At 63.4% G+C, this 55602-nt stretch carries 55 protein-coding genes (1 of these 55 only partly in view); 40 read left to right on the top strand and 15 right to left on the bottom strand.

What is annotated here, in order from left to right:
- Together pcaG and pcaH are read right to left on the bottom strand one after the other, a co-directional pair.
- A protein-coding gene (gene pcaG, locus IAG25_RS12480; RefSeq protein WP_187605130.1) for a protocatechuate 3,4-dioxygenase subunit alpha crosses the window boundary here: on the bottom strand, positions 1-602 show its 5' portion. 7 nt of this gene lie to the left of the window's left edge; 602 of the gene's 609 nt are visible here — the first part of the coding sequence; its start codon is at positions 600-602; the stop codon falls past the left edge of the window.
- 6 nt (positions 603-608) lie between these two features.
- The gene (pcaH, locus tag IAG25_RS12475) at positions 609-1310 is read right to left on the bottom strand and encodes a protocatechuate 3,4-dioxygenase subunit beta (RefSeq protein WP_187605129.1); all 702 of its coding nucleotides are present in this window, start codon (positions 1308-1310) and stop codon (positions 609-611) included.
- Between the two features lie 113 nt (positions 1311-1423).
- Here pcaH and pcaQ point away from each other — a divergent pair, with 113 nt between their 5' ends.
- On the top strand, positions 1424-2362 hold the full coding sequence (pcaQ, locus tag IAG25_RS12470) for a pca operon transcription factor PcaQ (protein WP_187605128.1): 939 nt from the start codon (positions 1424-1426) through the stop codon (positions 2360-2362).
- A 202-nt stretch (positions 2363-2564) separates the two neighbouring features.
- Complete coding sequence (locus IAG25_RS12465; protein ID WP_255503662.1) at positions 2565-2933, top strand: response regulator; 369 nt, start codon at positions 2565-2567, stop codon at positions 2931-2933.
- A 7-nt stretch (positions 2934-2940) separates the two neighbouring features.
- Here the strand turns inward: IAG25_RS12465 and IAG25_RS12460 are convergent, their stop codons facing one another.
- Positions 2941-3654, bottom strand: a complete 714-nt coding sequence (locus IAG25_RS12460; RefSeq protein WP_187605126.1) for a lysophospholipid acyltransferase family protein — start codon at positions 3652-3654, stop codon at positions 2941-2943.
- 157 nt (positions 3655-3811) lie between these two features.
- Between IAG25_RS12460 and pip the strand changes: the two genes are divergently transcribed.
- Positions 3812-4801: a prolyl aminopeptidase gene (gene pip / locus IAG25_RS12455; protein ID WP_187605125.1), complete on the top strand. Its 990-nt coding sequence runs from the start codon at positions 3812-3814 to the stop codon at positions 4799-4801.
- 3 nt (positions 4802-4804) lie between these two features.
- Here pip and IAG25_RS12450 read toward each other — a convergent pair whose 3' ends face one another.
- A complete protein-coding gene (locus IAG25_RS12450) occupies positions 4805-6025 on the bottom strand; it encodes an EAL domain-containing protein (protein WP_187605124.1) in 1221 nt (406 codons plus the stop codon).
- A gap of 299 nt (positions 6026-6324) precedes the next feature.
- On the opposite strand from IAG25_RS12450, the gene IAG25_RS12445 reads away from it, so the two are divergent.
- The 3 genes from IAG25_RS12445 to IAG25_RS12435 all read left to right on the top strand — a co-directional run bounded on the left by IAG25_RS12445 (position 6325) and on the right by IAG25_RS12435 (position 11201).
- On the top strand, positions 6325-6747 hold the full coding sequence (locus IAG25_RS12445; RefSeq protein ID WP_035501438.1) for a hypothetical protein: 423 nt from the start codon (positions 6325-6327) through the stop codon (positions 6745-6747).
- 551 nt (positions 6748-7298) lie between these two features.
- A complete protein-coding gene (locus IAG25_RS12440; protein WP_035501440.1) occupies positions 7299-8075 on the top strand; it encodes a hypothetical protein in 777 nt (258 codons plus the stop codon).
- 156 nt (positions 8076-8231) lie between these two features.
- Positions 8232-11201, top strand: coding sequence for a putative bifunctional diguanylate cyclase/phosphodiesterase (locus IAG25_RS12435; protein WP_187605123.1), 2970 nt, complete (start codon positions 8232-8234; stop codon positions 11199-11201).
- Between the two features lie 13 nt (positions 11202-11214).
- Here the strand turns inward: IAG25_RS12435 and IAG25_RS12430 are convergent, their stop codons facing one another.
- The gene (locus tag IAG25_RS12430) at positions 11215-11424 is read right to left on the bottom strand and encodes a hypothetical protein (RefSeq protein ID WP_035501443.1); all 210 of its coding nucleotides are present in this window, start codon (positions 11422-11424) and stop codon (positions 11215-11217) included.
- 211 nt (positions 11425-11635) lie between these two features.
- Between IAG25_RS12430 and IAG25_RS12425 the strand changes: the two genes are divergently transcribed.
- Positions 11636-12859, top strand: coding sequence for an ROK family transcriptional regulator (locus tag IAG25_RS12425; RefSeq protein ID WP_187605122.1), 1224 nt, complete (start codon positions 11636-11638; stop codon positions 12857-12859).
- 2 nt (positions 12860-12861) lie between these two features.
- Here the strand turns inward: IAG25_RS12425 and IAG25_RS12420 are convergent, their stop codons facing one another.
- Complete coding sequence (locus IAG25_RS12420) at positions 12862-13488, bottom strand: LysE family translocator (protein WP_187605121.1); 627 nt, start codon at positions 13486-13488, stop codon at positions 12862-12864.
- Between the two features lie 129 nt (positions 13489-13617).
- On the opposite strand from IAG25_RS12420, the gene IAG25_RS12415 reads away from it, so the two are divergent.
- The 3 genes from IAG25_RS12415 (at position 13618) to hutI (ending at position 17132) form a co-directional block, all read left to right on the top strand.
- Positions 13618-14082: an Lrp/AsnC family transcriptional regulator gene (locus IAG25_RS12415; protein WP_187605120.1), complete on the top strand. Its 465-nt coding sequence runs from the start codon at positions 13618-13620 to the stop codon at positions 14080-14082.
- Positions 14083-14238: 156 nt separating this feature from the next.
- Positions 14239-15912: a urocanate hydratase gene (gene hutU, locus IAG25_RS12410; protein ID WP_187605119.1), complete on the top strand. Its 1674-nt coding sequence runs from the start codon at positions 14239-14241 to the stop codon at positions 15910-15912.
- Positions 15912-17132, top strand: a complete 1221-nt coding sequence (hutI, locus tag IAG25_RS12405; protein ID WP_187605118.1) for an imidazolonepropionase — start codon at positions 15912-15914, stop codon at positions 17130-17132. Before hutU ends, hutI begins: the two co-directional genes overlap by 1 nt.
- A 64-nt stretch (positions 17133-17196) precedes the next feature.
- Here the strand turns inward: hutI and IAG25_RS12400 are convergent, their stop codons facing one another.
- Positions 17197-17448, bottom strand: a complete 252-nt coding sequence (locus IAG25_RS12400; RefSeq protein ID WP_035501449.1) for a GlsB/YeaQ/YmgE family stress response membrane protein — start codon at positions 17446-17448, stop codon at positions 17197-17199.
- Between the two features lie 205 nt (positions 17449-17653).
- On the opposite strand from IAG25_RS12400, the gene IAG25_RS12395 reads away from it, so the two are divergent.
- A complete protein-coding gene (locus IAG25_RS12395) occupies positions 17654-18142 on the top strand; it encodes a hypothetical protein (RefSeq protein ID WP_187605117.1) in 489 nt (162 codons plus the stop codon).
- Between the two features lie 99 nt (positions 18143-18241).
- Here the strand turns inward: IAG25_RS12395 and IAG25_RS12390 are convergent, their stop codons facing one another.
- Together IAG25_RS12390 and IAG25_RS12385 are read right to left on the bottom strand one after the other, a co-directional pair.
- Positions 18242-20059, bottom strand: coding sequence for an OmpA family protein (locus IAG25_RS12390; RefSeq protein ID WP_187605116.1), 1818 nt, complete (start codon positions 20057-20059; stop codon positions 18242-18244).
- 139 nt (positions 20060-20198) lie between these two features.
- Entirely contained in the window at positions 20199-20435 is a 237-nt protein-coding gene (locus tag IAG25_RS12385; protein WP_187605115.1) for a hypothetical protein, read from the bottom strand.
- 147 nt (positions 20436-20582) lie between these two features.
- Between IAG25_RS12385 and IAG25_RS12380 the strand changes: the two genes are divergently transcribed.
- Complete coding sequence (locus IAG25_RS12380) at positions 20583-20879, top strand: YciI-like protein (protein WP_187605114.1); 297 nt, start codon at positions 20583-20585, stop codon at positions 20877-20879.
- A 13-nt stretch (positions 20880-20892) separates the two neighbouring features.
- Here IAG25_RS12380 and IAG25_RS12375 read toward each other — a convergent pair whose 3' ends face one another.
- Positions 20893-21885, bottom strand: coding sequence for a LysR family transcriptional regulator (locus IAG25_RS12375; protein ID WP_187605113.1), 993 nt, complete (start codon positions 21883-21885; stop codon positions 20893-20895).
- Between the two features lie 186 nt (positions 21886-22071).
- A complete protein-coding gene (locus IAG25_RS12370) occupies positions 22072-23337 on the bottom strand; it encodes a mechanosensitive ion channel family protein (protein ID WP_187605112.1) in 1266 nt (421 codons plus the stop codon).
- A gap of 219 nt (positions 23338-23556) precedes the next feature.
- On the opposite strand from IAG25_RS12370, the gene IAG25_RS12365 reads away from it, so the two are divergent.
- The 17 genes from IAG25_RS12365 (at position 23557) to IAG25_RS12285 (ending at position 39814) form a co-directional block, all read left to right on the top strand.
- On the top strand, positions 23557-24531 hold the full coding sequence (locus tag IAG25_RS12365) for a MurR/RpiR family transcriptional regulator (RefSeq protein ID WP_187605111.1): 975 nt from the start codon (positions 23557-23559) through the stop codon (positions 24529-24531).
- A complete protein-coding gene (locus IAG25_RS12360) occupies positions 24528-25493 on the top strand; it encodes an isoaspartyl peptidase/L-asparaginase family protein (protein WP_187605110.1) in 966 nt (321 codons plus the stop codon). Before IAG25_RS12365 ends, IAG25_RS12360 begins: the two co-directional genes overlap by 4 nt.
- Entirely contained in the window at positions 25490-27394 is a 1905-nt protein-coding gene (locus IAG25_RS12355; protein WP_187605109.1) for a dipeptide ABC transporter ATP-binding protein, read from the top strand. The genes IAG25_RS12360 and IAG25_RS12355 overlap by 4 nt, the downstream gene beginning before the upstream one ends.
- 25 nt (positions 27395-27419) lie before the next feature.
- Positions 27420-28967, top strand: coding sequence for a glutathione ABC transporter substrate-binding protein GsiB (gene gsiB, locus IAG25_RS12350; RefSeq protein WP_187605108.1), 1548 nt, complete (start codon positions 27420-27422; stop codon positions 28965-28967).
- Between the two features lie 47 nt (positions 28968-29014).
- Entirely contained in the window at positions 29015-29935 is a 921-nt protein-coding gene (gene gsiC / locus IAG25_RS12345; RefSeq protein ID WP_187605107.1) for a glutathione ABC transporter permease GsiC, read from the top strand.
- A 7-nt stretch (positions 29936-29942) separates the two neighbouring features.
- The gene (gene gsiD / locus IAG25_RS12340; protein WP_187605106.1) at positions 29943-30830 is read left to right on the top strand and encodes a glutathione ABC transporter permease GsiD; all 888 of its coding nucleotides are present in this window, start codon (positions 29943-29945) and stop codon (positions 30828-30830) included.
- Complete coding sequence (locus tag IAG25_RS12335; RefSeq protein WP_187605105.1) at positions 30827-31846, top strand: DmpA family aminopeptidase; 1020 nt, start codon at positions 30827-30829, stop codon at positions 31844-31846. Before gsiD ends, IAG25_RS12335 begins: the two co-directional genes overlap by 4 nt.
- The gene (locus IAG25_RS12330) at positions 31843-32667 is read left to right on the top strand and encodes a M55 family metallopeptidase (RefSeq protein WP_187605104.1); all 825 of its coding nucleotides are present in this window, start codon (positions 31843-31845) and stop codon (positions 32665-32667) included. Before IAG25_RS12335 ends, IAG25_RS12330 begins: the two co-directional genes overlap by 4 nt.
- A gap of 89 nt (positions 32668-32756) precedes the next feature.
- A complete protein-coding gene (locus IAG25_RS12325) occupies positions 32757-32975 on the top strand; it encodes a hypothetical protein (RefSeq protein WP_250484475.1) in 219 nt (72 codons plus the stop codon).
- 33 nt (positions 32976-33008) lie between these two features.
- Entirely contained in the window at positions 33009-33386 is a 378-nt protein-coding gene (gene crcB / locus IAG25_RS12320; protein WP_035501472.1) for a fluoride efflux transporter CrcB, read from the top strand.
- A gap of 167 nt (positions 33387-33553) precedes the next feature.
- Positions 33554-34033 (top strand): GNAT family N-acetyltransferase, encoded by a 480-nt coding sequence (locus IAG25_RS12315; RefSeq protein ID WP_187605102.1) that lies wholly within the window; start codon positions 33554-33556, stop codon positions 34031-34033.
- A 122-nt stretch (positions 34034-34155) separates the two neighbouring features.
- Positions 34156-35685, top strand: a complete 1530-nt coding sequence (hutH, locus tag IAG25_RS12310; RefSeq protein ID WP_187605101.1) for a histidine ammonia-lyase — start codon at positions 34156-34158, stop codon at positions 35683-35685.
- Positions 35682-36377: a histidine utilization repressor gene (gene hutC / locus IAG25_RS12305; protein WP_035501480.1), complete on the top strand. Its 696-nt coding sequence runs from the start codon at positions 35682-35684 to the stop codon at positions 36375-36377. The genes hutH and hutC overlap by 4 nt, the downstream gene beginning before the upstream one ends.
- Positions 36378-36382: 5 nt before the next feature.
- Positions 36383-36952 (top strand): HutD/Ves family protein, encoded by a 570-nt coding sequence (locus tag IAG25_RS12300; protein WP_187605100.1) that lies wholly within the window; start codon positions 36383-36385, stop codon positions 36950-36952.
- 36 nt (positions 36953-36988) lie between these two features.
- The gene (locus IAG25_RS12295; RefSeq protein WP_187605099.1) at positions 36989-38368 is read left to right on the top strand and encodes a formimidoylglutamate deiminase; all 1380 of its coding nucleotides are present in this window, start codon (positions 36989-36991) and stop codon (positions 38366-38368) included.
- 8 nt (positions 38369-38376) lie between these two features.
- Entirely contained in the window at positions 38377-39180 is an 804-nt protein-coding gene (gene hutG, locus IAG25_RS12290; protein ID WP_187605098.1) for an N-formylglutamate deformylase, read from the top strand.
- Between the two features lie 325 nt (positions 39181-39505).
- Positions 39506-39814 (top strand): DUF4148 domain-containing protein, encoded by a 309-nt coding sequence (locus IAG25_RS12285; protein ID WP_187605604.1) that lies wholly within the window; start codon positions 39506-39508, stop codon positions 39812-39814.
- A gap of 186 nt (positions 39815-40000) precedes the next feature.
- Here IAG25_RS12285 and IAG25_RS12280 read toward each other — a convergent pair whose 3' ends face one another.
- On the bottom strand, positions 40001-40708 hold the full coding sequence (locus IAG25_RS12280) for a TetR/AcrR family transcriptional regulator (protein ID WP_187605097.1): 708 nt from the start codon (positions 40706-40708) through the stop codon (positions 40001-40003).
- Between the two features lie 376 nt (positions 40709-41084).
- On the opposite strand from IAG25_RS12280, the gene IAG25_RS12275 reads away from it, so the two are divergent.
- From IAG25_RS12275 to IAG25_RS12240, 8 genes are all read left to right on the top strand, one after another.
- On the top strand, positions 41085-42365 hold the full coding sequence (locus tag IAG25_RS12275) for a Zn-dependent hydrolase (RefSeq protein WP_187605096.1): 1281 nt from the start codon (positions 41085-41087) through the stop codon (positions 42363-42365).
- A gap of 88 nt (positions 42366-42453) precedes the next feature.
- On the top strand, positions 42454-43788 hold the full coding sequence (locus IAG25_RS12270) for an NAD(P)-dependent oxidoreductase (protein ID WP_187605095.1): 1335 nt from the start codon (positions 42454-42456) through the stop codon (positions 43786-43788).
- A 23-nt stretch (positions 43789-43811) separates the two neighbouring features.
- Positions 43812-45098, top strand: a complete 1287-nt coding sequence (gene preA / locus IAG25_RS12265; RefSeq protein WP_187605094.1) for an NAD-dependent dihydropyrimidine dehydrogenase subunit PreA — start codon at positions 43812-43814, stop codon at positions 45096-45098.
- Positions 45099-45164: 66 nt separating this feature from the next.
- Entirely contained in the window at positions 45165-46652 is a 1488-nt protein-coding gene (locus IAG25_RS12260; protein WP_187605093.1) for an NCS1 family nucleobase:cation symporter-1, read from the top strand.
- A 761-nt stretch (positions 46653-47413) separates the two neighbouring features.
- Positions 47414-48877: a dihydropyrimidinase gene (gene hydA, locus IAG25_RS12255; protein ID WP_187605092.1), complete on the top strand. Its 1464-nt coding sequence runs from the start codon at positions 47414-47416 to the stop codon at positions 48875-48877.
- Between the two features lie 126 nt (positions 48878-49003).
- The gene (locus IAG25_RS12250; protein ID WP_255503660.1) at positions 49004-49768 is read left to right on the top strand and encodes a CDP-diacylglycerol diphosphatase; all 765 of its coding nucleotides are present in this window, start codon (positions 49004-49006) and stop codon (positions 49766-49768) included.
- Between the two features lie 111 nt (positions 49769-49879).
- Positions 49880-50158 (top strand): BrnT family toxin, encoded by a 279-nt coding sequence (locus IAG25_RS12245; protein WP_187605090.1) that lies wholly within the window; start codon positions 49880-49882, stop codon positions 50156-50158.
- Complete coding sequence (locus tag IAG25_RS12240) at positions 50142-50324, top strand: hypothetical protein (protein ID WP_187605639.1); 183 nt, start codon at positions 50142-50144, stop codon at positions 50322-50324. Before IAG25_RS12245 ends, IAG25_RS12240 begins: the two co-directional genes overlap by 17 nt.
- 4 nt (positions 50325-50328) lie before the next feature.
- Here the strand turns inward: IAG25_RS12240 and IAG25_RS12235 are convergent, their stop codons facing one another.
- From IAG25_RS12235 to IAG25_RS12225, 3 genes are all read right to left on the bottom strand, one after another.
- On the bottom strand, positions 50329-50661 hold the full coding sequence (locus IAG25_RS12235; RefSeq protein WP_187605089.1) for a hypothetical protein: 333 nt from the start codon (positions 50659-50661) through the stop codon (positions 50329-50331).
- Positions 50662-50755: 94 nt separating this feature from the next.
- Positions 50756-52039: an aspartate carbamoyltransferase gene (locus IAG25_RS12230; protein WP_187605088.1), complete on the bottom strand. Its 1284-nt coding sequence runs from the start codon at positions 52037-52039 to the stop codon at positions 50756-50758.
- A 39-nt stretch (positions 52040-52078) separates the two neighbouring features.
- Entirely contained in the window at positions 52079-52498 is a 420-nt protein-coding gene (locus IAG25_RS12225) for a secondary thiamine-phosphate synthase enzyme YjbQ (protein ID WP_187605087.1), read from the bottom strand.
- 125 nt (positions 52499-52623) lie between these two features.
- Between IAG25_RS12225 and IAG25_RS12220 the strand changes: the two genes are divergently transcribed.
- The 3 genes from IAG25_RS12220 (at position 52624) to IAG25_RS12210 (ending at position 55382) form a co-directional block, all read left to right on the top strand.
- Positions 52624-53109: a BON domain-containing protein gene (locus IAG25_RS12220; protein ID WP_375336520.1), complete on the top strand. Its 486-nt coding sequence runs from the start codon at positions 52624-52626 to the stop codon at positions 53107-53109.
- Between the two features lie 76 nt (positions 53110-53185).
- A complete protein-coding gene (locus tag IAG25_RS12215; RefSeq protein ID WP_375336514.1) occupies positions 53186-54592 on the top strand; it encodes an NfeD family protein in 1407 nt (468 codons plus the stop codon).
- Positions 54593-54617: 25 nt separating this feature from the next.
- The gene (locus IAG25_RS12210; protein ID WP_187605086.1) at positions 54618-55382 is read left to right on the top strand and encodes a slipin family protein; all 765 of its coding nucleotides are present in this window, start codon (positions 54618-54620) and stop codon (positions 55380-55382) included.
- Positions 55383-55602 lie beyond the last annotated feature (220 nt).

Here is a 55602-nt window from a genome sequence, read left to right as displayed (position 1 = left end):
TCGAAGAACACCGTCTCGTTCGGGCCGCGCAGATGGATGTCGAAGCGATAGATCGTGCCCGACGAACCCGGCTTGGCCGATGCGCCCGCTTCGCGCTTCGCGATCAGCGTATGACGGCGCTCGGCCGGCACGCTCTGCAGCACGGCGTCCTTCGCATTGGCTTCGGTTTCGTCCTCGAAGTAGATGCGCGTGTACGTGTGCAGCAGCATGCCGCGCATCAGCACGATGACGTCGAGGTGCGGCGCGGAATCGTCGGCGGTTGCGCCCGGCTTCACCGTATCGACGATGAAGCGCAGCTTCGGATCCGTGCCCGTGCCCACGCGGGCGAAGCCGCGGAAGCCCGATTCGCGCGCTTCCTGCGCGCTTTGCGCGTAGCGGCCATTTGCATCGGCCTGCGCGACTTCGATCAGCGCGTCGTTGACGGGCTTGCCTTCGGCGTCGAACACGTTGCCGACGACGGCGATATGCTCGCCCGGCACTTCACGATCCGCCGCCGATGCGGTGAAGAGGCTCTTCAGATCGAAGTTGTATTGCTCGGGAACCAGGCCGTAAGCGAAGTACGGTCCGACGGTCTGCGATGGGGTCTGTTTCAGCGTGGTCATGTTCGATTACTCCGTCGGCGTTTGGTCCGGGCCGCGCAGCACGATATCGAATTCGTAGCCGAGCGCGTAGTTTTCCTGCGTCGTGTCGATCGAGAAGGACGACACGAGACGCTTGCGTGCCTGCTCGGGAATGCCCTGATAGATCGGATCGAGGTCGAGCAGCGGATCGCCGGGGAAGTACATTTGCGTGACGAGGCGCGAGCCGAAGTATTCGCCGAAGAGCGAGAAATGGATGTGCTGCGGACGCCACGCGTTCGGGTGATTGCCCCACGGATACGCGCCCGGCTTGATCGTCATGAAGCGATAGCGGCCTTCGTCGTCGGTCAGGCAGCGGCCCGCGCCGAGGAAGTTCGGGTCGAGCGGCGCGTCGTGCTGGTCGGCCTTGTGGACATAGCGGCCCGCGGCGTTCGCCTGCCACACTTCCACGAGCGTGTTGCGCACCGGACGGCCGCCTTCGTCGAGCACGCGCCCCGTCACGATGATGCGCTCGCCGAGCGGTTCGCCGTTTTTCGCGGCGTTGCGGGTGAGGTCGTTGTCGAGCACGCCCAGATCGTCAGCACCGTAGACAGGCACGCGTCGGTTGCGCAGATTTTCCTTCAGCGGAATGAGCGGCAAGCCCGGGCTGCGCAGGATCGACGACTTGTAACCCGGCGACAGATACGCGGGATGGGATTCCCAATCGCGCGGTGTGAGGATGGGGGAGGTCATGTCGACTGTCTCCTGTATTTGGAAGTTGAATAGGATGTTTCTGACGGCTACTTTATAGAACGGCGCAAGTTATGGAAAATGATGTTTCGTGCCATCTTGCATAACGGATCGTCATGGATACCGACTTCACCAACACCCGCGTCAAGTTCAGGCATCTGCAATGTTTTCTTGCCGTCACGCAGCTCGGCAGCGTGCAGCGCGCCGCCGATAGCCTATCGATCACGCAGCCCGCGGTGTCCAAAACCATCGGCGAGCTCGAATCCATTCTAGGCGTGCGGCTGTTCGAGCGTGGGCGGCGCGGCGCGGTGCCCACGCGCGAGGGACGGCTTTTCGCGCCGCACGCGAGCGCATGCGTCGCGTCCCTGCGCGAGGGCGTCGACATGCTCCTGCGAGAACGCGGCGACATGCCCGGGTCCATCGCGATCGGCATTTTGCCGACGGTCGCGCCGGTGCTGCTGTCGCCCGCGCTGATGTCGTTCCGGCAGCAATGGCCGGCGGTGTCGCTGTCCGTCTGGACCGATTCCAACGCGCTCCTGCTGGAGAAGCTGAAGGCGGGCGACGTCGATCTCGTGGTCGGGCGGCTGTCGGAGCCGGAGGCGATGCACGGGCTGTCCTTCGAGCAGATTTATCGCGAGCCGCTCGCCGTGGTCGTGCGCCGCGAGCACCCGTTGACGCTCGAAACGCCGCTCACGCCCGCCTTGCTCGCGCGCTTCGTGATCGTCGTGCCGCCGTTCGGCACGTTGATCCGTCAATCGGCTGAAAGCGTGCTGACGGCATTCGGCGCGCATGCGCTGACGGCGCTCGTCGAAACCCTGTCGGTGTCGCTCGGGCGCTCGCTCGCGATGAACAACGACGCCGTGTGGTTCGTGCCCGCCGGCGCGGTCGAGCAGGACATCGCGCTCGGGCTGCTCGCCGCGCTGCCGATGCCCTTCGCCGGCACCGACGAGCCTATCGGCCTGATTCGCCGCAACGACGCCGCGCGCACGCCGGTGGAGGAAACGCTCGTCGATGCGCTGCGCGAAGCCGGCCGTTCACGCGCCAGGAGCAAATGACCGCAGATGACGGGCGGCGCGCAAGTTGCTGAAGCAGCATTTACCGCGCAGGTTTTGCGCGAAAGAAATACTATGACAAAAGCGGCGGGTACGAAGTGACTGCAACAAACGGCGTCGGCGGCGGTCACATCCGAGGTTGTCCGCCGCCTCCGTCGTGAACGTCCCGCCCCACACACGCGCCGCACTCGAACATGTTCGCAAGATGAAGACCGTATTGCTCGTCGACGACGACCCCGACACCATCGAAGCCTGGACCCTCTGCATGCAAGGCGAGGAGTGCACCGTCTTGTGCGCGTTCGACGGCAACGGAGCGTTATCGATACTCGGAGAACAGAGGGTGGACATCGTCGTGTCCGACTGGATGATGCCCGGCCTCGGCGGCGCGCTGCTCTGTCAGACGATGAAGAACGACGCGACGCTCGCGCACATTCCTTTCCTGATGATTTCGGGGCATCCGAATCCGCCGGCTTTCGTCAGCTACGACGGCTATTTGCGCAAGCCCGTCGACATGGAGACGCTGATTTCCGCGGTCAATCGTTTGTGCGCCGCGAAGAAGCGGCCTTTGTATTGAGCGGCGACTAGCGCAGTTCCGCCAGCGCCACGTCCATCTGTGACTGCGCGAGGCGGTTCAACTCCTGCGGAATCTGGCAATCGAGCGGCAGGCAGGGCGTGACGATCACGCGGATATGCCCGCCGCGATCCGGCCAGCCCTTCGCGGGCCACACCTTGCCCGCGTCATGCACGACAGGCACGACCGGCACCTTCGTCGCGCACGCGAGGCGCACGCCGCCCGACGCGAGCTTGAGCGGCGCATCGTGCGCGACGCGCGTGCCTTCCGGAAAAATCACCACCGAATCGCCTTTCTCGAGCCGCGCCGCGCACTCGCGTGTCACGGCGGCGTGCGCCTGACGGATCGAGCCGCGATCGAGGCTCACCATGTCGAGCCCGCGCAGCACCCAGCCGAAGAACGGAATGTTCATGAGTTCGTGCTTGAACACGAAACTGATGCGCCGGGGAAAGAGCGCCATGAACGAGAGCGTCTCCCAGGTCGATTCGTGTCGCGACAGAATGATGCACGGGCCTTCGGGCAGATGCTCCAGCCCTTCGATCGAGCACGTGACGCCGGTGATGACGCGCATCATCACGACCATCGCGCGGCACCAGAGCTTCGCGAGCCGGTAACGCCCGTTACGCCCGACGAACGGAAAGAACGGCAGGATCAGGATCGACCAGACGATGCCGCTGCCGAGCAGATAGGTTGCAAAGAGCCACTTGACGAGGGTGCGTCGCATCGAAATTCGTGAGATGACAGTTGGATGACGAACATCCGGAATCCGCAAGCATAGCGTATCGGGCGAAACGCACCGGGCGATCATTTCGCGCCATGCGATGTCATCGAAGCGATGCAACAATGGAGCCCGACGAAGCCTATTCAGCAAGGAAGACGCAATGGACAATCAATCGCCGGTGCAGTTCGACGAAGGCATGCTCGACGTGGGCGACGGTCACTCGATCTACTGGCGCGCGCAAGGCCCGCGCGAGGCGCCCGTGATGCTCGTCGTGCACGGCGGCCCCGGCGGCGCGATGAACGTGAAATGGGCCGAGGTGCTCGAACAGGACAAATGGCGCGTCGTGTTCTTCGATCAGCGCGGCTGCGGCAAGTCCACGCCGTTCGGCAAGCTGGAGGCGAACGGCATCGACGCGCTCGTCGGCGACATGGAAACGCTGCGCGTCGCGTTGAACATCGAGCAATGGGCGATCTTCGGCGGCTCGTGGGGCACGACGCTCGGTCTCGCATACGGCGTCGCGCATCCGGAGCGCTGCACGGGTTTCCTGCTGCGCGGCATTTTTCTCGCGCGGCGCGAGGATATCGACTGGTTCCTGTGGGACGTTCGACGCGTGTTTCCCGAAGCGCATCGCGCGTTTCTCGATGCGATCGAGGCGGCGTGCGGCAAGCGTCCCACGAATGCGGAAGAAATCTTACGGATGACCGAAGCGCCGCTCGCGCGTTTCGACGAGGCGGGGACGCGGCTCGCGCGCGCGTGGACGCACTACGAGACCACGCTGTCCGTCGTCAACAAGCCGGAGAAGGAACCGGCCGAGGAAGAGAAGCGCCCGAGCGCGGAAGCGAACTCGGCCGCGATCTCGATGGCGCTCCTCGAGCGGCACTACATGGCGAACGAACTGCCGCCGGTGCCGCTATTGCCGCTCGTCGCGCGTATCGCGCATCTGCCTTGCCGGATCGTGCATGGACGCTTCGACATGGTGTGTCCCGCCGATCAGGCACTGGACCTCGCCGCGCGCTGGCCCGGCGCGGAACTGGCCGTCGTGAATGCGGCGGGGCACTGGACCTTCGAGCCTGGCAATCTCGCGGCGCTGCGCGCGGGCGCGGCGGCGCTTTCAAGTGCGATCGCGCGAGCGAAGAGCGCTACCGCCTGACGCTCAGAAAATCGCGGGCGCCGCTTCGGTCAGCTTGCGCCAGTCGAGGTCCGCGCCGATCACGACCGGCCTTGCGGCGTGCTGCGTCGCGATCGTGAGCGTCACGCAAAGCGACGTGCCCGTCACGGAGAGATAAGGCGCGCTCGTGATCACCTGCTGCGGTTTCGCGTGCGCATCGACGAAATACGGGCGATTGTCCCAGCGCCCGGTCGATGGATCCGCGATCGGCGCGAAGCGCTCGCTCGGCGCAATCGCCGCGGCGCCGGCGAGGCCCGGCATGAACTCGCGGCCGCCCCGATCGAGGAAGAAGCAACTGAGCGTGCACGGCAGCGCGAGCAGATCGGCGCACGCGGATTCGGTCGTCGCGCCCGACGCGAAGCGCCGCGCGGCCTGCGTGAGCCCCGCGCGATAGGGCAGCAAGAGCAGGTCGCCCGCGAGGCGCTCGGTGCGCCGCGTCTGGGCGAGCGTGTCGAACACGTCTTCGAAAAGCGGCGTCGCCACGCCGCGTTCGGCGAGTTCCGCCGATGGCATGCCGAACAGATAGCCCTGCACGAAATCGACGTTCGAGCGCGCGGCGAGCATCAGGTCCTCGCTCGTCTCGATGCCTTCCGCGACCACGAACATGCCCGACTCGTGCAGCAGATCGACGAGCTTCGGCATCAGCGCGTCGCGCATGTGGGCGCTCTTGGTCCGCACGAGACTGCGATCGAGCTTGACGATGTCCGGCCGCAGCGTGATCAGCCGGTCGATGTTGGAATGCCCCGCGCCGAAGTCATCGACCGCGACGAGAAAGCCCTGCGCGCGAAACGCGTGCGTAGCGCGCGAGATTTCCTCGACATCCGTGCCGCCCGACTCCAGCACTTCGATCACCAGCCGCTCGGGCGCGAGTCCCGCTTCGCGCGTTGCAGAGGCGAGCCGCGCGGCATAGCCCGGATCGGTGAAAGTCGCCGGATTGATGTTGAGGAAGAGCCACTGCGCGGCAGGCAATATCGACGCCGCGTTGCGCAGATGCGTGAGGTGGCTCATGCGATCGAGCTCGGTCAGCGTGCCCGCGACGATCGCTCGCCCGAAAAGATCGAACGGTCCGACGAGCGCGCCGCCGCCCGCATCGCCGCGCAACAGCGCCTCGTAGCCCACCTCGCGTTGATGCGGCAGGCTGTAGATCGGTTGCAGATGCGTGCGCAGCGCGATGCCGTCGACGACCTCCGTGTGTCGGGTCAGCACGTTCAGGCGCGGGTGGACAGCGTGCGGGAAGCGAGCGCCGGCGGACGAATGCGCAAGGGAGCAGTCAGGTCGATTAACGGCACGGCAGTCACGCGTTTCGGTGGGGATGTGCGCAATATCGGCCGGTCGTGCGCAAACTTGAGCATCGAAGACGTTCGCAGGTCAGGAACGCTTCGGCTGTCTCCGGTTTGCTGCAAAGGCCCGCGCGACCTATCTTTGTTGGTGCGATGCTACGATCCGCCTGCAACTTAAGCCGGGCCGCGCCCGTCGAAAGCTGCAACGAACCCCTAGAGAGAGATATGGCGCAACAGAAAACCAATCCCAAACTCGAGCAGGCGCTGACGCGTGGCGATCTCGCGATCCGCCAGGCCAACTCGGGCCGCGCCACCGCCGTGCTGCGCGCGCTCGGCAAGATGATCGTGGAGGCCTCGGCGACGATCGGCGTCGAGGCGCACGTCGTCATTCACGATGGCGACAAGATTTACGATCCCGCCGACGGCGTGTGGCCGCAGCAGTTGCTCGTGTCGCTCGATGGTCCGGTCGAAGACAACGATCCGGACGAGATTCGCACGATCACGCTGCTCGCCGATACCCCCGCGACGATTTTCCGCTGCGAATGGCAACGCGCCGACGGCAATATCGGACGACAAGAAGGCCGTCCGCTCGCGATGGTCGCTTTCATTACCGACGTCGATATTCCCTGGCTCGACGAGGACGACTGATTTTTTAATCCGCTTTGGCGGATTCCACACAGTCGACATGATTATGTTGTGATAGCGCGGGCGTTTTTTCGAAAGAGCGCCCGCCTTTTTGTTTCGGCTTTTTCAGCGGCATTAAATCCCCATCCCCGCGTGTTCGGCGTTTCGCACTTTCTGCGAAGAAAAAGTGTAAGCAAACGTTACCAGTTACTCTTTCTAACGTATTTTCCAGCGTTTACGCGATGCTCCACGAGCGTTCTGCGAACGCTATTCTCCTGATTGTCTCTCGCGTCGCCTGGTGGCTGCTCGCCCTCGTTCTTTCACTTTTGATCGGGCTCGCATATTCCTGTACGGCATATGGATATGTGGTTTTCGGCGGCTGCCGGCGACTGCTTTTCGCCGTTTAGAAGCTTTCTTCCACTCCTTTAGCCTGAAATTTGCTGAGAAACAGTGGCAAGCGCGCACCCCGTTATTTGACTTCGTGAGAGGCTCGTTTCGCCCGTGTAAGGAACCACTACAAAACCTCCTCGACACGCGGCACCTTTCCAATCGCCAAGAAAAAATGGGGTTTACAAATGGAACGTCTGAACCTTGCCACCAATGCCGCCGCTAACCAAACCGAATCGGCGGTTCGCCCAACTCTCACGGTCGTACCCGCACTTCAGAAAAGTGAGCGTATGCCGTTTACTATCCGTATCGTCAAAGACGATGCTGGATTGCAAAAAGCCGTGAGCATCAGACGTTCGGCCTATGGGCGGCATCTGCCCGAATTCGCCGACAAGATGACGATCGAGCCTTCGGACTGGGATCGCGGCACGGCTGTCCTTCTGGCGGAATCGAAGCTGGACGGCGCGCCGCTCGGCACCATGCGCATTCAGACCAATGCGTACGGTCCGCTCGCCGTCGAGCAGTCGGTGCGTCTGCCCGACCATCTGGCAACGAGCCGCCTCGCGGAAGCGACGCGTCTCGGCGTCGCGGGCGGGATGGTGGGCCGCGTAGTCAAGGTGGCGTTGTGCAAGGCACTGTGGATGTTCTGCGAATTGCACGGGATTGATTACATGGTGATTACGGCGCGTACGCCGCTGGATCGGGAGTATGAGGCGATGCTCTTCAAGGATGTCTTCGGCGTTAATGAATTTCTGCCGATGTCGCATGTGGGCGGCTTGCCGCATCGCGTGCTCGCAAAAGATGTCGCCGCGGCACGTCAGCGCTGGGAAGAAGCCCGTCATCCGCTTTTCAATTACATGGTGCACACGCATCATCCGGATATCGATTTGCATTCTGTAGATTTATCTTTTGACTGGGAACCGGTACGATGCCCGGAAGCCCCGTTGATGGCTTACGGCAGGTGAAAAAGGCACGATCGTATTCAGGAAGGTAAAAGCGAATAACCGGATCGCAAAGCGGTCCGGTAGGCCAAAAAGCGGCGGCGCACGGGGTTCTTCGGGCTCCGCCGCTGTCTGCGCCGGCGTATTTCGCGCTGGGCGCAAACGGGGGTTTTTCCAGGTATGGCGTCGGTTATTCCAGCTTCCTTATCGAGATTCAGACGCACGGGCTCGTGGATCGACGACGCGCTGTATGCAGTCGCCGTTTACGCCGTGCCGATTCTGATTTTGCTCGGTACGATCGCGACGCTCTATTTCCTGCCGCGCCAATATGAAACGCGCGGCGCGGTTCCGCTCGCACTTCACGTCGTCGCCGATAAAAGCGGCAACATGACGCCCGCCAATGCGCTCGACGCGCTACAAGGCGCGGCGCCCGTTTCCCGATACAGCACACGTCTTTCCGAGAAGCCGGTCTGGTTCAGTTTCACGACGCCGAGCATGAGCGCGGATTCGTCGACGGTCGTCGAATTGCCGTCCCGTCATGCGCAAACGCTTGCCTGCTGGAACGCGAAAACGCTCGCGCCGCTCGGCCAGGCGGATCGCGAAGGCGTGACCGGCGAAATGCGCGTGGTGAAGGCGGGCTTCTCCATTCAGGTCGGCCGTATCAAACAGGCCGAGAATATTCTGTGCCGCGGCACGTTTTCCGGTCCCGCGCAAATCAATGCCTACGCGTGGGAATGGCAGGGCTTGCGTAATTCGGCGCTCGACTTTCAGGAAAGTTCGGGGCTGATCGCCGGCGGTTTGCTGACGCTCGCGGTGTTCGTCTTCGTCACGGCGCTCATCAATCACGAATGGACCTACGTGATTTTCGCCGTGTGGCTCGTCGGCAATCTGCGTCTGTGCGCGAACGCGATGGGCTGGGACATGCAATGGCTCGGCCGCGTGCTGCCGTCGGACTTCATGCAGCCGCTGCGGCAATTCACCTTTGCCGCCTATTACCTGCTGACGGCCGCGCTATTCCAGCAGCTTTTCCGGCGCGAGTTGCGCGTGGTCGGTTATCGCTGGCTGCTGCGCGTGATCCAGTATGTCGGCATCGTGCTGCTCGCGGCCGCGTTCGCGCTGCCGTATGCGCTGTTCATTCCGACACTGTGGATCATCGCGGGCTTCGGCATCTGCGTGCTGCTGTTTTTCCTCGCGCGGCTCGTATGGATGGCGCGCTCGCGCACCGTGCTCTGGTATGTCGCATCGCTCGGCGTGGTGCTGTTCTCGACATTCTCCGAAGTGCTCGGCGCGGCCTTCGGCCTGAAGGTGCTCGTCGGCGGCGTGAATACGGTGATGGCCGCGCTGTCGTCGAGCATGATGGCGGCTTTCGCGATCGCCGAGCAGATGCGCGCCGAACGCGATTTCCGCCGCCAGGCGCAGATGGAATTGCGCAATACCTACGAAGTCACGCCGATCGGCCTCTTCACGCTCGACGCCGACGGTCACTTCGTCCGCGCCAATCCCGCGTTGCGCGCGATGCTCGATCTGCAAAAAACCGACTACAAGGTGCGGCACTGGAACGACTATTTCGAGGCCGGCGCGTGGGGTGCGTTGCAGGCGCTGGCGTCGAAGGGCAGCGACGGCGAACTCGAAATGGGCGGCTCGCCCGAGCGCGGCACCGGCGAGCGGCGTTATCTGTTGAAGGCGATCCGCTCGAACGGATGGATCGAAGGCTCGCTGCAGGACACGACGGAGCGCTCGAAGGCCGTCGAGCGGCTGCGCTTTCTCGCCGAACACGATTCGCTGACCGGCTCGCTGAATCGCCGCGGCGTCGAGAAGGCGATCTCCGCGCAGAGCGAAGAGACGCTGCCGTGGGCGCTGGCCTATGTCGATCTCGACCGCTTCAAGCTCGTCAACGATCTCTTCGGCCATCGCAGCGGCGACGAAGTGCTGCGCCAGGTCGCGGCGCGCACGCGGGCGCACTTCGCGCGCAGCTATCCGGTCGGGCGTATCGGCGGCGACGAGTTCGTCTGCGTGATGCACGACACGTTGATCGAAGACGCCATCGCGCAATGTCGCGAGCTCATTTCCATTCTGTCCGACGCGCCGTATCAGGTCGGCAATCGCGCGTTCCAGGTGAAGGCGTCGATCGGTCTCGTCGAATGCTCGCAGGGCGTGCGCGTGCAGGACGCGCTTTCCCACGCGGATCGCGCGTGCCGCGAAGCGAAGAAGGTCGCGCATACGCATCTCGTCACGTATCGCAAGGGCGCGGCGGCGTTCGAGGAGCGCGCGGAGGAACTGAAGCTCGTCGAGACGCTCGGGCGCAATCGCCTGCCGCCGGGTCTTTTCCTCGTGATGCAGCCGATCATGTCTCTGTCCGCGCCGACCGAATCGCTCAACTTCGAAGTCCTGCTGCGCATGCGCGCGCCCGACGGCGCGACGCTGCCCGCGGGCAAGGTGATCGTCGCGGCGGAGGAATCGGGCAATATCGCGGCGATCGATCGCTGGGTCATTTCGACGCTGCTCGACTGGATCGAGGTGCATCAGCAGCAACTCGGCAACACGCAGTTCATCTGTGTGAATCTCTCGGGCGGCTCATTGAACGACGAGCAGTTCATGGAGGACATCTTCGCGCTCTTCGCGGCTCATCAGTCGATCGTGCATTACCTGTGTCTGGAGATCACGGAGAGCGTCGCGCTGCACGATCTCGAGAACACGCAGCGCTTCATCGCGCGCGTGCACGACATGGGCGGCAAGATCGCGCTCGACGACTTCGGCGCGGGCTACACGTCGTTCAAATATCTGAAGGCGCTATCCGCCGATGCGCTGAAGATCGACGGCGAATTCGTGCGCTCGATGTGCGCGCATCCGGCCGATATCGCGATCGTCGAGGCGATCGTCGCGCTCGCACGCAATCTCGGCATGCGCAGCGTCGCGGAATGGGTCGAGGACGTCGATACCTTGCGCGCGTTGCAGGAGATCGGCGTGGACTACGTGCAGGGCTTCCTGGTCGCGCGGCCGCAGGACAGCTCGGCGATTCTCGCGGCGAGTTCTGCCGCGAGCTTCGTGAAGGATCCGGAAGTGATCAGTTTCGTCGAAGGTCTTTCGGAGCCGGTTCAGGCGACCGTGTTCGACTACGAATGGCACGCGCGCGCCTCGGGCACGCACTGAGCACGGCGCGCGCTCAAACCGTCTTCATCTCGCTCAACACCTTCGCCGCCGCAATCGGGATGCGCGTGTCGTCCCATTGCGCGAGCCACTGAATCTCTTTGCGCGTGAAATACCCGGCGTGATTGCGCAGCGCGAACTGCAGCGAATCGACGATGTGATCGCGAATGATCTGCGGCGCGTTCTCGTCCTTGACGATCGCGTGGAGGGCTTCGAGTGTGCTCATGTGTGTTGGTCGGTGATGACGGTTCCCGTCGAACATAACCGACTAAAAATCGCGACAAAAATCGACCTGCATCGCCGCGCGGTGCAAGGAAAGGCGCTTGCTAAAATCGTCCCGGATGTCTTTACTAAATAAAAACACTGGATTTAATCGAACGGGGACGAACACATGATCGATGTACGGCGCGCCCGAGCGTCCCGAGAGGCCCGCGACGATGTCTGAGCGGCCCGCGCGCAAAGCCTCGGCGCATTCCGTCGGTTCGAATCAGCTCGGCATGCGCCAGTTCAACGAGCGCATCGTGCTGCAGGCGATCCGGCTTCACGGCGCGCTGCCCAAGGCCGATATCGCGCGCATGACGCGCCTGTCGATGCAGACGGTTTCGCTGATCGTCGATCATCTGATCGAGGACGGACTGCTCGCGAAGGAGCCGCGTTCGCGCGTGCGCGGACGTATCGGTCAGCCCTCGGTGCCGATCTCGCTGCGCGCGGACGGCGCGTTTTCCATCGGCGTGAAAGTGGGGCGACGCAGTCTCGACGTATTGTCGATGGACTTCGCCGGCAACGTGCGCACGCGCGAGACGCTCGAATATCCGTATCCCGATCCGCATACGCTCTTTCCCGCGCTGGAAGAGCGGCTCGCGCGCGTGGTCGGCGCGCTCGGCGACGGCGCTCGGAAGATCGCGGGAGTCGGCGTCGCGGCGCCGTTGTGGCTCGGCGGCTGGCGCGACTTCTTCGACACGCCGCCCGATGCGCTCGCGGCGTGGGACGACATCGACATCCGCGAACGCATCGAAGCGATGACCGCGCTGCCAGTGGAATTCGCCAAGGACACGACGGCCGCGTGCGCCGCCGAGCTCGTGATGGGTCAGGGACGCGGGCTGCGCAACTTCCTGTATGTGTTCATCGGCACGTTCATCGGCGGCGGGCTCGTGATCGACGGTCGCCTGCACGCGGGACCGGGCGGCAACGCTGGCGCCATCGGCTCTTTGCCGCTGATGAAACGCGGCAAGGGGCAACGCGCGGGGCAATTGCTCGATACGGCGTCGGTATATGTGCTGGAGAAGGCGTTCGTCGCGGCGGGCGCGCCGGCCGCCGCTGCGCACGACGAGCGCGCGTGCTCGCCGGCGCTGCGCGAGCTATCGGACGCGTGGATGCGTGAGAGCTGTCCCGCGATCGCGACGGGCATCGCAGCGTCGGCCGCGCTGCTCGATCTCGAAGCCGTGGTGATCGACGGCGAGATCGACCGGACCTTGCTGCGCGAGGTCATCGGCCGCACCGATGACGCGCTCGCCGCCTTCGACTGGCAAGGCATGACGCGCCCACGTCTCGTCGAAGGGCAGATCGGCCCCGACGCCCGCGCCATGGGCGGCGCGATCCTGCCGCTTTATGCGCATTTCGCGCCAAAGCACGAGCTTTTTCTCAAGCCGCTCGAAGCCTGAGTTCAGTCCAGCGAGAGCCGCGCGGCGAACGCGAGCAGCGCGGCGGAAAACGTCCAGCGCTGCACGGTCTGTGCTTTCGGATGACGGCGCAGCCAGCCGGAAATCCGCACCGCGCCCGCCGCCAGCGCGAGGTCGAACATGACGCCGACCGCGACCAGCACGACGCCCAGTTCCAGCACCTGCGACCAGACCGGACCGGACTCCGGCCGCACGAATTGCGGGAGCAGCACGGAGCAGAACAGCAGCGCCTTCGGATTGAGAATGCTGCTCAGAATGCCTTTGGCGTAAGCCGAACGTAGCGTGGATGCGGCGGCCTGACCGGGCGTCGCGTCGAGGCCGAACGCGGGCGAGCGGAAAATCTGGATCGCCACATAAGCGAGATACAGGCCGCCCGCGATGCGCACGCCGTCGTAGAGCCACGGCGCGCTGCGCAAGAGAGCGGCGACGCCGAGCGCCGACAGCGTCACATGCGTCGCCCGCGCGGTGGCGAGCCCGGCGGCCACGGCGAGACCGTGTCGGAAACCGCGCGAGCCGCTCGTCTGAAGCACGAGCGCCATGTCCGGTCCCGGCAGCGCATAAACGACCGCCAGCGCGCCGATGAAAACCCAAAGTAAGTGTGCCGAGACCATGATTCGCTCCTGTTTCGATGGCTACATCGTGCCATTTCGGATGGAGCGTTTTCTGGCCTTTTTCATCAGTTCCTCCTTTGGGATTGCGGCTTTCCTCTAGAATTATTGGCAAATCAAGAGGAAAGCTCCATGACCGAAATCGACCGAATCGACCGCGCGATGCTTGTCGCGCTACAGCAGGACGGACGCATGTCCGTCGCGAAACTCGCCGAGCGCGTCGGCCTGAGCGAGACGCCGTGCGCACGCCGGCTCAAGCGCCTCGAAAGCGAGGGATATATCGACGGCTATCGTGCGGTGCTGTCGCGCAAGGCGCTGGAACTGGGCGTCGTCGCCTTCGCGCAGGTGCGTTTCAGCGTGCACGATCGCGCGCTGTCGGATCGTTTCGAACGCGAAATTCGGGGCATTCCACGCATCGTGTCGTGTCACAACATATCGGGCACGGCGGATTATCTGCTTCAGATCGTCGCGCGCGATCTCGACGAGTACGGCGTCTTCATGCGCGACGTCCTGCGCACCTTGCCGGGCGTGACGGCCGTCGAATCGATGCTCTCGTTGCGGGAGCTCAAACGCGACGGCGGTTTGCCCGTACCTTGACGATTGTCTATACAAGATTGACACAAGGACGACGCGACGGCTCCGGGATTCCCCTAATACACCCTAAGTTGTATATACAAGAACATGAGAACCATTCGATGCGAGCCGTCGCTCGTGTCCTTCGACTCTCTCTTTTCTTGATGCGCAGGAGCATTCGTGACTTCATCTTCCCGTTTTCGCGACACCGAGATCCGCGCGCCGCGCGGCACGCAACTCAACGCCAAGAGCTGGCTGACCGAAGCGCCGCTGCGCATGCTGATGAACAATCTCGACCCCGAAGTGGCCGAGAATCCGAAGGAACTGGTCGTGTACGGCGGCATCGGCCGGGCGGCGCGCGACTGGGCGTGCTACGACAAGATCGTCGAGACGCTGAAACGCCTCGAAGCCGACGAGACGCTGCTCGTCCAGTCGGGCAAGCCGGTCGGCGTGTTCAAGACGCATGAAAACGCGCCGCGTGTCCTGATCGCGAATTCGAATCTCGTGCCGCACTGGGCGAACTGGGAGCACTTCAACGAGCTCGACGCGAAGGGCCTCGCGATGTACGGGCAGATGACCGCCGGCAGCTGGATCTACATCGGCAGCCAGGGCATCGTGCAGGGCACGTATGAGACCTTCGTCGAAGCCGGACGCCAGCATTACGGCGGCGAGCTCAAGGGCCGCTGGGTGCTCACCGCCGGTCTCGGCGGCATGGGCGGCGCGCAGCCGCTCGCGGCGACGCTCGCGGGCGCGTGCTCGCTGAATATCGAATGTCAGCAGAGCCGTATCGATTTCCGTCTGAAGACGCGTTATGTCGATGAGCAGGCGACCGATCTCGACGACGCCCTCGCGCGCATCCAGCGCTACACGTCGGAAGGTCGCGCGATTTCCATCGCGTTGTGTGCGAACGCGGCGGACGTGCTGCCGGAACTCGTGCGCCGCGGCGTGCGTCCCGACATGGTCACCGATCAGACGAGCGCGCACGATCCGCTCAACGGTTATCTGCCGAAAGGCTGGACCTGGGCGCAATATCGCGACCGCGCGCAAAGCGATCCGGCGGGCACGGTGAAGGCCGCGAAACAATCGATGGCCGAGCACGTCCGCGCGATGCTCGCGTTCCGCGAACAGGGCGTGCCGACGTTCGACTACGGCAACAATATCCGCCAGATGGCCAAGGAAGAGGGCGTCGACAACGCGTTCGATTTTCCGGGCTTCGTGCCGGCCTACATTCGTCCGCTCTTTTGCCGCGGCGTCGGGCCGTTCCGCTGGGCCGCGCTCTCGGGCGATCCGGAAGATATCTACAAGACCGACGCAAAAGTGAAGGAGCTCATCGCCGACGACGAGCATCTGCATCGGTGGCTCGACATGGCGCGCGAGCGCATCAGCTTTCAGGGCCTGCCGGCGCGCATCTGCTGGGTCGGGCTCGGCCTGCGCGCGAAGCTCGGCCTCGCGTTCAACGAGATGGTGCGCAACGGCGAGTTGTCGGCGCCGGTCGTGATCGGCCGCGACCATCTCGATTCCGGCTCGGTCGCGAGTCCGAACCGCGAAACCGAAGCGATGCAGGACGGTTCCGACGCCGTCTCCGACTGGCCGCTCCTGAACGCGCTCCTGAACACGGCGAGCGGCGCGACGTGGGTATCGATTCACCACGGCGGCGGCGTCGGCATGGGCTTCTCGCAGCATTCGGGCGTGGTGATCGTGTGCGATGGCAGCCACGAAGCCGATGCACGCATCGCACGCGTGCTGAACAACGATCCGGCGACGGGCGTCATGCGTCACGCCGACGCGGGTTACGACATCGCGATCGAATGCGCGCGCGAACAGGGCCTCGATTTGCCGATGATCACCAAGTGATGAAAAAGCTCTGGCAAAACTGCCACGCCGCAACGATGGTCGGAGGCAAGTATTCGATCATCGAAGACGCGGCGATCCTGACGAACGGCGCGCGCATCGAATGGATCGGGCCGCGCGCGGCGGCGCCGGAGATCGGCGAAGGCGAGCGTGTCGATCTCGAAGGCGCGTGGGTGACGCCGGGCCTGATCGACTGCCACACGCATCTCGTTTTCGGTGGCGATCGGAGCGGCGAGTTCGAAGAGCGGCTCGAAGGCGTGAGCTACGCGGAGATCGCGGCGCGTGGCGGCGGCATCGCGAGCACCGTGCGCGCGACGCGCGAAGCCAGCGAAGAAGCGTTGTTCGAAGCCGCGAAACAACGCGCGCTCGGCATGATGCGCGAGGGCGTGACCGCGCTCGAAGTGAAATCCGGCTACGGGCTCGATCTCGCCAACGAACGCAGGATGCTCGCCGTGGCGCGGCGTCTCGGCGATGCGCTGCCGCTCACCGTGCGCGCGACCTGCCTCGCCGCGCATGCGTTGCCGCCCGAGTACGCGAATCGCGCGGATGACTACATCGCCTATATCTGCGATGAGATGCTGCCGGCGCTCGTCGAAGAAGGCCTCGTCGATGCCGTCGATGCATTCTGCGAGCACATCGCGTTTTCGACGCAGCAAGTCGAGCGTGTGTTTCGATGCGCGCGCGATCTCGGCGTGCCCGTGAAGCTGCACGCCGAGCAGTTGTCGTCCTTGTATGGATCGTCGCTTGCGGCGCGCTATCGGGCGCTGTCGGCGGATCATCTCGAATACATGACCGAGGACGATGCCATCGCGATGGCGCAGTCCGGCACCGTCGCCGTGCTCTTGCCGGGCGCGTTCTACATGTTGCGCGAAACGCAGTTGCCGCCCATCGATGCGCTGCGGCGGCATCGCGTGCCGATCGCGCTCGCGAGCGATCTGAACCCCGGCACGTCGCCGGCGCTTTCGTTGCGCATGATGCTCAACATGGGATGCACGCTGTTTCGCATGACGCCGGAAGAGGCGCTCGCCGGCGTGACGATCCATGCGGCGAACGCGCTCGGACTGCAATCGACGCACGGTTCGCTCGAAGCAGGAAAGGCTGCGGATTTTGTCGCCTGGCGAATCGGCAGGCCTGCCGAGCTTTCGTACTGGCTCGGCGGCTCGCTGCCGAATCGCGTCGTGCGTGGCGGAGCGGAGATCGATTTCGAGCGCATCGCACGATAAACAAAACGCCTCGTCCGGGTTAGGACGAGGCGTTGCGCAAAAAAAGAAATGGTGAAGCGTGGCGTTACGTGCGCTTGCGGATCATTCCCCATACCACGAGCAGGATGATCGCGCCGATCACCGAGGCGATCCATCCCGCGGGCTGCCCCGGCTGATACCAGCCGAGCGCACGGCCGACGTACCCCGCGATGAGCGAGCCGGCGATGCCGAGGACGATGGTCATGATCCAGCCCATATTATCGTCGCCCGGTTTGAGCGCGCGCGCGATGAGCCCGACGACGAGTCCGACGATCAACGTACCGATGAATGCAAACATGCGGTTGCTCCTTGACAGAGTTTTACGGCTTCTTAATTGCGTTGCCGATGGATTCCGGACGGTCCCGGTACATTCAAAGTAGCACGGCGCAATGCGTTTGGGTATGACACTGGCCGTCTGGCCAATGCTTTGAGCACGAACGATGCTCCGTGCATCGTCCAAGGTAAAATTCGTCGCATTGCCCCATTGCTTGCCTTGCTACGATATGACCGATTCCGAATTTCCCTCCGCCGACGACGCGATCCATGAAGATCGCCTCTGGCGCGACGACGGCTGGACCGCGCGCGTGATCAAGAACGAGGACGACGACGGCTGGGCCGTCGAAATGATTCAGACGGGCGAAGCGGAGCCCGCGCTCGTTGGTCCGTGGACGATGGGCCGTGACAAGAAAAACCCAAAACCTCTCGATGCAAACGCGTTTCGCACGTTGGTCAAGACGGCGTCGGAAGTCTTGCGCCGGCACGAACAGCAGCGTCACGCGATGCTGAACAAGAATGTCACCGTCGATGTGCAGGGCGAAGACATCACCGTCACGCTGGAGATCGTTCCCGATGAGGACGATCCCTACGCCAACCTCAAGGCCTTCGATGCGTACGGCGCGCAACTCGCGCACGTGCGTGTGTCGCCGGCATTCAAGCTCAGCAAGGCGAGCGCCGAGCGCTGGGCCGAGAACGATTTCGCGAAGCCGAGCTGAATCGGCTGCATTGCGGCCGCAGCGCGCGCTCAAAGTAAAACGCCGTCGCACTTTCGTGCGACGGCGTCGTGAAAAAAATTGCGCGAGTCGGATCGGCGCTCAGCGTTTCCTGACGACGAATTCGATCCGGCGATTGGCGAAACGTCCGCTCTCGATATCGTTGTCGGCGATCGGATTGGCGTCGCCATAACCCGTGGCCGTGAGCGATTGCGGCGGCACGCCGTTTCGCACCAGGTAGCCACGAACAGCCTCGGCGCGTTCCTTCGATACTTCGAGCTTCGCCGATGCCGCACCCTGTGCATCCGAATAGCCTGCGACTTCGAGATTCACGATCGAGCCCTTGGCTGCGCAACTCTTGAGCAATTGCGCCGTCTCGCCGAGGGTGCCGACCGCGCTTTCCGGCACCTGCGCACTCGAGCGAGCGAAGTTGACGACCTGGAGGTCGAGCACCCGCGTCAGCTTGTCGCCGGAGCAAGGCGTGTCCGTGGCGAGCAGGCTCTTCATCGCGCTGCGAAAGGATTGCGTCGCGGTGGCGACCGCGCCGTCGACGTCGAACGCCGCGACTTGGAACATGCCGCCGAGCGTGCCTTTCAGACGATCGGTCCAGCCGAGTTTTCCGTTCGCTGCGGTGCCGCTCAACTCCACTTTCGAGCCGCTGATCTTGGCTTCCGCACCGGGCACGGTCATGAGCGGGAAGAAATCGTTCAGGCGAGAAAGCCAGGTTGCCGGGCGTGTTTCGGGAACGACGGAAACGTCCGCCGTGTAGGCCTTTCCAAAGCGGGCGGTCAACGTGTCGATCAGATGCTTCTTCTCTGCTTCCGTGCCCACTGTTGCTTCGATCGCCGGGGCGCCCGCTTCGTTGACGCTGAACAGCAACTGCGCGTCTTTCCAGGAAGCGGGCGCGACCGCCGGAGCCGAGGCCGTTTGCGGTGCCGACGCGGTTGTGACAGGCGTGTTCACGGACGTCGCGAGAGGGGCGTTATCGACGGCAGGCGTGGTCGTTAGCGTCGCGGACGAAGCCGGCGTCGACATTTCCGAGACTTGCTGCGTGGCCGGTGCCGCGCTCAGATCGACGCTGCTGCTTTGTGTGAAGCCGCGGTAATAGACCAATGCCAGAACGGCGGCCAAAACGGCGAAGAGCAGCCAGACCCACTTGTTCGAACGTTTCGGCGCGGGCTTGCGCACCGGCGCGCGCATCGGCGGCGGAGCGGGCGGCGTGGCCTTGGAAACCGGCGCGCTTTGCGCGGCGGGAGCGGGCGTCACGACAGGCGCCGGTGCGACTGCCGCTGCTACAGCGACATCGCTATCAGCACGCGATTCCAGGCTCGATGCGACCGTGTCGAGCCGCGGCGTGATGCAACTGGTGAAGCCTTCGGTGTTGCCGACGCCGATAGCCGTCGCGACTGCGTTCGACATCGACGTATTGATTTCGCCGACCTGATCGCGCAGCAGCTTGGGCACCTGTGGCAATCCCCATTGCGCGAGCAGGAAGTGGCGCTTCATGCTGCCGAACAGCACAGCGGCGACGATGCCCGCGAGCGCCGACGTAGCTTGCGTGGGAACGCCTGTTTCGGCCGAAACGGCGTCGCTCAGTGCATCGAGACGCCGGCCCGTCGCGAGCGCGGCGAGCGAATGACCGTTGGCTTCGAGCTGCTTGAGGCCGCCGGTGGTTGTGATCAGCTTGGAGAGTTGATCCGCGATGTGGGCGTTGGTCTCCGGCTGCATGATGACGGAGTACACCGACTGCGAGCCGGGCACGAGCGTCGCCCGGTCCATCAGCGATGCGACCAGGCCGGGCGCGATGCGTAGTGCGAGCTGCCGGACGATCTGACCGGGAATGCCGAATTGTTGCGACAGCTGCTCCGCGATGTGTTCCGGGATCGCGGCATTGACCGCCTGGACCAGATTGATGCTCATCGACTGAAATTCCTTTCTACATGAACGCTTGACGCAAGCGCAAAAGTGCAGTGGATTCTATATGCACAGTTATCCTAAAAAAAATCGTGCAACCTTCTTTACGAAAACGGTGCTGCAATGCCACTCCGGTGGCGTTTTCTTAACGTGCGCGCAGGCTCAATTCTGAGAAGAACTTGAGAATGCGCTTGCAGGCGATGCCAAGCCACGACGGCTCGGCGAGTACGCGTTCCGCATCCTTCACGGAGAGCGCAACGATCGACAGCATGGAATGGGAGTGGATGAGCGTGCGGTACGACGCATCGAGAGGCGACGTCCACTCGCAGTTGCGGCAATCGTGTTTCGGGCACGCGTTGCAAGGAGGCTGGTTGCGGTTCATTGGCGGAATCCTGTGGGTATCCGCATATGATCTGCGATACGCTATCGTTAAGCGATCAGACCCTTCCGATAGAACTCTTGGTTTCGATCTCGAAAATAGGACAAACTAGTTCGATGAACCCGGCACTGTCCCACTAAGGAGACGGCGATGCACTATTTGTTGATTTACGAACTCTGTTCAGACTATCTGGAGCGCCGCGCGCAATTTCGCGACGCGCATCTCGCCCTTGCGTGGGCGGCGGTCGAGCGGGGCGACATCGTGCTCGCGGGCGCGCTCGATGCACCCGCCGATCGCGCGATGCTGTTGTTTCACAGTAATTCGCCCGTCGCCGCGGAAGATTTCGCGAAAAACGATCCGTACGTGACGAACGGGCTAGTCGAGCGCTGGGAAGTGCGCAAGTGGAACACGGTCGTGGGCGCGAACGCAGCCACGCCCGTGCGATAGCGCAACGCAGGAATCAGGCGTCGGCGGTTTCTTCCTCGGGACGATCCCGGCGCGTCGGGCCGCGACGTTGCGCCGAACGATAAAGGCTCGTCAGCGTGTCGTCGATCTGCTGCGTACGTTCGAAGAGCGCCGCAAGCCAGTCGACGAATACCGACACGCGCGGGCTCGCCTGACGGCTCTTGAGAAATGCCACCGACACCTTGAGCGGCGGCGATTTCCATTGCGGCAGCAACTCGCGCAACTGTCCCGAGCGCAGATAGGGCTGCGCCGCGATGCGCAACGGCTGGATCAGCCCGAGGCCTTCGATGCCGCATGCGATGTACGCGTGCTCGTCGGCGACCTGCACGAAGCCGCGCATCTTCATGGTGACTGGCTCGCCGTCGACATCGAAATCGAAATCGGCGGGGCGGCCGCTTTTCTCCGAGATGCAATTCACCGCGACGTGCTGCGCGAGATCATCCAGCGTTTCGGGCATGCCGTGCTTGTCCAGATACGCCGGACTTGCGCACGTCACCTGTTCGAGCATGCCGAGCCGGCGCGCGATCAGACCGGAATCGGGCAGTTCGCCGAGCTGCACGCTGCAATCGACGCCTTCACCGACGAGATCCACATTGCGATTGCCGATGCCGATCGACAGCTCGATCTGCGGAAAGCGCGCGTGAAACTCCGGCAGCGCGGGCACGACGATCGACGTCGCGACCGTATCCGGCATCTCGACGCGCAGCCGTCCGCGCAGACGTTCCTCGCCCGCGCCGAAGCCGGATTCGAGCTCGTCGATATCGGCGAGGATTTGCGCGCAACGCTCGTAATAAGCGGCGCCATCGACGGTGAGATTCAGGCGCCGCGTCGTGCGTGCGAGCAATTGCACGCCGACTAGCGCTTCGAGTTGTTGCACGGTCGTCGAAACACTCGCGCGGGGCATGCCGAGCGACTCGGCTGCACGCGTGAAACTGTTCGTATCGACGACACGCGTGAAGACACGCATGGCATGGACGCGATCGATCACGTTGAGTTTTCCTTTTATGACGATTGAATGGCGATGCGCGGAAAAAACGATCCCACCGCGGCTATGAAGCTGCGGAAAAAAGGCGCATCGGCGATGGTTAGATCGTAATGACCGGAAGCGTCAACGTGAATACACAAAAGTGGAGGATTCTTGCCTGATCCTTTTTGACGGCGCGAATGCCGCGAATCAGAGAGCCGGCATTTCGCCGCGCAGACGGCCCGTGAAACCGGTCATGTCCGCGCCGGATGGCGCCTGATAAAGGCGCAGGCCCATCTCCGGAAGGATCGACAGCAGATGATCGAATACGTCGCCCTGAATGCGCTCGTATTGCGTCCACGCGGTCGTCGCGGTGAAACAGTAGACCTCGACCGGAATGCCCTGCGATTGCGGTTCCATCATGCGGACCATGATCGCCATATCCTGACGGATTTCCGGATGGCGCTGCAAATAGGCGAGCCCATACGCGCGAAACGTGCCGATATTCGTGAGCCGCCGCCGATTCGCGGGTTCGTTGGCGAGTTCGCCGAGATTGCGGTTCGCCTGCTCGACTTCGGTCTGCTTCTGCTCCAGATAATCGTGCAGCAGGCGAAAGCGCTTCAGGCGCGCGGTCTCTTCGTCGGTGAGAAAGCGCACGCATTGCGCGTCGATGCGCAAGGTTCGCTTGATGCGCCGCCCGCCCGATTCGAACATGTGCCGATAGTTGCGATAGCTCTCCGAAAAAAGCTTGTAGGTCGGCACGGTGGTCACGGTGTTGTCCCAGTTCTGCACCTTGACCGTATGCAGCGCGATGTCCTTCACGAAGCCATCGGCGGCGGCTTGCGGCATCTCGATCCAGTCGCCGATCCGCAGCATGTCGTTCGATGTGAGCTGCGTGCTCGCGACGAGCGACAGCAGCGTGTCCTTGAACACGAGCAGCAGCACGGCGGACAGCGCACCGAGACCGGAGAGCATCCAGAGCGGCGAGCGGTCGATGAGAATCGACAGCACGAGCACGCCGCACACGAGCGCGAGGCCCAGCTTGCCGATCTGGATATAGCCCTTGATGGAGCGCGTCTGTGCTTCCTTGCTTTCCGCATAGACGTCCTGCCACGCGGAAAGCGCGCTGCCCGCGGCGAAAAAGATGCAGACCCACGCGCCGGCGTGCGCGACGCGGCCGATGACCGTCGCACAGTGCCCGATGCGCGGCACGTCGTCGATACCGAGCGCGATCGTCGCGAACGGCACCGCGTACCAGAGGCGATGATAGGCGCGATGCTTGATGAACGCGGCGTCCCACTTCTGATGGCCGGCGAGCACGAGCAGCCGATGCGCGACATAAAGCACGATGCGCGCGACCACCCATTGCAGGAACAGCGCGATCAGCGCGAGTGCGACGAGGCCCGCGAGCAGTTGCGCCCACGGATGAGCGGCGAGCAGATGCGGCAGCGGATCGGGAAGGAAGTCGAAATTCATACCGTTCGGTCAGGACTGGAAACGCGTGCGCATGATGGGCCTGTGCGACGCGGTGCGCCCCGTATTGTGCATGATGGTGCACGTTCGATGCATCGGAAGCGGCGCGCCTGACCTTCTTATCGAAAACCCGAGTTCGATGAAAATGAATTTTTTTTGCCCGGCTTTTCGAGTAAATATACTTTCATCGCGTTTCATCGCCATGAGAGCGCAGCGCATTCCATGTCCCGTTCACTATCGGTTCGTGCGCCGGCGAGCGCCGACGATCTGATCTCCGCGCGCATCGCCGCGGCCATGCCGACGCTCACGCCCATTCATCGGCGCATGGGGGCGTTCGTGCTGGCGAACCTCTTCCGTTCCGCGACGATGCGCATTGATGAACTGGCGGGCGCCGTCGGCGCATCGGTGGCGACGGCGAACCGCTTCGCGCGGGCGCTCGGCTTCTCGGGCTATCCGGCGTTTCGCGAGGCGCTCGTGCGCGGCTTCGAGGCGACCATCGCACCGGTCGAGCGCCTGCGCACCGCGCTCGAATCGCCGGCGAGCGGCGCGGAAGTCTTCGATGCATCGCTCGCACAGGCGGCCGCGAATCTGCATCTTGCCCAAACATCCGTCGATGGCGCGAAGGCTGCAGCGATCGTCGACGTGATCCTCGCCGCGCCGCGCATCTTCGTGATCGGCTATGGCGCGAGCGCGTTTCTCGCCGGATTGATGGAGCACGGGCTCACGCCGTATTGCGCGAACGTTCAGTCGCTCGCGCTGACGGGCGGGCCGTCGCACGCGGCGCGCAAGCTCTTCACGGCATCGCCCGGCGACGTGCTGATCGCGATCGCGTTTCCGCGCTATGTCGACGACACCATCACGCTGGCGCGGCTCGCGCGCGATCACGGCTTGCGCGTCGTCGCGCTCACCGACAGCGCCGCGTCGCCGCTCGCGCAGGTCGCCGACCTGCTGCTCGCGATTCAAGCCGAGCGCAGGCTGGCGGCGAATTGCGACACGGCGGTGCTCGCCGTCATCGAAGCACTCTGCGATGCGGTCGCGCATCGGGCGAAACGCTCGGTCGAGGCGGCATCCGGATTGACCGAATTCGTTTTGCCGTGGCTCGTCGCGCCGTCGATCGCCAACGGAGCGCAGGCGGTCCACGCAACGCGCCGCACGGCCGCGAAACGACACACTCACACGGAACCGCGCGAAACATGAACGCCACACCAGTCATTGCCATTCACGGCGGCGCGGGCACGCTCCTGCGCCACGCGATGAACGCCGAAACGGAAGGGGGCTATCACACGGCGCTTTCCGACATCCTGAGCGCGGGCGAGCGCATTCTCGCCGCTGGCGGCAGCGCGCTCGACGCCGTCACCGAAGCGGTCCGTCTTCTCGAAGACTGTCCGCTCTTCAACGCGGGCCACGGCGCGGTGTTCACGGCGGCCGGCACGCACGAACTCGACGCCTCCGTGATGGACGGCGCGACGCTCGAAGCGGGCGCGATCAGTTGCGTGACGCGCGTGAAGAATCCCGTGCTCGCCGCGCGCCGCGTGCTCGACGTGAGCGACCACGTGATGTTCACGGCAGAGGGCGCGGAAGCGTTCGCGGCGGCGCAAGGGCTCGACCTCGTCGATCCTTCTTATTTCTTCACGGAGGCGCGCCATCAGCAATGGCTCAAGGCGCGCGGCACATCGGGCACGATGCTCGATCACGATGCGATGACGAAGTTCGCGTTCGACAACGATCCCATCGATCCCGACAAGAAGTTCGGCACGGTCGGCGCCGTTGCGCTCGATGCGCACGGTCATCTCGCGGCGGCGACATCGACGGGCGGCATCACCAACAAGCAGGCGGGGCGCGTCGGCGATGCGCCGCTGATCGGCGCGGGCTGCTATGCGAACGACGCGACCTGCGCCGTCTCGACCACCGGCACGGGCGAGATGTTCATCCGCATGCTCGCGGCGTATGACGTATCGGCGCAAATGGAGTATCGCGGCCTGTCGCTGGAAGACGCGGCAAGCGATGTCGTGATGACGAAGCTGCCGCGTATCGCAGGACGCGGCGGGCTCGTCGCCGTCGACGCGAAGGGCAACGTCGCGCTGCCGTTCAACACGGAAGGCATGTATCGCGGCTTTGCACGCGTGGGCGAAGCGCCCGTCACCGCGATCTATCGATGATGAACGCGACCTCGCCCTTGCCCGAAAATCGCGTGATCGACGTGCGCGATCTGTCGGTTTCGTTCCGCTCGCGCTCGCGCACCATCGAAGCCGTGCGCAATATCTCGTTCACCGTGGATCGCGGCGAGACGCTCGCGATCGTCGGCGAATCGGGCTCGGGGAAGTCGGTCACGTCGCTCGCGCTGATGCGTCTCGTCGAACATGGCGGCGGGCGGATCGTCTCGGGCAGCATCGCGTTCAGGCGGCGCAACGGGCAAGTGCTGGATCTCGCGAAAGCGTCGTCCGCGGCGGTGCGCAGCGTGCGCGGCGCGGACATCGCGATGATCTTCCAGGAACCGATGACATCGCTCAATCCGGTGTTCACGGTCGGCGACCAGATTGCGGAAGCCATCGCGCTGCATCAGGGCAAGAGCCATTCGGAGGCGCGCGCCGAAGCGCTGCGTCTGCTCGATCTCGTGCGCATTCCCGAATCGAAGCGCGTGTTCGCGCGCTATCCGCATCAGTTGTCGGGCGGCATGCGCCAGCGCGTGATGATCGCGATGGCGCTCTCGTGCAAGCCCGCGCTCCTGATCGCCGACGAGCCGACCACCGCGCTCGACGTCACGATTCAGGCGCAAATCCTGCAACTCGTGCGCGGCCTGCAGGACGAAATGAACATGGGCGTGATCTTCATCACGCACGACATGGGCGTGGTCGCGGAAGTCGCCGATCGCGTGCTCGTGATGTATCGCGGCGAGAAGGTGGAGGAGGCGCATTCGGACACGCTGTTCCATGCGCCGAAACATCCGTACACGAAGGCGCTGCTTGCCGCCGTGCCGACGCTCGGCGCGATGCGCGGCACCGATTGTCCCGCGAAATTCCCGATTCTCGAAGTCGAGCCGGTGGATGTCGCGCCCGACGATGCGAGCGCGTTGCGGCCATCGGAAGCGGTCGAGAAGGAAAGGCAGCCCGCCGTCGATGAAACCATCAGGCCGATTCTGCGCGTGCGCGATCTGGTCACGCGCTTTCCGGTGAAGAGCGGCTTGTTCGGCCGCATGACGGCGTCGGTGCATGCGGTCGAGCGCGTGAGCTTCGACCTGCGTCCGGGCGAAACGCTCGCGCTCGTCGGCGAATCGGGCTGCGGCAAATCGACGACGGGACGTTCGCTGTTGCGGCTCGTCGAAAGCCAGAGCGGTTCCATCGAGTTCGACGGACGCGACATCAGCAAGCTCGAAGGCCATGCGCTGCAGACACTGCGGCGCAATATTCAGTTCATCTTTCAGGACCCGTTCGCATCGCTCAATCCGCGTCTGACGGTCGGCTTCTCCGTGATGGAACCGTTGCTCGTGCACGGCGTCGCGAGCGGCAAGGAAGCGCAGGCGCGGGTCGACTGGCTGCTCGAAAAGGTCGGCTTGCCGCCCGAAGCGGCACAGCGTTATCCGCATGAATTCTCGGGCGGTCAAAGACAGCGCATCGCGATTGCACGCGCGCTCGCGTTGAACCCGAAAGTCGTGATCGCCGATGAATCCGTCTCCGCGCTCGATGTCTCCGTGCGCGCGCAGATCGTCAATCTGATGCTCGATCTGCAGCGCGAACTGGGCGTCGCGTATCTCTTCATCTCGCACGACATGGCGGTGGTGGAACGCGTGAGCCATCGCGTGGCGGTGATGTACCTCGGGCAGATCGTCGAGATCGGGCCGCGCGCCGCCGTGTTCGAAGCGCCGCGTCATCCGTACACGCGCAAGCTGATGAGCGCGGTGCCGGTTGCCGACCCGTCGCGCAGACACGCGAAACGCATGCTCGCCGCCGACGAGATTCCAAGCCCGATCCGCAAGCTCGGCGATGAGCCGATCGTCGCAAAACTGGTTGCAGTCGGACCAGATCATTTTGTCGCCGAGCATCACGTTGGCGGCGCTTACTAGAAGCACTTCAAAAAGGAGTCCAACGATGCCGTCCTTTCAATTGCGCGCGATGCTCGCAGCAAGCGCGTTCGCCACGCTGACCGCACTCGCGCCCGTCGCGGCGCATGCGCAAAGCACCGCCGTGATGGCGGTCGCTTCGACCTTCACGACGATGGATCCGTACGACGCCAACGACACGCTCTCGCAGGCGGTGGCGAAGTCGTTCTACGAGGGCCTCTTCGGTTTCGACAAGGACATGAAGATTCGCAACGTGCTCGCGACGAGCTACGAGGCGAGCCCCGACGCGAAGGTCTACACGATTCATCTGCGTAAGGACGTGAAGTTCCAGGACGGCACCGATTTCAACGCGGACGCGGTGAAGGCCGTGTTCGACCGCGTGACGAATCCGGACAACAAGCTCAAGCGCTACAACCTCTTCAACAAGATCGACAAGACCGAAGTCGTCGATCCGTACACGGTGAAGATCACCCTGAAGATTCCTTTCTCGGCATTCATCAACGTGCTCGCGCATCCGTCGGCGGTGATGATCTCGCCGACCGCGCTCAAGAAGTACGGCAAGGACATCGCGTTTCATCCGGTCGGCACAGGTCCGTTCGAGTTCGTCGAATGGAAGCAGACCGACGACCTGAAGGTGAAGAAGTTCGCGGGCTACTGGCAAAAGGGCTTGCCGAAGATCGACATGATCGACTGGAAGCCGGTGGTCGATAACAACACGCGCGCCGCGCTCATGCAGACGGGGGAAGCGGACTTCGCGTTCTCGATTCCGTTCGAGCAGGCCGCGACGCTCAAGGCGAGCCCGAAGGTCGATCTGATCGCGGCGCCTTCGATCATTCAGCGCTATGTCAGCATGAACGTGCTGCAAAAGCCCTTCGACAATCCGAAGGTGCGCGAGGCGATGAACTACGCGATCAACAAGGAAGCGCTCGTCAAGGTCGCGTTCGCGGGTTATGCCGTGCCGGCAGAAGGCGTCGTGCCGCCGGGCGTCGACTACGCGGCGAAGCTCGGACCGTGGAAATACGATCCCGCGAAAGCACGCGAACTGCTGAAGGAAGCGGGCTATCCGAACGGCTTCGAAACCGTGCTGTGGTCCGGCTATAACCACACGACCGCGCAGAAGATCATCCAGTTCGTGCAGCAGCAACTCGCGCAAGTGGGCGTGAAGACGACGGTCGAGGCGCTCGAAGCGGGGCAGCGCGTGCAGCGCATCGAGAGCGCGCCCGATCCGAAGACGGCGCCCGTGCGCATGCTCTACATCGGCTGGTCGTCGTCGACGGGCGAAGCGGACTGGGCGCTTTCTCCGCTGCTCGGCGGCACGTCGTTCCCGCCGAAGCTCTTCAACACCGCGTACTACAAGAACGATCAGGTCGATGACGATCTCTCGAAGGCGCTCGCCACCACGGATCGCGGCGAGAAGGCCAAGCTCTACGCCGATGCGCAAAAACGCATCTGGGCCGATGCGCCGTGGATTTTCCTCGTCACGGAAAAGGTCGTGTATGCGCGCAGCAAGCGTCTTTCCGGCGCGTATGTGATGCCCGACGGCTCGTTCAGCTTCGACGAGATCGCGATCAAGTAATCGCTTTCGGCCGGGCGTGATTGCCTGGCCGCATCCGACAGAAAACGATGCTCAACTTCATCGCCAAACGCCTGTTAGGTTTGCTGCCGACGCTTTTCATCGTCGCGGTGCTGGTGTTCTTCTTCGTGCACATGCTGCCGGGCGATCCCGCGCGACTCGCGGCGGGCGCGGAAGCGGACGAAGCCACGGTCGCGCTCGTGCGCGCGGACCTCGGACTCGACAAGCCGCTGCCGCAGCAACTCGTGAGCTTCTTCGGCAAGGTCGTGCATTTCGACTTCGGCATGTCGACGCGCAGCAAGCGGCCCGTGTCGACGGAAATCGCCGAGCGCTTCATGCCTACTCTGTGGCTCACGCTCGCGAGCATGGTCTGGGCGGTGATCTTCGGCATGACGATCGGCATCGTGTCGGCGGTGTGGCGCAATCGCTGGCCGGACCGGCTGGGCATGACGCTCGCGGTATCGGGCATCTCGTTTCCCGCCTTCGCGCTCGGCATGCTGCTGATGGAAATTTTCTCGGTGAAGCTCGGCTGGCTGCCTATCGTCGATGACGGCACATGGAAGGGCTACGTGCTTCCGTCGATCACGCTCGGCGCTGCCGTGGCCGCCGTGATGGCCCGCTTCACGCGCGCGTCCTTCGTCGAAGTGCTCGGCGAGGACTTCGTGCGCACGGCGCGCGCGAAAGGCGTGCACGAACCGATGGTCATCGTGAAGCACTGTCTGCGCAACGCGATGATCCCCGTCGTCACGATGATGGGCCTGCAGTTCGGCTTTCTGCTCGGCGGCTCGATCGTCGTGGAGAAGGTGTTCAACTGGCCGGGACTCGGGCGCCTGCTCGTCGATGCGGTCGAGATGCGCGACTACCCGGTAATCCAGGCGGAAGTGCTGCTGTTCTCGCTGGAGTTCATCGTGATCAATCTGATCGTGGACGTGCTCTACGCGATCATCAATCCGACCATTCGTTTCAAGTGAGGACGCGATGAGCGTGACAGCCGAAAGCGCGGTGCATGCGCAGGAAATCCGCACGCCGTGGACGGAGTTCTGGCGCAAGTTCAGGCAGCAGCACGTCGCGATGATCGCGGCCGTGTTCGTGTTGCTGCTGATCGTGATCGCGGTCATCGCGCCGTATATCGCGCCTTACGATCCCGAGAACTACTTCGACTACGACGCGCTCAACGCCGGGCCATCGGCCGCGCACTGGTTCGGTGTCGATTCCCTGGGGCGCGACATTCTCAGCCGCATCCTGGTGGGCAGCCGCATCTCGTTGTCTGCGGGTCTGCTCTCCGTCGTGCTCGGCGCGGTGATCGGCACGTTCTTCGGCTTGCTCGCGGGCTATTACGAAGGATGGTGGGACCGCATCGTGATGCGCATTGCCGACGTGCTGTTCGCGTTTCCCGGCATCCTGCTCGCGATCGGCGTCGTCGCGATTCTCGGCAACGGCATGGTGAATGTCGTGTGCGCGGTCGCGATCTTCAGCATTCCCGCATTCGCGCGGCTCGTGCGCGGCAATACGCTGGCGCTCAAGCATCTCACGTATATCGAAGCGGCGAAGAGCATCGGCGCGTCGGACTGGACGATACTCGCGCGGCATATCCTGCCGGGCACGATCTCGTCGGTGGTCGTGTACTTCACGATGCGCATCGGCACGTCGATCATCACGGCGGCGAGTCTCTCGTTTCTCGGACTCGGCGCGCAGCCACCCACGCCCGAGTGGGGCGCGATGCTCAACGAAGCGCGCGCCGACATGGCGATGGCGCCGCACGTCGCGATCTTCCCGAGCCTCGCGATCTTCTTTACCGTGCTCGCGTTCAATCTGCTCGGCGACGGTCTGCGCGACGCGCTCGATCCGAAGCTCGACCGGCCATGACGCACATCGGTTCGCTCGACGCGGGGCCGCGCGGCACGATCGCCGATGTCGCGGGCGTGACGGTCGGTCATTGCACGCTCGCTCAGGGCGCGGTGCAAACGGGCGTCACGGTGATTCGTCCACACGCTGGCGATGTCTATCGCGACAAGGTGCCGGCGGCCGCGTGCGTGATCAACGGCTTCGGCAAGAGCGTCGGGCTCGTGCAAGTGGACGAGCTCGGCGTGCTCGAAACGCCGATCGCGCTGACCAATACCTTCGGCGTCGGCACGATCGTAAATGCGCAGATTCGCGCTGCGATCGTTGCGAATCCGCGTATCGGGCGCGAAGATCCGAGCGTGAATCCGCTCGTGTTCGAGTGCAACGATGGCTATCTCAACGACATGCAGGCGCTCGCGATTCACGAAGCGCATTACATGAGCGCGCTCGATGCTTGCAGCGTCGATTTCGAGCGCGGCGCGGTCGGAGCGGGGCGCGGCATGTCGTGCTTCGAGCTGAAAGGCGGTATCGGTTCGGCATCGCGCATCGTGCGGATCGACGAGCACGCGTACACGATTGGCGCGCTCGTGCTCGCGAATTTCGGCCGTCTGCCGCAACTCACGATTGCCGGCGATGCGGTCGGAAAGACGCTGCTGGCATCGACGAAAGAAGCGAACGTGACGCCCGAGCAAGGCTCGATCATCATGCTGATCGCAACCGATGCGCCGCTCGACGCGCGTCAGTTGCGCCGCCTCGCGATGCGTTCCGCCGCCGGCCTCGCGCGCATAGGTTCGGTGTACGGTCACGGCAGCGGCGACATCGCGCTGGCTTTCACGACCGCTTACACCGTGCCCTTCGATGCGGGCTTCATCACGATGCCGCCGCTCGTCAGCGACGCGGGGCTCGATCCTCTTTTCCAGGCCGCCGCCGACAGCATCGAGCAAGCGATCCTCGATGCGCTCTTCAGCGCGGAGACGGTCGCTGGACGCGATGGCCATCGACGCATATCACTCAAGGACGCATTGAGAACACGACCATGAAAGTGCTGATCTCGGTGGATATCGAAGGCATCGCGGGCGTGTTCCATCCGGAGCAGACGCGCGCGGGCAACGCCGAATACGAGCAGGCGCGCCGCTGGATGACGCGCGAAGCGAATGCGGCTGCGCAAGGCGCGTTCGATGGCGGCGCATCGCAAGTGTGGATCAACGATTCGCACGGCGGCTTTCGCAACCTGATACCGGACCTGCTCGATCCGCGCGCGCGTCTCGTGCTCGGCAAGCCGCGCACGCTCGGCATGATGGCGGGGCTGGAAGCATCGCCGGAAGTGGTCTTCATGGTCGGCTATCACGCGCGCGCGCAAAGCCGCGGCATCCTCGCGCATACGATCAACAGCGCCGCGTTCGCGCGCGTCACGCTCGACGGCGATGAAGTCGGCGAGGCCGGGCTATACGGCAGGCTCGCGGAGGAACACGGCGCACGCATCGCGTTGCTCACAGGCGACGACGTCTTCGGCGCCGAGACGCTGCCCGCATTTCCCGGCGCGCGTTTTCTATGCGTGAAGACCGCGCACGGTTATTCGAGCGGCGTGACCGAAACGCCCGCAGCAGCATGCGACGCGATCCGGCTCGCCGCGCGCGAGACGATCGAAGCGGCCGCGTCGTCGGCCCATGCGAAGCGTTCGCCGGTCACCGAACATCGCTGCGAACTGCGCGCACAGACGACCGCATTCGCCGATCTCTTCTGCCAGTGGCCAACGCTCGAACGCATCGATGCCGTGACGCTCGCCTTCGATGCGCTCTCCGTCGAACATGTCGTGCGGATACTCAATTGCCTTTCGGCAATGTCCTTCATGATACGGTGAGCGTTTGGACCAACGGCTGCGAGTATCGTTAGAATGGAGCCGTTCGCGTAACTGGCTCTGGTTTTGACGTCTTTTTGCAGACGATGCTCATGCACACGGTGAAGCTCGAACACAATGACGACGAGGTGCTCGACCCCGCCGATCCGCAACTCGTGGTGCGCGGCTCACTCTTCATCGACGGCCACGATGCCGGATGCTGGGAAGAACGGCGCGACGGCACGTGGGCGGCGCATGTCCGGCACAAGGACGGCTGGATCGTCGAGGCGAGTCGCGGCGCGCTGATCGACCGGCTCGCGCGCGAGGCATAACGCAGTTAATTTCAAATCGATTTCACATAATTCATGTATCTGTCGATCATCGCCGTGGGGCTCGGCGGCGGCCTGGGATCGCTGCTCAGATGGGTCCTCGGCCTGCGCCTGAATGCGATTTTTCCGAATCTTCCGCTCGGCACGTTCGCGGCGAACGTCATCGCGGGCTACATCATCGGCGTGGCCGTTGCATTTTTCGCGCGCTTTCCGGATATCTCGGTGGAATGGCGGTTGTTCATCATCACCGGGCTGATGGGCGGGCTCTCCACGTTTTCTACCTTCTCGGCCGAAGTGGTCGCGCATTTGCAGCAAGGGCGGCTCGGCTGGGCGCTCGCTGAAATCGCGATCCACGTATGCGCATCGTTGCTGATGACCGCGCTCGGTATCGCGACGGTGGTCGTGGCTTCCTGAAGGACGTTCCTGTAGCGCAATCCGGCCAATCGATTTCCGCGATTTGAACGTTTGCGCCCGCCCGGTCCGACTCATTCCCGTACAAGTTTTTTTCCCGCGTTTTCAACGCTTGACCCTCGCTGCCTCGGCAGCGGTTTTTTTATTTTGACAGTAACGAAGGTGATGAAATGCCACGGTTTCCGCTCATCGAAGTCAGACCGTATCATCCGAGCGATCTCGACGGTGTGATCGATTTGTTTCAACGCGCCGTTCGCGAAACGGCATCGGCCGACTACAACGAAGCACAGATCGCAGCGTGGGCGCAAGCCGACCGGGACGAGTGGGAACTCGCACGCTTGAACCGTCCGACGTGGGTCGGGCTCGTCGACGGCGAACTCGCGGGCTTCGCCGATCTCGAGAAGAACGGCCTCATCGACATGATGTTCGTCGATCCGCTGCATCAGCGCAAAAGCGTGGCGACGTCGCTGCTCGCGCGCATCGAGGCCGAAGCCGACGAAATGGGCCTGAACACCCTGCACACTTATTCGAGCGTCACCGGGCGGCCGTTCTTCGAATATTGCGGTTTCACGATGCTCCTGGCGCGCGCAATCATCGTGCGCGAGCAACGTTTCGTCCAGTTCGTGATGGAAAAGGTGCTCGAACCGTGAAATCTGTATAGACAAGACGCATCTTTCTTCCGGGATGATCCTAGTGATATCCCGGATATCCCCTTGTTTCGTCCTTCGAGCCCGTTTAGACTTGAGTCTAACTTGTATAGACAGGACGAACCATGATCACGCTTACGCCCGGAAAACTGACTCTCCCGCAACTGCGCCGCATCGCGCGTGGTTCGGACCCGCTGCAACTCGATCCCGCCAGCTTCGACGCCATCGACGCGAGCGCGCGCGCCGTCGCCGCGATTGCCGCGAAAGGCGATCCGGCTTACGGCATCAATACGGGCTTCGGGCGGCTCGCCAATACGCACATTCCTGCCGATCAGCTGGAACTGCTGCAAAAGAATCTCGTGCTGTCGCATGCGGTGGGCGTCGGCGAGCCGATGTCGCGGCCGGTCGTGCGCCTCCTGATGGCGCTCAAGCTGTCGAGCCTCGGGCGCGGTCATTCGGGCATCCGCCGCGAGGTCATCGACGCACTCATCACGCTTTTCAACGCCGACGTGCTGCCGATCATCCCGATCAAGGGCTCGGTCGGCGCATCGGGCGATCTCGCGCCGCTCGCGCATATGTCGACGGTGCTGCTCGGCATCGGCGAAGTCACCATTCGCGGCGAACGCGCGAGTGCGCTCGACGGTCTCGCGGTTGCGGGCCTCAAGCCGCTCACGTTGCAGGCGAAGGAAGGTCTCGCGTTGCTGAACGGCACGCAGGCGTCGGCGGCGCTCGCGCTCTACAACCTCTTCGCGATCGAGGACCTGTTCCGCACCGGACTCGTCGCGGGCGCGCTGTCCGTCGATGCGGCGGCGGGCTCGGTCGTGCCGTTCGATGCGCGCATCCACGAGCTGCGCGGCCATCGCGGGCAGATGGATGCGGCGGCCGCGTACCGCACGCTGCTGAAGGGCTCGGGCATCAACCTGTCGCACGCCGATTGCGAGAAGGTGCAGGACCCGTACAGCCTGCGCTGCCAGCCGCAGGTGATGGGCGCGTGCCTCGACCAGATGCGCCACGCCGCCGACATCCTGCTGATCGAATCGAATGCCGTCTCCGATAACCCGCTGATCTTCCCCGATACCGGCGAAGTCCTGTCGGGCGGCAATTTCCACGCGGAGCCGGTGGCGTTCGCCGCCGACAATCTCGCGCTCGCCGCCGCCGAAATCGGCGCGCTCGCGGAACGCCGCATCGCGTTGCTGATCGACGCGACGCTCTCGGGCCTGCCGCCGTTCCTCGTACGCGATGGCGGCGTCAACTCGGGCTTCATGATCGCGCACGTGACGGCCGCCGCGCTCGCATCGGAGAACAAGACGCTCGCGCATCCGGCATCGGTCGATTCGCTGCCGACTTCCGCGAATCAGGAAGACCACGTCTCGATGGCGACATTCGCCGCGCGCAAGCTCGGCGACATCGCGAGCAACACGGCGAACATTCTCGCGATCGAACTGCTCGCGGCGGCGCAAGGCGTCGATCTGCGCGCGCCGCATCAGACGAGCGCGCCTTTGCTCGAAGTGATGAAGACCCTGCGCGCGCACGTGGCGCATTACGACCTGGATCACTACTTCGCGCCGGACATCGCCGCGATCGCGACGCTCGTGCAGGAAGGCGTCGTCGCGCAGCACAGCCCGCTCGCGTTCGCGTCGGAACAACCTGTATGAACACGCCTGCGTATCAGGAGATCAAGGACTACATTCTCCAGCGCATTCATATCGGCGAATGGAAGGAGGGCGATCAGGTGCCCTCCGAGAACGAGCTCGCACGCGAGTTCAAGGTCGCCCGCATGACGGTGAACCGCGCGGTGCGCGAGCTGACCGCCGAGCAGGTGCTCACGCGCGTGCAGGGCGCGGGCACCTTCGTCGCGCAGCCGAAATACGCGTCGACGCTCGTCGAGATTCGCAGCATCTCCGATGAAATCGTCGCGCGCGGCCACGTCTATAGCGCGCATGTGCTGCATCTGGGCGCATCGATCGTCGACGAGGCGCTCGCCGCCGAAATGCATCTCACGCTGGGCAGCCCGGTGTTTCATTCGCGCGTGCTGCACTTCGAGAACGACGAGCCGGTCCAGATGGAAGAGCGTTACGTGAATCCCAAGCTCGCGCCGGAATACGCGCGCCAGGATTTCACGACGATCACGCCGAACCAGTACCTGATGACGGCCGCGCCGCTGCAGCGCGTCGAATACCGGATCGAGGCGTCGGTGCCGTCGACCGAGATCCGGCTCTCGCTCGCGATGGCGGAGCACGAGCCGTGTCTGTTGCTGCATCGGCGCACGTGGTCGCGCGACGCGGTCGCATCGGTCGCGAATCTCTGGCATCCGGGCGACCGTTATCAATTCACGGGGCACTTCTGAACGCCATGATCATTCGTGCCGATTCGCTCACGCCCAAGCCCTGGAAGAACGGCGGCGGCGTGACGCGCGAGATAGCGGCGGGGCCGCGAGGCACGTCGCTCGATGCGTTCGCGTGGCGTCTGTCGCTGGCGGACGTGGCCTCCGATGGCGCGTTCTCGTGCTTCGCGGGCGTCGATCGCGTGCTCGTGCTGCTCGATGGCGCGGGCATGCGTCTTACCGAAGCGAAAGGCCGCGTGCATACGCTCGATGCGCCGCTCGCGATCGCGCGCTTCGCTGGCGAAACGCCGATTCACGCGACGCTGATCGAAGGCCCGACGCGCGATTTCAACGTGATGGTGCGCCGCGATCGCGCCCGTGCAACGGTGGATGTCCGGCGCGGCTCGTGTTCGCCCGACGCGCGCCACGATCTGACGTTCATCTTCTGCGTGCGCGGAAGCATCGATATCAAAGCCGATGGCGACACGCGCCATATGCTCGAAACAGGCGACACGCTGCGTCTCGATCGTGCGGCCGCCTTGCGATGCGAGGCGTCGGACGACACGACCTGGCTGCACATCGGCATCGACGATTTGTGAGCAGCCGCGCATCGACATAAAAAGGGAGACGGGAACATGAGCGCATTCTTCGCGGACCACGCGCGCCTCGCCGACGGCTGGCGGCGCAACGTGCTGCTCGAATGGAACGACGAAGGCACATTGGTGCGCGTAGCGCCCGACAGCGCGGCGCCCGCGGGCGTCGAGCGGGCGAAAGGGCCGGTCGTGCCCGGCATGCCGAACCTGCACTCGCACGCGTTCCAGCGCGCGATGGCGGGCCTCACCGAATATCGCGCGAGCGTCGCCGACACCTTCTGGAGCTGGCGCGACCTGATGTATCGCTTCGCCGCGCGGATCGGCCCGGAGTCGCTCGCGGACATTGCGCACTGGCTCTACATCGAGATGCTGAAAGCGGGCTACACGTCGGTGTGCGAGTTTCATTACGTGCATCACGCGCCCGGCGGCGCGCCTTATGCGAATCGCGCGGAACTTGCCGAGCGCGTCGTCGATGCGGCCGGGCGCGCGGGCATCGGCATCACGATGTTGCCGGTGCTGTACGAGCACAGCGGTTTCAACAAGAGCGCACCGCGCGACGATCAGCGGCGCTTTCTCAACACGCCCGATACGCTGCTCGCGCTCATCGACGAACTCGCCCGCGCTCGGCCCGAAGACGGCATGCGCCGTTATGGCGTCGCGCCGCATTCGCTGCGCGCGGTGTCGGGCGAATCGCTCGCGGCGGTGATCGAAGGGCTCGATGCACGCTTTCACCATGCGCCGGTGCATATCCATATTGCCGAGCAGACCGCCGAAGTGGAGGCGTGCCTCGCGGCGACGGGGCAGCGCCCGGTGCAATGGCTGCTCGAACGCTTTAACGTCGACGAGCGCTGGTGCCTCGTGCATGCGACGCATGTCGACACCGACGAATGCGCGCGTCTCGCGCAAAGCGGCGCGGTCGCGGGCCTGTGTCTGACGACCGAGGCGAATCTCGGCGATGGCGTCTTTCCGTCGCGCGATTATCTCGATGCGGGCGGACGCATCGGCGTCGGCTCGGATAGTCATGTCGGCGTGGACTGGCGCTCCGAACTGCGCCTGCTCGAATACGGCCAGCGTTTGTGGCGTCAGCAGCGCAACGTGCTCGCGTCGCCGACGCAGAGCCGTCCCGCCGATCGTCTCTTCGATGCCGCGCTCGACGGCGGCGCGCACGCGACCGGACGACCCGTCGGCGCCCTCGCGCAGGGCTTGCGCGCCGACTGGCTCGTGCTCGACGAAGCGCATCCGGGCATCGGCGAGCATGCGCCCGAGAGCTGGCTTTCGAGCGCTGTCTTCTGCGAACATGGCGATACACCGATCCGCGATGTGTTCGTTTCCGGCCGCAAGGTGATCGACGCGCGCCGGCACGCGCAGGAAGACGAAGCGCTGTTGCGCTATCGCGCCGCGTTGCGCGGCTTGCTCGATTGAGGTCATCCATGAACGAGTCTTCGATTTTCACGCTGGAACGCGGCAGCGCGCCGCTGCTGATTTCGATTCCGCACCGGGGCACGAGCATTCCCTGCGCGCTCGCCGAGGAGATGACGCCCGTCGCGAAACTCACCGAGGATTGCGACTGGCATCTCGAACGGCTATACGCGTTCGCGCGCGAATTGGGCGCATCGATTCTGACGCCGGAATACGCACGATATGTCGTCGATCTAAACCGTCCGCCCGACGACGCGAATCTCTATCCCGGCCGCGACACGACGGGACTGTGTCCGGTCGATACCTTCGACAAGGCGCCGCTCTACAAGCCGGGCCACGAGCCCTCGCGCGAGCAGATCGATGCGCGCCGCGCGATGTACTGGCAGCCTTATCACGATGCGCTCGCGAGCGAACTCGACGCGCTGCGGCAGTCGCACGGAAGCGTGCTGCTATGGGAAGCGCACTCGATTCGCTCGGTCGTGCCGCGTTTCTTCGACGGACGTCTGACCGATTTCAACTTCGGTACGGCGGACGGCGCGTCGGCGGCGCCGGGGCTGGCCGAGCATCTCGCGCGGATCGTCGAGCGCGACGGCCGCTTTTCGACGGTGGCCAACGGCCGCTTCAAGGGCGGCTACATCACGCGGCGCTACGGCCAGCCCGAGAAGGGCGTTCACGCGATTCAACTTGAGCTGACGCAGATCAGCTACATGGAAGAATCGTCGCCGTTCGCTTACGACGAGGCCAAGGCGAAAGACATCCAGCCCTTGCTGCGCGAACTCCTGACGACCGCGATGACCTACGCAACGGGCGCGTAGAAACTGACGCGTGCATGGCGATTGGCTGGCGATGTTGTAATGACGAGCCATCGTGCAATCGATTACACACTGCCTTCAGAGTCAGAAATTGAAGCGATTAGCGCAATAAAAACAACGGCTTAAGTTAATTGGGTGAAGCTCCGACGCGCTTCGCATCGCGAAACTCATTGTTGCGATCCCGACAATTATGTTTCGTGCAAATTGGGGTTTCCCCTAGGACGGCTGCCTCCTACACTTGTCTTCAAGCGAAACGAAATCAGAAACCACTTAAAAAGCTTCCGATTCAGTTTCGATTTCAAAACAAGACTATTGGAGGTTCATCATGATCAAGGCATTCGTTCCCGCACTCGTCATCGCCAGCGCTCTGGCCGCTCCGACTTTCGCGTTCGCGCAAAGCAACGGCCCAGTGACCCGCGCTCAAGTGCGCGCGGAACTGGTTCAGCTTGAAAAGGCCGGCTACAACCCGTCGACCGATCGCGTGGACTATCCGCAAAACATTCAGGCCGCAGAAGCGCGTGTGCATGCTGAGAACGGTGGATCGGCTTACGGTCCTTCGGCCGCCGGCACGTCGAATTCCGGCGCCCGCGTGAGCGCACCGATGTCGGGCCGTAACTCGGTCTACTTCGGCAACTGATCGAAAGGCAGTGGCAGCAGCAGTGAGTAGTTGTAGCGGTAGATGGTGCAGCAGCAAGCGTTGGCAGTAAGGCAGTATCTTGCGAGAAAAGCAGTAGCGTTACCGCAGTAAGGCAGCAACGCAGTGAAGCAGTAGAGAAGCAAGCAGCAAGTCGAACGCCGGCCGCTATCGAGCGACCGGCGTTTTTTATTGTGCGTTCCGGTTCGCTTCGACGCGCGGCGACACCGCGCCGCATGCGCGGAGCACGAGGCGCACGACTTCTTCCGTCTGCTCGTCGAAGGCCTTGCGCGTGAGCGCGCGCTTGCCCTTCAACGCGCGGATCTGCGCATCGAAATCGGCGTAGTGTTGCGTGATCGCCCAGATCATGAACATGAACGTGTCCGCCTCGACGGGCGCGAGCAGGCCGCGCGCGATCCAGCTTTCGATCACGATGACGCGCGTATCGAGCCACGGCTTCACGCGCTCGTTGAGGATGTCCTGCATGTGATGCGCGCCGTGGATGATCTCGCTCGCCCATACCTTCGAGCCGAGCGGCCTGCGTCTCGACAACTCCATCTTCGCGCGCACGTAGCCGCCGATCGCTTCGACCGGATCGTCGCTGCATTCGAAGGTGTCCGCCGCGCGATGCCAGTCCTCGAACAAATCTTCCAGCACGCGTCGATAGAGCGCGAGCTTCGTCGGGAAGTAGTAATGCAGGTTGGCCTTCGGCAATCCGGCACGCTCGGCGATCATCGCCGTGCTCGCGCCTTCCAGTCCCTTCTCCGCGAAAACTTCTTCGGCGCACGCCAGAAGCTGCGCTTCGTTGCTTTCGCGAATCTGCGCCTTGCGTCGCCGCAAAGGTGGCGCTGCGTGCTCGCGTTCGGTGATGCCGTCAGCCGCGTCGTCGTGTCTCATCGTCGAATTTTTCTGCCGTGTGTGCCGCATCGTGCCTCATTCGCGCCGTTCATGCACGCGGCGCTGCATCGCGTCGAAAATGCCGTCGCGGCCAGTGCCTGCCGATGCTGCATTGCAATGGCACGCTTATCGCTTAGGTTTGCTCCGTGTTTGTCCGCACACGAAAGACGTTGATTTGCTTATTTTAATCGGCTACAACCTGTCCAAGTGGACAGGATTTGAAGAGCGCTCGAAGTACTGAAGAAGCGCGTCGTTCGCATCATTCATCGCATAACAGAAAGCGTGCACCGGGCGCGTGCAGCATCGCACCGCAAACGTCCGGCATGCACGAAACGAAGTCACTCACATACGAAGTCGATCGTAAGGAGCGAGGCGAATGAACGTCGTAACGGATGCAATCAGAGAGGCTGGTCTCGATACGTCCATCAAGGTGAATGGTCAGCGTCTCTGGGATAGCCTGATGACGATGGCCAAAATCGGCGCAACACCCAAAGGCGGCGTCTGCCGTCTCGCGCTGACCGATCTCGACAGGGAAGGGCGCGATCTCATCGTCAGTTGGGCGAAGGAGGCGGGCTGCACGGTGAGCATCGATCAGATGGGCAACGTGTTCATGCGCCGCGCCGGGCGCAACCCCGATGCGCTGCCGGTCATGACCGGCTCGCATGCGGATTCGCAACCCACGGGCGGCCGCTTCGACGGCATCTACGGCGTGCTCGGCGGACTCGAAGTGATCCGCTCGCTCAACGATCGCGCCATCGAAACCGAGCATCCGATCGAAGTCGTCATCTGGACCAACGAGGAAGGTTCGCGCTTCGCGCCCGCGATGGTCGCATCGGGCGTATTCGCGGGCGTGTTCTCGCTCGATTACGGCCTTTCGCGCAAGGACGTCGACGGCAAGACGATCGGCGAGGAACTGAAGCGCATCGGTTACGCGGGCGATCTGCCGTGCGGCGGCCGCAAGCTGCATGCAGCGTTCGAGTTGCACATCGAGCAAGGCCCGATTCTCGAGGCCGAGGACAAGACGATCGGCGTCGTCACCGATGCGCAAGGCCAGCGCTGGTACGAGATCACGCTGACGGGCCAGGAAGCGCACGCAGGCCCGACGCCGATGCCGCGCCGCAAGGATGCGCTGCTCGGCGCATCGCGCGTGGTGGATCTCGTGAACCGCATCGGCCTCGACAATGCGCCGCTCGCCTGCGCGACGGTCGGCATGATGCAGGTGCATCCGAACTCGCGCAACGTGATTCCGGGCCGCGTGTTCTTCACCGTCGATTTCCGTCATCCCGACGATGCCGTGCTCGCGCGCATGGACGCCGCGTTGCGCGAGGGTGTCGCGCGCATCGCCGGCGAGATCGGCTTGCAGACCGAACTCGAACAGATCTTCTACTACGAGCCCGTCAGATTCGACGCCGCGTGCGTCGCGTCCGTGCGCGCGGCGGCGCAGCGCTTCGGCTATTCGCATCGCGACATGGTGTCGGGCGCGGGCCACGACGCGTGCTACCTCTCGCAGGTCGCGCCGACATCGATGGTGTTCGTGCCGTGCGTCGACGGCATCAGCCATAACGAAATCGAAGACGCGAGTCAGGAGTGGATCGAGGCGGGCGCGAACGTGCTCCTGCACGCGATGCTCGAGCGCGCTTCGGAACCCGCTTCGTAAAGCAGCGCTCTTTTCGTCTTACGTTCAACGTTGTCCGCGCCATTGCGCGCGGATGACGGGCACTCGTTCGTCCCCACAAGGAACGCGCATGACCATAAAAATGACCGGCGATATCGCGAGCCATCGCCTCACGCAGGAACAGCTCGCATGTGAATTCTCGGACGTCGCGCCGTTGCTCGACGCCACCGCCGCGGCTGCCGCCGCGAGCCGCTGCCACTATTGCTACGACGCGCCGTGCGTGCAGGCGTGCCCGACGAGCATCGATATTCCGAGCTTTATCCGCAAGATCGGCAACGGCAACCTGAAGGGCGCGGCCGTCGATATCCTCTCGGCCAATCCGCTCGGCGGCATGTGCGCGCGCGTGTGCCCGACCGAGATTCTTTGCGAAGGGAGTTGCGTGCGCAATCATCCGGGCGACGAGCCCGTGAAAATCGGCGCGTTGCAGCGACACGCTACTGACTGGGCGATGGCCAAAGGCGAGCCGCTTTTCAAACGCGCGCCGGAGACAGGCCGGCGCGTGGCGATCGTCGGTGCGGGACCGGCGGGGCTTGCATGTGCATATCGGCTCGCGCTGGCCGGACATCAAGCGGTGATTTTCGATGCGCGCGAGAAGCCGGGCGGCCTGAACGAATACGGCATCGCCGCGTACAAGACGGTCGAGGATTACGCGCAGCGCGAGATCGAATGGCTGTATTTTATCGGCGGTATCGAGATCAAGGCAGGTCATGCGCTGGGCCGTGACTTCACGCTCGACGAATTGCGCAAGCAGTACGACGCGGTGTTCATCGGCTTCGGTCTTGCGGGCGTGCGCGAACTGGCGCTCGAAGGCGAGGCTTTGGACGGCGTGATGAACGCGGTCGATTTCATCGAGCAGGTGCGTCAGGCCGACGATCTCGCGACGGTGCCTGTCGGTCGGCGCGTCGTCGTGATCGGCGGCGGCAACACGGCCGTCGATGCCTGCGTGCAAAGCCGGAAGCTCGGCGCGACGAACGTGACGATGGTGTATCGGCGCGGCGTCGAGAACATGAGCGCGACGTGGGCCGAGCGCGAGTTCGCGCAGACCAACGGCGTGAGCATCGTCACGCATGCGAAGCCGGTGCGTCTGATCGGCGACGACGGGCGCGTGACCGGCGTTGAATTCGAGCGCGACACGGAGCGCTTCGTCATCGATGCGGACATGGTGCTGAAGGCGATCGGTCAGACGCTCGTGCCCATCGGCATCGATCGCGCGTTGCTGACGCTGGACGGCGGACGCATCGTCACCGACGAGAACCGTCAGACGACGCTCGCGAAGGTATGGGCCGGCGGCGATTGCGCGACCCATGAAGGACTCGATCTCACCGTGCAGGCCGTGCAGGACGGCAAGCTCGCGGCGGCGTCCATCGACGCGTCGTTCGAGCTGACTGCGATCAAAGCCGCCTGACCAACATAAGGAGCCGCATAAACATGGCCGATCTGACTTGCAACATCGCCGGCATCACGTCGCCGAATCCTTTCTGGCTTGCGTCCGCGCCGCCGACCGACAAGGCTTATAACGTCAATCGCGCGTTCGAAGCGGGCTGGGGCGGCGTCGTGTGGAAGACGCTCGGGCTCGATCCGCACGTCGTCAACGTGAGCTCGCGTTACGGCGCGGTGCAATGGAACGGGCAGCGCATCGCGGGATTGAACAACATCGAGCTGATCACCGACCGTCCGCTCGATGTGAACCTGCGCGAGATAGAACAAGTGAAGCGCGACTGGCCGGACCGCGCGCTGATCGTCTCGCTGATGGTCCCGTGCAACGAAAAGGACTGGAAGTGGATCCTCACGCAGGTCGAGGACACGGGCGCGGATGCGGTCGAACTGAACTTCGGTTGCCCGCATGGCATGAGCGAGCGCGGCATGGGCGCGGCGGTGGGGCAGGTGCCTGAATACATCGAGATGGTCACGCGCTGGGTGAAGGAAGGCACGAAGCTGCCCTGTCTCGTGAAGCTCACGCCGAACATCAGCGATATCCGCATGGGCTCGCGCGCCGCGTTCAAGGGCGGCGCGGACGGCGTGTCGCTGATCAACACGATCAACTCGATCGTCGCCGTCGATCTCGACGAGATGGCGCCGATGCCGACCGTCGATGGCAAAGGCACGCACGGCGGTTACTGCGGTCCCGCCGTGAAGCCGATCGCGCTCAACATGGTCGCGGAAATCGCGCGCGATCCGGAGACGCCGAATCTGCCGATCTCGGGTATCGGCGGCATTTCGTCGTGGCGCGATGCGGCGGAATTCATGGTGCTCGGCGCGGGCAGCGTGCAGGTATGCACGGCGGCCATGCACTATGGCTTTCGCATCGTGTCCGATCTCGCCGATGGCCTCTCGAACTGGATGGACGAGAAAGGCTACGCAACGCTCGACGACATTCGCGGCCGCGCCGTGCCCAACGTCACGGACTGGAAGTACCTCAATCTCAAGTACGACATCAAGGCGCGCATCGATCAGGACAAGTGCATCCAGTGCGGGCTGTGCCATATCGCGTGCGAGGATACATCGCATCAGGCGATCCTGAAGGAGAAGGACGGCAAGCGGCATTTCGAGGTGGTGGATTCGGAATGCGTCGGCTGCAATCTGTGCATGCACGTGTGCCCGGTCGAGCAATGCATCACGATGGAACGCGTCGATGCGGGCGAGTACGCGAACTGGACCACGCATTCCAACAATCCCGCTCGCGTCGATGCGGAAGAGCCCGCGAAAGCGGCATGACATGACGTAGCGCTCGTCGCCGTTGAAACCCCATGATCAACCGCACACTCAAACGGAGTGCATCCGATGAATCAGACAGCGCATAACGTCGAGACGAGCAGCCTATATAACGAGGATCTCGCGCCGACCGGCCCCGCGCAGCGTACCTGGAAGTGGTATCACTTCGCGGCGCTGTGGGTCGGCATGGTGATGAATATCGCTTCATACATGCTGGCCGCGGGCCTCACCGATCAGGGCATGTCGCCGTGGCAGGCCGTGTTGACGGTTCTGTTCGGCAACCTGATCGTGCTCGTGCCGATGTTGCTGATCGGACATGCGGGCGCGAAGCACGGCATTCCGTATGCGGTGCTCGTGCGTTCGTCGTTCGGCACGCAGGGCGCGAAGCTGCCCGCGTTGCTGCGCGCGATCGTCGCGTGTGGATGGTACGGCATTCAGACGTGGCTGGGCGGCAGCGCGATCTATACGCTCGTGAACATTCTCACGGGCAATGCCTTGCATGGCGCGGCGCTGCCGCTCATCGACATCTCGGTGGGGCAGCTCGCGTGTTTTCTCGTGTTCTGGGCGTTGCAGCTCTACTTCATCTGGCATGGCACGGATTCGATCCGCTGGCTCGAAAGCTGGTCCGCGCCGATCAAGGTCGTGATGTGCATTGCGCTCGTGTGGTGGGCGACGAGCAAGGCGGGCGGACTCGGTTCGATGCTCTCGGCGCCGTCGCAGTTCGTCGCGGGCGGCAAGAAGGAAGGGCTTTTCTGGGCTACGTTCTGGCCGGGTCTCACCGCGATGGTCGGCTTCTGGGCGACGCTCGCGCTCAATATCCCCGACTTCACGCGTTTCGCGCGCACGCAGCGCGATCAGATGATCGGGCAGACGATCGGCCTTCCTGTACCGATGGCGCTGCTCTCGGTGATCTCGGTGGTCGTCACGTCGGCGACGGTCGTGATTTACGGCAAGGCGATCTGGGACCCGATCGATCTCACGAGCCGCATGACGGGCATTGGCGTGGGCATTGCGCTCATCATCCTCACGCTCGATACGATGTGCTGCAATCTCGCGGCCAATCTCGTCGGACCGGCGTACGATTTTTCGAGCCTGTGGCCGAAGGGCATTTCGTATCGCGCGGGCGGCATGATTACGGCGACGATCGCCATCGTCATGATGCCGTGGAAGATTCTCGCTACCACGCAGGGGTATATCTTCACGTGGCTCGTCGGGTATTCGGCGCTGCTCGGGCCGGTTGCGGGGATTCTGATGGTGGATTACTTCTTCATACGCGGCACGCGGCTCGATCAGCGAGAGCTCTTCGATGAGGACGGTGAGTATTCGTATAGCAACGGGTGGAACGTGGCGGCGGTGGTGGCGTTGCTCGTCGGCGTGTTGCCGAATCTGCCGGGGTTTCTGCATACGGCGTTTCCGGCTTCGTTTCCGGGGGTGCCGGGTTTCTTTAATACGCTCTATACGTATGCGTGGTTCGTGGGGCTCGTGCTTGCGGCTGTCGTCTATGGATCGTGGATGAAGTTGCGAGGGAGCCCTCGGGCGGGGGTTTTGAGTGCTTGATGTCATTTTCGGTTTTGGTGGTGGATCCCGATTTCGTGTCGGTCTATTAGCACTGCCCCTCCCCGGGGCGGGGGTCACTTTCTTTGCTGCTGCAAAGAAAGTAACCAAAGAAAGCAGCTCGTCGAGGCCCGCGGTCACACGCACGTTGGCCATGCTTGCCAGCCGCCGATGGCACTCGCCTAAGTGTCGCCCCCAAAGGCCCATCCGGGCTTGGCTCGCGCACGGTCTGACAAGCTAGTTGTTTTAAGGCGCTGGTTCAGCACCATATAGCTTCGGCACAGCGCTGCGCGCTGCCGCTGGGTCTACAAGGGAAACCAACGAAGAACGAATGCAGTGAGATGGAGACGTCAGCAAAGAAGTGACGGCCGACCCAATGGACCCATCGGCCGCGAAGCGGGCTGGAGCTATTTGGTGCTGAACCAGTGTGTTGTGTGGTGCGATGAGTCGGACCGTGCGCGGTCCAAGCCGCGAGAGTTTTGTGAGGGCACTCGCTACTGCCGGGCCATTAGGCCAATCGCCTGTGCCGCGGCCGGTGTGAAGTGCTTAGGCTGGGGATAGCTGTTTCTTTGGTTACTTTCTTTGCAGCAGCAAAGAAAGTGACCCCCGCCCCGGGGAGGGGCAGAGCTAATAGACCGACACGAACTCAGGATTCCACGAAAGCAAAGCGAAGCAAAGCAAAGCAAAGCAAAGCAAAGCAAAGCAAAGCAAAGCAAAGCAAAGCAAAGCAAAGCGAACGAACCAAAGCCAAGGAGGACACGACAATGCCAACATTAATTCGCGGCGGCACGATCATCGATGCAGACCGCACCTACCGCGCCGACGTGCTCTGCGCAGACCCCCAATCTGGCGGAACGATCCTCGCCATCGGCACCGATCTCGACGTCCCCGCCGACACACAAACCGTCGACGCCGGCGGCCAGTACGTAATGCCCGGCGGCATCGATCCGCATACGCATATGGAACTGCCCTTCATGGGCACGACCGCAAGCGACGACTTCTACACAGGAACCGCCGCGGGCCTCTCGGGCGGCACGACGAGCATCATCGACTTCGTGATCCCGAGCCCGAAGCAGCCCCTCATGGACGCATTCAAGGAATGGCGCGGCTGGGCCGAGAAGGCATCGGCGGATTACGGCTTTCACGTCGCGGTGACATGGTGGGACGAGTCCGTGCACCGCGACATGGGGCTGCTCGTGCACGAACACGGCGTGTCGAGCTTCAAGCACTTCATGGCGTACAAGAACGCGATCATGGCCGACGATGAAGTGCTCGTGAACAGCTTCACACGCTCGCTCGAACTCGGCGCGCTGCCGACCGTGCACGCGGAAAACGGCGAACTCGTGTTCCAGTTGCAGAAGCAACTGCTGGCCAAGGGTTTCAGGGGACCGGAGGCGCACCCGTTGTCGCGTCCGCCCGAAGTGGAGGGCGAGGCCGCGAATCGCGCGATCCGCATCGCGCAGGTGCTCGGCGTGCCGCTCTATATCGTCCACGTTTCGGCTAAGGATGCAGTCGATGTGATCGCCAAGGCGCGCAACGACGGGCTGCGTGTGTTCGGCGAAGTGCTGCCGGGCCATCTCGTGATCGACGAATCGGTGTATCGCGATCCCGACTGGACCCGCGCCGCCGCGCACGTGATGAGCCCGCCGTTTCGCACGAGCGAGCATCGCGAGGCGTTGTGGCGCGGCCTGCAGTCCGGGCAACTGCACACGACGGCGACCGATCATTGCGTGTTCTGCGCATCGCAGAAGGCGATGGGCCGCGAGGACTTCACGCGCATCCCCAACGGCTGCGGCGGCGTGGAGGATCGCATGTCGGTGCTGTGGCATCACGGTGTGAACATGGGGCGTCTGACGCCGAACGAGTTCGTGCGCGTGACGTCCACCAATGCCGCGCAAATCTTCAATCTCTATCCGCGAAAAGGCGCGGTGCAGGTGGGCGCGGACGCGGATCTGGTCGTCTGGGATCCGCAGGCGACACGCACGATCTCGGTGAAGACGCATCATCAGAAGGTCGACTTCAATGTCTTCGAAGGCATGACGGTGCAAGGCGTCGCGACGCACACGCTCACGCGCGGTGCGCTCGCGTGGGCAAACGGCGATCTGCGTGCCGAGCGCGGCGCGGGGCAATATCTGAAGCGTCCGCCGAACGCTTCGTACTTCGAGGCGGCGCGCGTCGCGAACAAACTGAAGGAACCGCATCCGGTGAATCGGGCCGAGACGGCCTGACGCGCGCCCGACGACAAAGCCCCGCGCCCTCGCGACGCGGGGCTTTGTCGCATTCGGAGACGCTTTCACGCGCTTGCAAGCATAATCCGGCAGCCTGTCTATTTTTTGCGCCGCCGAATCATGCCGATGAAAACCACATTCAAACTCCGTCGTCTTGCCGCGCTGTGCGCACTCTGTCTGCCGCTCGCGTGCGCGGCCAATCCGAATGCGCTGTGGGAGATCGTCCACGATTATTGCGAGCCGGCCGCCGAGGGCGCGCACGTTCAGCAGAAATGCGCGGACGTGAATCTCGCGGGCGGTTATGCGGTGCTGAAGGATCTCGTCGGCATCGCGCAGTATCTGCTGATTCCGACTGCGCGCGTGAGCGGCATCGAAAGTCCCGAACTGCTCGAACCCGATGCGCCGAATTATTTTCGCGACGCGTGGAATGCGCGCGTTTATGCGGATCGCGCGTTGCGCAGAACCTTGCCGCGCGATGAGGTTTCGCTTGCTATCAATTCCGCGAGCGGGCGCACGCAGAATCAGTTGCACATTCATATCGATTGCCTAGCATCCGATGTCGCGCAGACGCTGCGAGAAGTGGGGCCGGGCATCGGCACGGAGTGGAAACCGCTGCCGGTGAGACTGCGCGGTCATGTCTACAGCGCGATACGCATCGACGATGCCGATTTGACCCACATCGATCCCTTCAAGCTTCTCGCGCCCTATGCCGCCAGTCGCGGCCAGACGATGGGCGAACAGACACTGCTGCTCGCGGGCGCCGTGCGCAGCGATGGCGCACCGGTGTTCTTTCTGCTCAACGATCACGTTCAGCCGGGCGACTGGGCATCGTCGGAAGAACTGCAGGATCACTCGTGCGCGCTGGCCAATCGGTCTATAGAAAAGCCTTGAGGTTTTGCGAAAGAATGAAGTGACGCGAATGCTTCGGAGTTCGGATTAAATGACGGTCCGCAAATCAGAACTTTCGTGCCTTGTCACTTCTACTTTTGGGAACCACAATGAATGCTCTTCGACGACATTACTTTTGACCCGTTGAAGGACGCGATCAATCGAATTCAGCACGGGGTGTCGCTCGGTCTTGCGAGAGAGATCGCCTGGGACGATGTCGTGCTGGAAGTGGACGATCGTCGCGATTATGGAGAGGTTCGTGAGGTAGGCTATGCGCCTATTCGCGGACGTATGTTCTGCGTGGTACTCACGTGGAGAAACGAAGTGCGGCGCATCATCAGCCTGCGCCGCGCAAACAAAAGAGAGATGAAGCAAAATGGAACGGACGTATAAGGGGTTTATTCTTCCCACAGACGAGGAGGACGCGGAAATCAACCGGGGTATCGCGTTGGATCCGGACACCTTCGAACTCACCGAGGAAGACTTCAAGCGGATGAAGCCATACGCCGAATTTATGCGTGAGCATCATCCGGATCTGGTCGAGCGATCGAAAGCATGAGTTGTCAACTCGCGCCGCGCGTATTCACCCGATGCGCAAACACGCGCGGCGCGATCCCTTCGACACGCGCTTCCGGCAGCACGCGTTTCAGCGTGCGCAACGTAAAGGCGAGATCTTCGCTAGCGGTATCGAATTCGAGTCGCAACTCGCAGCCTTCGCGTTGCGCCTGACTCACATAGATGCCAAGCGGCGAATGAAACAGCGCGCGTATTCGTTCCCGCGACGCCTCGCTATCCGCGAAATGCGCCAGCGCCAGAATGCGCACACGCTGGCATGCGCCGAACCCTTCATCGTGTAATGTTTTGCGGCTGGCAACCCACGCAAGCGACATATCCATGACCGTTGCTCCATCACGTTTTCCTTGTGTAGAAGCATAGGCCGGCTTTCGTCAACGTCACGCTAAGAGATAGCGGCAGCGTATAAAAAACGTATCAATCGAAGCCCTGGAACACGGCATCGTCCGGGCCGATGGAAGCAGGCGATTTCCACGCCGCATCGCGCATCGAATGGCGCACCTGATGCTCGACGCCCAGCAGCACCGCGAAGATCGCCATGCGCACCGCAATGCCGTTGTCGGTCTGACGGAAAATCGCGAGGCGCGAATCGTGATTCAGATCGGTGGCAAGATCGTTCGCGCCGGGGCGGCTGTCGCGCGGCAGCGGATGCATGATGAGCGTATCGCGTCCGCACACATCGTCGACGAGCGCCTGATTGATCTGGAAATCCGGCGTATAGCCTTCAATGGACTCGTCGGCGAAACGCTCTTTCTGAATGCGCGTCGCATACACGACGTCCGCGCCCGCGAGCCCCGCGCGCAGGTCGCTCGTTTGTTCGATCACATGTTCGCCACGCGCGAGCCGCTCGACGATATGCGCCGGCATCTCCAGCGAGCGCGGCGACACGAGTGTGAACTTCAGCCCTTTGTAAAGCGAGAGCAGCTTGGCGAGCGAATGCACGGTGCGCCCGTACTTCAGGTCGCCGACCATCGCGATATGCGCGCCATCGACTATCTTCCCGAGTCGCGAAAACTCGCGCTGGATCGTATAGAGATCGAGCAGCGCCTGGCTCGGATGTTCGCCCGGACCGTCGCCGGCATTGATGACGGGAATGTTCGTCGCGCGCGCGAATTCCGCGACCGAGCCTTGCTCGGGATGCCGCACGACGATCGCATCCGCGTAGCCGCTGATGACACGGCTCGTGTCGTAGATCGACTCGCCCTTCGCCATCGACGAGAACGTGAAGCCGGTCGTGTCGCATACCGAGCCGCCCAGGCGCGCGAACGCCGCGCCGAAACTCACGCGGGTGCGCGTGCTGGCCTCGAAGAACAGATTGGCGAGCACCGCGCCTTCGAGCACCCGGGTGATTTTCTTGCGGCGCGCGATGGGCTGCATCATGTCGGCCGTGCGAAACAGCGCTTCGGCGGATTCGCGCGAGAACTGGTCGATCGAGAGCAGTTGCGGACGGCCTTCGAATTCAATTGCCTGATATGCGCTTTGCGTATATGCACCCGCTTCCGGCATACCGCCCAGGATCTCGCCGACATAGCGTGCGGCGATTTCCGGCATCGCGCGCGATTCCGGCGATTCGTCCGGCAGGAGCCAGGTATCGAGTGCGCGCCGCGTCACGCCGATGCGCGCGGCGAAAGCGTCGCGGGTCATGTTCAGGCGCCGCATGGCGTCGCGAAGAATCGTCTGCTGCTGAAGTTCCTGAGTCATCGTCACCGCTCCCGAAATATACGCGGTGCGTATATTAGGTCACTCGCCGATCAGATGCAAGACGAGTTCGCGCTGATGCTGGGCGGTCCGATGCTCGAATACGTAAATGCCTTGCCACGTGCCGAGCACCATGCGGCCCGCTTCAACGGGAATCGAAAGCTGCACGGTGGTGAGCGCGGTGCGCAGGTGCGCGGGCATGTCGTCAGGGCCTTCGGTGTCGTGGACGTAGCGGCCGGGCGCTTCCGGCGCCACCGCCTCGAAATACCGCTCGAGGTCCGCGCGCACGTCAGGATCGGCGTTCTCCTGAATCAGCAGCGATGCCGACGTATGCCGGCAAAACAGCGTCAACAAACCGGTGCGAATGTCCTGAAGATCGATCCAGCGATCGATTTCGCGGGTGACTTCGTGCAGGCCGCGCGAGCCTGTCGCGACCGTCAGATGATGGAGTGCCTGTTTCATGTCGGCCTCGGTGCGAGGAATGGGCGGTGCGCCACACCTGGAGTTTACCGGCTTCCCGCGCGCCGGTTCGTTCCGATGCGATGAACTATGCTGTCTGGACGATGCTTCGATTGAAGGCGCGCACGATGGTCAGAAGGCTTTCAAAAAGCAAGACGCTCGCGTTCATCGCCGTGCTGGCGGTGTCATCGCTTACGCTCGGCGCCGACGACGAACGCGAAAACCGCGGCAACGATCCTTTCCTGCACGTATCGAGCGCCATCGCCGATTGCGCCGCGCCGCGCGGCCCGTCCGAAACCGCGCAGGAATGGCTCGACGAAGCGCATTACCGCATCGAACGCGGCAATAGCTGCTGGATTGCGGGCCGCTGCCGTCTGTCGAACAGCTATCTCTATGACAAGGAGATCGCGGAAAGCGTGACGCGCCGCCTGAATTCGCTGAACGCGTCGCTGCAATGGCGCGAGAAGACGAGCCTGTGGCTCACGCTGCAACGCCGCTTCGTCTATCTCGACGGCTGCGTGTCGCGCGATTTCGACAAGGCGCGTTTCGTGTCGGCACTCGGCGAGACCGCCGATGTCGAAAAGGTCATCGACCGCACGACGCGGCGGCCGTGATTTCGCAATTGACCTAAGCTAAAAGAGAGACCAAACACGAGGAACCGTCGCGCAGGCGCGCGTCCGGTTTTCGCCGATGAGAACGACCCTCGCCGACTGGCTGTGGATTTCCGCACGCTGCGCGCTATTGCTGATGGGGTTTGCACTCACGCCGATGAGCGCAGCCGCCGCCGCGACCGCGCCCGTCGTCGTGATCCCGCTGAAGGGCGCGATCGGCCCGGCGAGCGCGGATTTCGTCGTGCGCTCGCTTGCCCGGGCAGCGGACGAGCACGCGCAACTCGCCGTGCTGGAACTCGATACGCCCGGCGGACTCGATCTCTCGATGCGCTCGATCATCCAGGCGATACTCGCATCGCCGGTGCCGGTGGCCGCGTTCATCGCGCCGAGCGGTGCGCGTGCGGCGAGCGCGGGCACGTATATCACCTACGCGAGCCACATCGCGGCGATGGCGCCGGGCACGAACCTCGGCGCGGCATCGCCGGTGCAGCTCGGCATGGGCGGACCGGAGCGCGAGCCGGCGGGCACGGGCAAGGCCGCATCGGGCGCGCGCGCCGATGCCGCGGAGCAATCGACCGAAACCCGCAAGCAGATGCAGGACGCCGCCGCCTACATACGCGGCCTCGCGCAACTGCGCGGACGCAACGTGCAGTGGGCGGAACGCGCGGTGCGCGAGGCGGTGGCGCTATCGGCGACGGAAGCACTGGAGCAGAACGTCATCGACCTCACCGCCAGCGATGTTCCTGACCTGCTCACGAAACTCGATGGCCGCCATGTCAAAACCGCGAGCGGCGATCGCGTTCTCACGACGAAACACGCGCCGCTCGTCGTGCTTCAGCCCGACTGGCGCAGCCGTTTTCTCGCGACGATCACGGACCCGAGCGTCGCGCTGATCCTGATGATGATCGGCATGTACGGGCTCTTCTTCGAATTCGCGAATCCGGGCATGGTGCTGCCGGGCGTCGCGGGCGCGATCTGCCTGCTCGTCGGATTGTTTGCTTTGCAACTATTGCCGATCAGTTTCGTCGGACTGGGATTGATCGTGCTCGGCATGGGCTTTCTGGTCGCGGAAATGTTTCTGCCGACGTTCGGTTCGCTCGGCATCGGCGGGATCATCGCGTTCGCGATCGGCGCGCTCATGCTGATCGATACCGACGTGCCGGGCTTCGGCATTCCGATCGGCGTCGTCGTCGGGCTCGCGCTCTTCACGGCGCTGTTCGTTTTCACGGTGTCGGGCGTTGCGTTGAAAGCGCGCAAGCGCCCCGTGGTGAGCGGCGCCGAAGCGATGCTCGGCACCATCGGCGTGATGCTGGCGCACGAGTCCGAAAGCGGCTGGGCGCGCGTGCAGGGCGAACGCTGGCGCGTGCAGCCGGCCGCGTCGCGAGCGTTGCCGCACGAAGGCGCGCGCGTGCGCGTGATCTCGCGTCATGGCCTGACGCTGACCGTCGAGCCGATCGACGGCGAACGCGAGGCTGGTCATTCCTGAACACATCGACAACGAGGCTTGAAAAATGGGGCTTACTTTCGGTTTCAGCGGCATCCTGATTGCGTTCGTCATCTTCATCGTGGCATCGGCGGTGCGCATCTTCCGCGAGTACGAGCGCGGCGTCGTGTTCATGCTCGGGCGTTTCTGGAAAGTGAAGGGACCGGGGCTCGTGCTGATCATTCCGGTCGTGCAGCAGGTCGTGCGCATGGACTTGCGCACCGTCGTGTTCGACGTGCCGCCGCAGGATGTCATCACGCGCGACAACGTGTCGGTGAAGGTGAATGCGGTCGTGTACTTTCGTGTCGTCGATCCGGAGAAGGCGGTGATCCAGGTCGCGCGCTTTCTCGATGCGACGAGCCAGCTCGCCCAGACGACGCTGCGCGCGATCCTCGGCAAGCACGAGCTCGATGAACTGCTGTCCGAGCGCGAACGCCTCAACGCCGACATTCAGCGCGTGCTCGATTCGCAGACCGACGCGTGGGGCATCAAGGTATCGAACGTCGAGATCAAGGATGTCGATATCAACGAGACGATGATCCGCGCGATCGCCCGTCAGGCGGAGGCGGAGCGCGAGCGGCGCGCGAAGATCATTCATGCGGAAGGGGAGTTGCAGGCCTCTGAGAAGCTTTTGCAGGCGGCGCAGATGCTCGCGCAGGCGCCGCAGGCAATGCAATTGCGCTATCTGCAGACCCTGACGTCGATTGCCGGCGACAAGAACTCGACGATCGTCTTTCCGGTGCCGGTCGATCTTGTTAGTTCGATCATGGATCGGCTTGGCAGGGGGAGTTAGGCTCGACCTTTGACTTTGGATCCCGGATTCGCGGTGGTCTATTAGCACTGCCCCTGTGCGGGGCGGCAGTCACTTTCTTTGCTGCTGCAAAGAAAGCAACTGTATTGAGAGTCAAGCGGTGGGGAGCAAAGAATCAAGGTTTTGGGGGATTCCAGGCTGTGCCATCGCGCATCATGGCGTTGAGCTGCGTGAGGAGTTTTCGCATGCCTGCGACGAAGGC

The sequence above is a fragment of the Caballeronia sp. EK genome (assembly GCF_014384845.1).
In the GTDB taxonomy this organism is placed as follows: domain Bacteria; phylum Pseudomonadota; class Gammaproteobacteria; order Burkholderiales; family Burkholderiaceae; genus Caballeronia; species Caballeronia jiangsuensis.
Note: the sequence above shows the minus strand (reverse complement) of the source record. Positions and strands in the feature narration are given on the sequence as shown.

Bases quoted from the DNA above. Each gene is read 5' to 3' on its own strand.
- pcaQ (WP_187605128.1), top strand. From the start codon at position 1,424: ATGGATACCGACTTCACCAACACCCGCGTCAAGTTCAGGCATCTGCAA.
- pcaH (WP_187605129.1), bottom strand. From the start codon at position 1,310: ATGACCTCCCCCATCCTCACACCGCGCGATTGGGAATCCCATCCCGCG.
- IAG25_RS12300 (WP_187605100.1), top strand. From the start codon at position 36,383: ATGATCATTCGTGCCGATTCGCTCACGCCCAAGCCCTGGAAGAACGGC.
- IAG25_RS12415 (WP_187605120.1), top strand. From the start codon at position 13,618: ATGACCGAAATCGACCGAATCGACCGCGCGATGCTTGTCGCGCTACAG.
- IAG25_RS12325 (WP_250484475.1), top strand. From the start codon at position 32,757: ATGCACACGGTGAAGCTCGAACACAATGACGACGAGGTGCTCGACCCC.
- crcB (WP_035501472.1), top strand. From the start codon at position 33,009: ATGTATCTGTCGATCATCGCCGTGGGGCTCGGCGGCGGCCTGGGATCG.
- IAG25_RS12270 (WP_187605095.1), top strand. From the start codon at position 42,454: ATGACCATAAAAATGACCGGCGATATCGCGAGCCATCGCCTCACGCAG.
- IAG25_RS12440 (WP_035501440.1), top strand. From the start codon at position 7,299: ATGGAACGTCTGAACCTTGCCACCAATGCCGCCGCTAACCAAACCGAA.
- pip (WP_187605125.1), top strand. From the start codon at position 3,812: ATGGACAATCAATCGCCGGTGCAGTTCGACGAAGGCATGCTCGACGTG.
- IAG25_RS12360 (WP_187605110.1), top strand. From the start codon at position 24,528: ATGAACGCCACACCAGTCATTGCCATTCACGGCGGCGCGGGCACGCTC.
- IAG25_RS12220 (WP_375336520.1), top strand. From the start codon at position 52,624: ATGGTCAGAAGGCTTTCAAAAAGCAAGACGCTCGCGTTCATCGCCGTG.
- IAG25_RS12425 (WP_187605122.1), top strand. From the start codon at position 11,636: ATGTCTGAGCGGCCCGCGCGCAAAGCCTCGGCGCATTCCGTCGGTTCG.
- IAG25_RS12315 (WP_187605102.1), top strand. From the start codon at position 33,554: ATGCCACGGTTTCCGCTCATCGAAGTCAGACCGTATCATCCGAGCGAT.
- IAG25_RS12465 (WP_255503662.1), top strand. From the start codon at position 2,565: ATGAAGACCGTATTGCTCGTCGACGACGACCCCGACACCATCGAAGCC.
- IAG25_RS12230 (WP_187605088.1), bottom strand. From the start codon at position 52,039: ATGACTCAGGAACTTCAGCAGCAGACGATTCTTCGCGACGCCATGCGG.
- gsiC (WP_187605107.1), top strand. From the start codon at position 29,015: ATGCTCAACTTCATCGCCAAACGCCTGTTAGGTTTGCTGCCGACGCTT.
- hutH (WP_187605101.1), top strand. From the start codon at position 34,156: ATGATCACGCTTACGCCCGGAAAACTGACTCTCCCGCAACTGCGCCGC.
- IAG25_RS12395 (WP_187605117.1), top strand. From the start codon at position 17,654: ATGACCGATTCCGAATTTCCCTCCGCCGACGACGCGATCCATGAAGAT.
- IAG25_RS12390 (WP_187605116.1), bottom strand. From the start codon at position 20,059: ATGAGCATCAATCTGGTCCAGGCGGTCAATGCCGCGATCCCGGAACAC.
- IAG25_RS12280 (WP_187605097.1), bottom strand. From the start codon at position 40,708: ATGAGACACGACGACGCGGCTGACGGCATCACCGAACGCGAGCACGCA.
- IAG25_RS12330 (WP_187605104.1), top strand. From the start codon at position 31,843: ATGAAAGTGCTGATCTCGGTGGATATCGAAGGCATCGCGGGCGTGTTC.
- hutG (WP_187605098.1), top strand. From the start codon at position 38,377: ATGAACGAGTCTTCGATTTTCACGCTGGAACGCGGCAGCGCGCCGCTG.
- IAG25_RS12420 (WP_187605121.1), bottom strand. From the start codon at position 13,488: ATGGTCTCGGCACACTTACTTTGGGTTTTCATCGGCGCGCTGGCGGTC.
- IAG25_RS12245 (WP_187605090.1), top strand. From the start codon at position 49,880: ATGCTCTTCGACGACATTACTTTTGACCCGTTGAAGGACGCGATCAAT.
- hutI (WP_187605118.1), top strand. From the start codon at position 15,912: ATGAAAAAGCTCTGGCAAAACTGCCACGCCGCAACGATGGTCGGAGGC.
- IAG25_RS12385 (WP_187605115.1), bottom strand. From the start codon at position 20,435: ATGAACCGCAACCAGCCTCCTTGCAACGCGTGCCCGAAACACGATTGC.
- IAG25_RS12295 (WP_187605099.1), top strand. From the start codon at position 36,989: ATGAGCGCATTCTTCGCGGACCACGCGCGCCTCGCCGACGGCTGGCGG.
- IAG25_RS12275 (WP_187605096.1), top strand. From the start codon at position 41,085: ATGAACGTCGTAACGGATGCAATCAGAGAGGCTGGTCTCGATACGTCC.
- IAG25_RS12435 (WP_187605123.1), top strand. From the start codon at position 8,232: ATGGCGTCGGTTATTCCAGCTTCCTTATCGAGATTCAGACGCACGGGC.
- IAG25_RS12260 (WP_187605093.1), top strand. From the start codon at position 45,165: ATGAATCAGACAGCGCATAACGTCGAGACGAGCAGCCTATATAACGAG.
- gsiD (WP_187605106.1), top strand. From the start codon at position 29,943: ATGAGCGTGACAGCCGAAAGCGCGGTGCATGCGCAGGAAATCCGCACG.
- hydA (WP_187605092.1), top strand. From the start codon at position 47,414: ATGCCAACATTAATTCGCGGCGGCACGATCATCGATGCAGACCGCACC.
- preA (WP_187605094.1), top strand. From the start codon at position 43,812: ATGGCCGATCTGACTTGCAACATCGCCGGCATCACGTCGCCGAATCCT.
- IAG25_RS12335 (WP_187605105.1), top strand. From the start codon at position 30,827: ATGACGCACATCGGTTCGCTCGACGCGGGGCCGCGCGGCACGATCGCC.
- IAG25_RS12380 (WP_187605114.1), top strand. From the start codon at position 20,583: ATGCACTATTTGTTGATTTACGAACTCTGTTCAGACTATCTGGAGCGC.
- IAG25_RS12370 (WP_187605112.1), bottom strand. From the start codon at position 23,337: ATGAATTTCGACTTCCTTCCCGATCCGCTGCCGCATCTGCTCGCCGCT.
- IAG25_RS12240 (WP_187605639.1), top strand. From the start codon at position 50,142: ATGGAACGGACGTATAAGGGGTTTATTCTTCCCACAGACGAGGAGGAC.
- IAG25_RS12400 (WP_035501449.1), bottom strand. From the start codon at position 17,448: ATGTTTGCATTCATCGGTACGTTGATCGTCGGACTCGTCGTCGGGCTC.
- IAG25_RS12445 (WP_035501438.1), top strand. From the start codon at position 6,325: ATGGCGCAACAGAAAACCAATCCCAAACTCGAGCAGGCGCTGACGCGT.
- IAG25_RS12365 (WP_187605111.1), top strand. From the start codon at position 23,557: ATGTCCCGTTCACTATCGGTTCGTGCGCCGGCGAGCGCCGACGATCTG.
- IAG25_RS12210 (WP_187605086.1), top strand. From the start codon at position 54,618: ATGGGGCTTACTTTCGGTTTCAGCGGCATCCTGATTGCGTTCGTCATC.
- IAG25_RS12250 (WP_255503660.1), top strand. From the start codon at position 49,004: ATGAAAACCACATTCAAACTCCGTCGTCTTGCCGCGCTGTGCGCACTC.
- IAG25_RS12460 (WP_187605126.1), bottom strand. From the start codon at position 3,654: ATGCGACGCACCCTCGTCAAGTGGCTCTTTGCAACCTATCTGCTCGGC.
- gsiB (WP_187605108.1), top strand. From the start codon at position 27,420: ATGCCGTCCTTTCAATTGCGCGCGATGCTCGCAGCAAGCGCGTTCGCC.
- IAG25_RS12235 (WP_187605089.1), bottom strand. From the start codon at position 50,661: ATGGATATGTCGCTTGCGTGGGTTGCCAGCCGCAAAACATTACACGAT.
- IAG25_RS12355 (WP_187605109.1), top strand. From the start codon at position 25,490: ATGATGAACGCGACCTCGCCCTTGCCCGAAAATCGCGTGATCGACGTG.
- IAG25_RS12225 (WP_187605087.1), bottom strand. From the start codon at position 52,498: ATGAAACAGGCACTCCATCATCTGACGGTCGCGACAGGCTCGCGCGGC.
- IAG25_RS12430 (WP_035501443.1), bottom strand. From the start codon at position 11,424: ATGAGCACACTCGAAGCCCTCCACGCGATCGTCAAGGACGAGAACGCG.
- IAG25_RS12215 (WP_375336514.1), top strand. From the start codon at position 53,186: ATGAGAACGACCCTCGCCGACTGGCTGTGGATTTCCGCACGCTGCGCG.
- hutC (WP_035501480.1), top strand. From the start codon at position 35,682: ATGAACACGCCTGCGTATCAGGAGATCAAGGACTACATTCTCCAGCGC.